The sequence below is a fragment of the Glaciecola sp. KUL10 genome (genome assembly GCF_003203515.1).
GTDB lineage: Bacteria > Pseudomonadota > Gammaproteobacteria > Enterobacterales > Alteromonadaceae > Glaciecola.
This window is the reverse complement of the sequence record NZ_BGNG01000015.1, coordinates 1-52,782: the sequence shown is the minus strand read 5'-3', so window position 1 is coordinate 52,782 and position 52,782 is coordinate 1. Positions and strand designations below refer to the sequence as shown.

At 40.2% G+C, this 52,782-nt stretch carries 62 protein-coding genes; 15 read left to right on the top strand and 47 right to left on the bottom strand.

Annotated elements, in window-relative coordinates; genetic code table 11:
• Positions 1 to 235: 235 nt before the first annotated feature.
• Positions 236 to 724 (top strand): hypothetical protein, encoded by a 489-nt coding sequence (locus tag KUL10_RS17615; protein ID WP_110430272.1) that lies wholly within the window; start codon positions 236 to 238, stop codon positions 722 to 724.
• Here the strand turns inward: KUL10_RS17615 and KUL10_RS17610 are convergent.
• The 3 genes from KUL10_RS17610 to KUL10_RS17605 form a co-directional block, all read right to left on the bottom strand.
• On the bottom strand, positions 683 to 2,464 hold the full coding sequence (locus KUL10_RS17610; protein WP_110430271.1) for a tetratricopeptide repeat protein: 1,782 nt from the start codon (positions 2,462 to 2,464) through the stop codon (positions 683 to 685). The two genes, KUL10_RS17615 and KUL10_RS17610, sit on opposite strands and share 42 nt — an antisense overlap.
• Positions 2,465 to 2,562: 98 nt before the next feature.
• Positions 2,563 to 2,688, bottom strand: coding sequence for a DUF6482 family protein (locus tag KUL10_RS19020; protein WP_373415198.1), 126 nt, complete (start codon positions 2,686 to 2,688; stop codon positions 2,563 to 2,565).
• On the bottom strand, positions 2,636 to 2,869 hold the full coding sequence (locus tag KUL10_RS17605) for a DUF6482 family protein (RefSeq protein ID WP_373415197.1): 234 nt from the start codon (positions 2,867 to 2,869) through the stop codon (positions 2,636 to 2,638). The genes KUL10_RS19020 and KUL10_RS17605 overlap by 53 nt, the downstream gene beginning before the upstream one ends.
• 273 nt (positions 2,870 to 3,142) lie before the next feature.
• Here KUL10_RS17605 and KUL10_RS17600 point away from each other — a divergent pair, with 273 nt between their 5' ends.
• Positions 3,143 to 4,048 carry a DUF3014 domain-containing protein gene (locus KUL10_RS17600; protein WP_110430270.1) on the top strand — a complete coding sequence of 302 codons (906 nt, stop codon included), beginning with the start codon at positions 3,143 to 3,145 and terminating at the stop codon, positions 4,046 to 4,048.
• Positions 4,048 to 4,584, top strand: coding sequence for a DUF1285 domain-containing protein (locus tag KUL10_RS17595; RefSeq protein WP_110430269.1), 537 nt, complete (start codon positions 4,048 to 4,050; stop codon positions 4,582 to 4,584). The genes KUL10_RS17600 and KUL10_RS17595 overlap by 1 nt, the downstream gene beginning before the upstream one ends.
• Here KUL10_RS17595 and KUL10_RS17590 read toward each other — a convergent pair.
• Positions 4,581 to 6,131 carry a methyl-accepting chemotaxis protein gene (locus KUL10_RS17590; protein WP_110430268.1) on the bottom strand — a complete coding sequence of 517 codons (1,551 nt, stop codon included), beginning with the start codon at positions 6,129 to 6,131 and terminating at the stop codon, positions 4,581 to 4,583. The two genes, KUL10_RS17595 and KUL10_RS17590, sit on opposite strands and share 4 nt — an antisense overlap.
• Before the next feature lie 113 nt (positions 6,132 to 6,244).
• On the opposite strand from KUL10_RS17590, the gene KUL10_RS17585 reads away from it, so the two are divergent.
• The 3 genes from KUL10_RS17585 to KUL10_RS17575 all read left to right on the top strand — a co-directional run bounded on the left by KUL10_RS17585 (position 6,245) and on the right by KUL10_RS17575 (position 9,079).
• Positions 6,245 to 7,543, top strand: a complete 1,299-nt coding sequence (locus KUL10_RS17585; RefSeq protein ID WP_110430267.1) for an amidohydrolase family protein — start codon at positions 6,245 to 6,247, stop codon at positions 7,541 to 7,543.
• 170 nt (positions 7,544 to 7,713) lie between these two features.
• Positions 7,714 to 8,241, top strand: coding sequence for a YqaA family protein (locus tag KUL10_RS17580; RefSeq protein WP_110430266.1), 528 nt, complete (start codon positions 7,714 to 7,716; stop codon positions 8,239 to 8,241).
• A gap of 79 nt (positions 8,242 to 8,320) precedes the next feature.
• Positions 8,321 to 9,079 carry a class I SAM-dependent methyltransferase gene (locus KUL10_RS17575; RefSeq protein ID WP_110430265.1) on the top strand — a complete coding sequence of 253 codons (759 nt, stop codon included), beginning with the start codon at positions 8,321 to 8,323 and terminating at the stop codon, positions 9,077 to 9,079.
• Between the two features lie 113 nt (positions 9,080 to 9,192).
• Here KUL10_RS17575 and tusA read toward each other — a convergent pair whose 3' ends face one another.
• From tusA to rph, 3 genes are read right to left on the bottom strand one after another with little or no spacing between them, the layout of a single operon-like run.
• Positions 9,193 to 9,435 (bottom strand): sulfurtransferase TusA, encoded by a 243-nt coding sequence (gene tusA, locus KUL10_RS17570; protein ID WP_110430264.1) that lies wholly within the window; start codon positions 9,433 to 9,435, stop codon positions 9,193 to 9,195.
• Positions 9,435 to 10,079, bottom strand: coding sequence for an orotate phosphoribosyltransferase (gene pyrE / locus KUL10_RS17565; RefSeq protein ID WP_110430263.1), 645 nt, complete (start codon positions 10,077 to 10,079; stop codon positions 9,435 to 9,437). Before pyrE ends, tusA begins: the two co-directional genes overlap by 1 nt.
• A gap of 34 nt (positions 10,080 to 10,113) precedes the next feature.
• Complete coding sequence (gene rph / locus KUL10_RS17560) at positions 10,114 to 10,827, bottom strand: ribonuclease PH (RefSeq protein ID WP_110430262.1); 714 nt, start codon at positions 10,825 to 10,827, stop codon at positions 10,114 to 10,116.
• Between the two features lie 178 nt (positions 10,828 to 11,005).
• Between rph and KUL10_RS17555 the strand changes: the two genes are divergently transcribed.
• The 3 genes from KUL10_RS17555 (at position 11,006) to KUL10_RS17545 (ending at position 13,766) form a co-directional block, all read left to right on the top strand.
• Positions 11,006 to 11,869: a YicC/YloC family endoribonuclease gene (locus KUL10_RS17555; RefSeq protein ID WP_110430274.1), complete on the top strand. Its 864-nt coding sequence runs from the start codon at positions 11,006 to 11,008 to the stop codon at positions 11,867 to 11,869.
• Positions 11,870 to 12,128: 259 nt separating this feature from the next.
• The gene (locus KUL10_RS17550; RefSeq protein WP_110430261.1) at positions 12,129 to 12,419 is read left to right on the top strand and encodes a helix-turn-helix domain-containing protein; all 291 of its coding nucleotides are present in this window, start codon (positions 12,129 to 12,131) and stop codon (positions 12,417 to 12,419) included.
• Positions 12,420 to 12,422: 3 nt separating this feature from the next.
• A complete protein-coding gene (locus KUL10_RS17545) occupies positions 12,423 to 13,766 on the top strand; it encodes a HipA domain-containing protein (protein ID WP_110430260.1) in 1,344 nt (447 codons plus the stop codon).
• A gap of 118 nt (positions 13,767 to 13,884) precedes the next feature.
• On the opposite strand, the gene KUL10_RS17540 is transcribed toward KUL10_RS17545, so the two are convergent.
• Positions 13,885 to 14,322 (bottom strand): DUF3859 domain-containing protein, encoded by a 438-nt coding sequence (locus KUL10_RS17540; RefSeq protein ID WP_233499877.1) that lies wholly within the window; start codon positions 14,320 to 14,322, stop codon positions 13,885 to 13,887.
• Positions 14,323 to 14,502: 180 nt separating this feature from the next.
• Here KUL10_RS17540 and KUL10_RS17535 point away from each other — a divergent pair, with 180 nt between their 5' ends.
• Positions 14,503 to 15,099, top strand: a complete 597-nt coding sequence (locus KUL10_RS17535) for a hypothetical protein (RefSeq protein ID WP_110430258.1) — start codon at positions 14,503 to 14,505, stop codon at positions 15,097 to 15,099.
• Positions 15,100 to 15,170: 71 nt separating this feature from the next.
• On the opposite strand, the gene KUL10_RS17530 is transcribed toward KUL10_RS17535, so the two are convergent.
• The 5 genes from KUL10_RS17530 to KUL10_RS17510 all read right to left on the bottom strand — a co-directional run bounded on the left by KUL10_RS17530 (position 15,171) and on the right by KUL10_RS17510 (position 21,126).
• A complete protein-coding gene (locus KUL10_RS17530; RefSeq protein ID WP_110430257.1) occupies positions 15,171 to 15,431 on the bottom strand; it encodes a DUF5062 family protein in 261 nt (86 codons plus the stop codon).
• 175 nt (positions 15,432 to 15,606) lie between these two features.
• Positions 15,607 to 18,564, bottom strand: a complete 2,958-nt coding sequence (locus KUL10_RS17525) for a TonB-dependent receptor (RefSeq protein WP_110430256.1) — start codon at positions 18,562 to 18,564, stop codon at positions 15,607 to 15,609.
• A gap of 402 nt (positions 18,565 to 18,966) precedes the next feature.
• Entirely contained in the window at positions 18,967 to 19,905 is a 939-nt protein-coding gene (locus KUL10_RS17520) for a sugar kinase (RefSeq protein ID WP_110430255.1), read from the bottom strand.
• Complete coding sequence (locus KUL10_RS17515; protein ID WP_110430254.1) at positions 19,902 to 20,234, bottom strand: cupin domain-containing protein; 333 nt, start codon at positions 20,232 to 20,234, stop codon at positions 19,902 to 19,904. Before KUL10_RS17515 ends, KUL10_RS17520 begins: the two co-directional genes overlap by 4 nt.
• A gap of 13 nt (positions 20,235 to 20,247) precedes the next feature.
• Complete coding sequence (locus tag KUL10_RS17510; protein ID WP_110430253.1) at positions 20,248 to 21,126, bottom strand: NAD(P)-dependent oxidoreductase; 879 nt, start codon at positions 21,124 to 21,126, stop codon at positions 20,248 to 20,250.
• Between the two features lie 424 nt (positions 21,127 to 21,550).
• Here KUL10_RS17510 and KUL10_RS17505 point away from each other — a divergent pair, with 424 nt between their 5' ends.
• A complete protein-coding gene (locus KUL10_RS17505; RefSeq protein WP_110430252.1) occupies positions 21,551 to 21,946 on the top strand; it encodes a DUF6746 family protein in 396 nt (131 codons plus the stop codon).
• Between the two features lie 2 nt (positions 21,947 to 21,948).
• On the opposite strand, the gene KUL10_RS17500 is transcribed toward KUL10_RS17505, so the two are convergent.
• The 4 genes from KUL10_RS17500 to KUL10_RS17485 all read right to left on the bottom strand — a co-directional run bounded on the left by KUL10_RS17500 (position 21,949) and on the right by KUL10_RS17485 (position 24,443).
• The gene (locus KUL10_RS17500) at positions 21,949 to 22,194 is read right to left on the bottom strand and encodes a MoaD/ThiS family protein (RefSeq protein WP_110430251.1); all 246 of its coding nucleotides are present in this window, start codon (positions 22,192 to 22,194) and stop codon (positions 21,949 to 21,951) included.
• Entirely contained in the window at positions 22,188 to 22,655 is a 468-nt protein-coding gene (moaC, locus tag KUL10_RS17495) for a cyclic pyranopterin monophosphate synthase MoaC (protein WP_110430250.1), read from the bottom strand. Before moaC ends, KUL10_RS17500 begins: the two co-directional genes overlap by 7 nt.
• The gene (gene moaB, locus KUL10_RS17490; protein WP_373415196.1) at positions 22,655 to 23,155 is read right to left on the bottom strand and encodes a molybdenum cofactor biosynthesis protein B; all 501 of its coding nucleotides are present in this window, start codon (positions 23,153 to 23,155) and stop codon (positions 22,655 to 22,657) included. The genes moaC and moaB overlap by 1 nt, the downstream gene beginning before the upstream one ends.
• A gap of 103 nt (positions 23,156 to 23,258) precedes the next feature.
• Positions 23,259 to 24,443 carry an HD domain-containing phosphohydrolase gene (locus KUL10_RS17485; protein WP_110430248.1) on the bottom strand — a complete coding sequence of 395 codons (1,185 nt, stop codon included), beginning with the start codon at positions 24,441 to 24,443 and terminating at the stop codon, positions 23,259 to 23,261.
• A gap of 125 nt (positions 24,444 to 24,568) precedes the next feature.
• On the opposite strand from KUL10_RS17485, the gene KUL10_RS17480 reads away from it, so the two are divergent.
• Positions 24,569 to 25,201, top strand: coding sequence for a tRNA-uridine aminocarboxypropyltransferase (locus KUL10_RS17480; protein ID WP_110430247.1), 633 nt, complete (start codon positions 24,569 to 24,571; stop codon positions 25,199 to 25,201).
• Between the two features lie 50 nt (positions 25,202 to 25,251).
• Here KUL10_RS17480 and KUL10_RS17475 read toward each other — a convergent pair whose 3' ends face one another.
• The 3 genes from KUL10_RS17475 to KUL10_RS17465 all read right to left on the bottom strand — a co-directional run bounded on the left by KUL10_RS17475 (position 25,252) and on the right by KUL10_RS17465 (position 27,133).
• Positions 25,252 to 26,025, bottom strand: coding sequence for a delta-class carbonic anhydrase (locus tag KUL10_RS17475; RefSeq protein WP_110430246.1), 774 nt, complete (start codon positions 26,023 to 26,025; stop codon positions 25,252 to 25,254).
• Positions 26,026 to 26,167: 142 nt separating this feature from the next.
• Complete coding sequence (locus KUL10_RS17470) at positions 26,168 to 26,764, bottom strand: glutathione S-transferase family protein (RefSeq protein ID WP_110430245.1); 597 nt, start codon at positions 26,762 to 26,764, stop codon at positions 26,168 to 26,170.
• 15 nt (positions 26,765 to 26,779) lie between these two features.
• The gene (locus KUL10_RS17465; RefSeq protein ID WP_110430273.1) at positions 26,780 to 27,133 is read right to left on the bottom strand and encodes a VOC family protein; all 354 of its coding nucleotides are present in this window, start codon (positions 27,131 to 27,133) and stop codon (positions 26,780 to 26,782) included.
• Positions 27,134 to 27,256: 123 nt separating this feature from the next.
• Here KUL10_RS17465 and KUL10_RS17460 point away from each other — a divergent pair, with 123 nt between their 5' ends.
• Complete coding sequence (locus KUL10_RS17460; protein WP_110430244.1) at positions 27,257 to 28,894, top strand: amidase; 1,638 nt, start codon at positions 27,257 to 27,259, stop codon at positions 28,892 to 28,894.
• 80 nt (positions 28,895 to 28,974) lie between these two features.
• On the opposite strand, the gene KUL10_RS17455 is transcribed toward KUL10_RS17460, so the two are convergent.
• The 4 genes from KUL10_RS17455 to KUL10_RS17445 all read right to left on the bottom strand — a co-directional run bounded on the left by KUL10_RS17455 (position 28,975) and on the right by KUL10_RS17445 (position 30,505).
• Positions 28,975 to 29,268, bottom strand: a complete 294-nt coding sequence (locus tag KUL10_RS17455; protein ID WP_110430243.1) for a high-potential iron-sulfur protein — start codon at positions 29,266 to 29,268, stop codon at positions 28,975 to 28,977.
• A 217-nt stretch (positions 29,269 to 29,485) separates the two neighbouring features.
• Positions 29,486 to 29,611 (bottom strand): hypothetical protein, encoded by a 126-nt coding sequence (locus tag KUL10_RS18955; protein WP_255417703.1) that lies wholly within the window; start codon positions 29,609 to 29,611, stop codon positions 29,486 to 29,488.
• A 20-nt stretch (positions 29,612 to 29,631) separates the two neighbouring features.
• Positions 29,632 to 30,297: a flavin reductase family protein gene (locus KUL10_RS17450; RefSeq protein WP_110430242.1), complete on the bottom strand. Its 666-nt coding sequence runs from the start codon at positions 30,295 to 30,297 to the stop codon at positions 29,632 to 29,634.
• A 16-nt stretch (positions 30,298 to 30,313) separates the two neighbouring features.
• Positions 30,314 to 30,505: a CPXCG motif-containing cysteine-rich protein gene (locus tag KUL10_RS17445; protein ID WP_110430241.1), complete on the bottom strand. Its 192-nt coding sequence runs from the start codon at positions 30,503 to 30,505 to the stop codon at positions 30,314 to 30,316.
• 521 nt (positions 30,506 to 31,026) lie between these two features.
• Between KUL10_RS17445 and KUL10_RS17435 the strand changes: the two genes are divergently transcribed.
• Together KUL10_RS17435 and KUL10_RS17430 are read left to right on the top strand one after the other, a co-directional pair.
• A complete protein-coding gene (locus KUL10_RS17435) occupies positions 31,027 to 33,198 on the top strand; it encodes an exonuclease domain-containing protein (protein WP_110430239.1) in 2,172 nt (723 codons plus the stop codon).
• A 58-nt stretch (positions 33,199 to 33,256) separates the two neighbouring features.
• On the top strand, positions 33,257 to 33,544 hold the full coding sequence (locus KUL10_RS17430; protein WP_110430238.1) for a TIGR03643 family protein: 288 nt from the start codon (positions 33,257 to 33,259) through the stop codon (positions 33,542 to 33,544).
• Positions 33,545 to 33,553: 9 nt separating this feature from the next.
• On the opposite strand, the gene KUL10_RS17425 is transcribed toward KUL10_RS17430, so the two are convergent.
• From KUL10_RS17425 to mnmG, 23 genes are all read right to left on the bottom strand, one after another.
• On the bottom strand, positions 33,554 to 34,264 hold the full coding sequence (locus KUL10_RS17425) for a DUF4919 domain-containing protein (protein ID WP_110430237.1): 711 nt from the start codon (positions 34,262 to 34,264) through the stop codon (positions 33,554 to 33,556).
• A 75-nt stretch (positions 34,265 to 34,339) separates the two neighbouring features.
• Positions 34,340 to 34,591: a VF530 family DNA-binding protein gene (locus KUL10_RS17420; RefSeq protein WP_110430236.1), complete on the bottom strand. Its 252-nt coding sequence runs from the start codon at positions 34,589 to 34,591 to the stop codon at positions 34,340 to 34,342.
• A gap of 12 nt (positions 34,592 to 34,603) precedes the next feature.
• Positions 34,604 to 34,765 carry a YqaE/Pmp3 family membrane protein gene (locus KUL10_RS17415; protein WP_110430235.1) on the bottom strand — a complete coding sequence of 54 codons (162 nt, stop codon included), beginning with the start codon at positions 34,763 to 34,765 and terminating at the stop codon, positions 34,604 to 34,606.
• Positions 34,766 to 34,866: 101 nt separating this feature from the next.
• Positions 34,867 to 35,121, bottom strand: a complete 255-nt coding sequence (locus tag KUL10_RS17410) for a DUF1272 domain-containing protein (RefSeq protein ID WP_110430234.1) — start codon at positions 35,119 to 35,121, stop codon at positions 34,867 to 34,869.
• Between the two features lie 67 nt (positions 35,122 to 35,188).
• Positions 35,189 to 35,425: a TIGR02450 family Trp-rich protein gene (locus KUL10_RS17405; protein WP_110430233.1), complete on the bottom strand. Its 237-nt coding sequence runs from the start codon at positions 35,423 to 35,425 to the stop codon at positions 35,189 to 35,191.
• A 27-nt stretch (positions 35,426 to 35,452) separates the two neighbouring features.
• Positions 35,453 to 35,983 (bottom strand): GNAT family N-acetyltransferase, encoded by a 531-nt coding sequence (locus KUL10_RS17400; protein WP_110430232.1) that lies wholly within the window; start codon positions 35,981 to 35,983, stop codon positions 35,453 to 35,455.
• A gap of 23 nt (positions 35,984 to 36,006) precedes the next feature.
• A complete protein-coding gene (locus KUL10_RS17395) occupies positions 36,007 to 36,429 on the bottom strand; it encodes a GNAT family N-acetyltransferase (RefSeq protein WP_110430231.1) in 423 nt (140 codons plus the stop codon).
• A gap of 14 nt (positions 36,430 to 36,443) precedes the next feature.
• Positions 36,444 to 37,199 (bottom strand): hypothetical protein, encoded by a 756-nt coding sequence (locus KUL10_RS17390; protein ID WP_110430230.1) that lies wholly within the window; start codon positions 37,197 to 37,199, stop codon positions 36,444 to 36,446.
• Positions 37,196 to 38,128: an ABC transporter ATP-binding protein gene (locus KUL10_RS17385; protein WP_110430229.1), complete on the bottom strand. Its 933-nt coding sequence runs from the start codon at positions 38,126 to 38,128 to the stop codon at positions 37,196 to 37,198. Before KUL10_RS17385 ends, KUL10_RS17390 begins: the two co-directional genes overlap by 4 nt.
• 205 nt (positions 38,129 to 38,333) lie before the next feature.
• Positions 38,334 to 38,750: a F0F1 ATP synthase subunit epsilon gene (locus tag KUL10_RS17380; protein WP_110430228.1), complete on the bottom strand. Its 417-nt coding sequence runs from the start codon at positions 38,748 to 38,750 to the stop codon at positions 38,334 to 38,336.
• 59 nt (positions 38,751 to 38,809) lie between these two features.
• Positions 38,810 to 40,192: a F0F1 ATP synthase subunit beta gene (gene atpD / locus KUL10_RS17375; RefSeq protein ID WP_110430227.1), complete on the bottom strand. Its 1,383-nt coding sequence runs from the start codon at positions 40,190 to 40,192 to the stop codon at positions 38,810 to 38,812.
• A 54-nt stretch (positions 40,193 to 40,246) separates the two neighbouring features.
• Complete coding sequence (gene atpG, locus KUL10_RS17370; protein WP_110430226.1) at positions 40,247 to 41,107, bottom strand: F0F1 ATP synthase subunit gamma; 861 nt, start codon at positions 41,105 to 41,107, stop codon at positions 40,247 to 40,249.
• Positions 41,108 to 41,178: 71 nt separating this feature from the next.
• Positions 41,179 to 42,720: a F0F1 ATP synthase subunit alpha gene (gene atpA, locus KUL10_RS17365; protein ID WP_110430225.1), complete on the bottom strand. Its 1,542-nt coding sequence runs from the start codon at positions 42,718 to 42,720 to the stop codon at positions 41,179 to 41,181.
• Between the two features lie 15 nt (positions 42,721 to 42,735).
• Positions 42,736 to 43,269 (bottom strand): F0F1 ATP synthase subunit delta, encoded by a 534-nt coding sequence (gene atpH / locus KUL10_RS17360; RefSeq protein WP_110430224.1) that lies wholly within the window; start codon positions 43,267 to 43,269, stop codon positions 42,736 to 42,738.
• A 12-nt stretch (positions 43,270 to 43,281) separates the two neighbouring features.
• Positions 43,282 to 43,752, bottom strand: coding sequence for a F0F1 ATP synthase subunit B (gene atpF / locus KUL10_RS17355; RefSeq protein ID WP_110430223.1), 471 nt, complete (start codon positions 43,750 to 43,752; stop codon positions 43,282 to 43,284).
• Positions 43,753 to 43,798: 46 nt separating this feature from the next.
• On the bottom strand, positions 43,799 to 44,023 hold the full coding sequence (atpE, locus tag KUL10_RS17350) for a F0F1 ATP synthase subunit C (protein ID WP_110430222.1): 225 nt from the start codon (positions 44,021 to 44,023) through the stop codon (positions 43,799 to 43,801).
• A gap of 86 nt (positions 44,024 to 44,109) precedes the next feature.
• On the bottom strand, positions 44,110 to 44,943 hold the full coding sequence (gene atpB, locus KUL10_RS17345) for a F0F1 ATP synthase subunit A (RefSeq protein WP_110430221.1): 834 nt from the start codon (positions 44,941 to 44,943) through the stop codon (positions 44,110 to 44,112).
• A gap of 56 nt (positions 44,944 to 44,999) precedes the next feature.
• Positions 45,000 to 45,383: an ATP synthase subunit I gene (locus KUL10_RS17340; protein WP_110430220.1), complete on the bottom strand. Its 384-nt coding sequence runs from the start codon at positions 45,381 to 45,383 to the stop codon at positions 45,000 to 45,002.
• A 187-nt stretch (positions 45,384 to 45,570) separates the two neighbouring features.
• Positions 45,571 to 46,479 (bottom strand): ParB/RepB/Spo0J family partition protein, encoded by a 909-nt coding sequence (locus tag KUL10_RS17335; protein WP_110430219.1) that lies wholly within the window; start codon positions 46,477 to 46,479, stop codon positions 45,571 to 45,573.
• A 189-nt stretch (positions 46,480 to 46,668) separates the two neighbouring features.
• On the bottom strand, positions 46,669 to 48,582 hold the full coding sequence (locus KUL10_RS17330) for a diguanylate cyclase (protein ID WP_146216805.1): 1,914 nt from the start codon (positions 48,580 to 48,582) through the stop codon (positions 46,669 to 46,671).
• A gap of 284 nt (positions 48,583 to 48,866) precedes the next feature.
• Positions 48,867 to 49,637, bottom strand: a complete 771-nt coding sequence (locus KUL10_RS17325; protein ID WP_110430217.1) for a ParA family protein — start codon at positions 49,635 to 49,637, stop codon at positions 48,867 to 48,869.
• A gap of 88 nt (positions 49,638 to 49,725) precedes the next feature.
• Positions 49,726 to 50,352, bottom strand: a complete 627-nt coding sequence (gene rsmG / locus KUL10_RS17320; RefSeq protein WP_110430216.1) for a 16S rRNA (guanine(527)-N(7))-methyltransferase RsmG — start codon at positions 50,350 to 50,352, stop codon at positions 49,726 to 49,728.
• 17 nt (positions 50,353 to 50,369) lie between these two features.
• Positions 50,370 to 52,268, bottom strand: a complete 1,899-nt coding sequence (gene mnmG, locus KUL10_RS17315) for a tRNA uridine-5-carboxymethylaminomethyl(34) synthesis enzyme MnmG (RefSeq protein ID WP_110430215.1) — start codon at positions 52,266 to 52,268, stop codon at positions 50,370 to 50,372.
• Positions 52,269 to 52,782 lie beyond the last annotated feature (514 nt).

Sequence of the window (52,782 nt, the reverse complement as noted above, 5' to 3'; positions counted from 1 at the left end):
TTCAAGCCGATCCCGGTTTCTTTGTGAGTGAAACGGGGCAAACTGCACAAACATCAGCTAGCCCTGGTTTTTTGTTTCAACAAGAGGCGCTTCAGCACCTCAAGAAGCACCACCAGGAACGTTTACTAATCAATTTAGTGCATTAGAAGCTCAAACATGTCCAGATGGATCTGCATCATTTGGTGGCGATACTGCTTGTCGCGCTGGGATAGCTTCAGTTATTGGTTTACGTGATGTGGTTAGCCCAGAGTTTGGCAGCAGCTTTGACGGAGACCCAATTATAGATTTTTCTAATGTCAATCTTGGTGAACGTAAAGCAATTGAGATGACGATCAGAAATGACAGTGATTCAATCGGCTCTTCAAGCGCGTTAACAGATTTAACACTGAAAGGATTTAGCTTTGTAGGGGAAGGTGCTGATTTATTTAGCCTAACTGGTTTCACAATAGATACCGTTTTAGGAGAGTTAGAATCCATTACATTTGACATTAACTTCAATGCGCTGATGGCAGGCGCATTTGATGTCAACTTGTCATTTATTACTGATCAATTTGCTTTACCGGGCGAAAACGGAGAAGCGTTTAGCTTTGCGCTACTTGCAAATGTAAATGAAACAAGTGATTCGGTGAGCAGCCCCGCTATGGCAGGTTTATTTTTAAGCTCTTTTGCTGTTTTTTATGGTTTAAGAAGAAGACAGGCGCGCTTGGCAAAGGTCAATGAGTGACGCTGCCGTCGCTTTCGATTCTTGCTTTTGTAGGTCGTTTATTTGAGCACGAATAACTTTCGAAAACGCGTCTAATTGCTTCATATTCTTCGCTAATGCAATGCTGATCGAAATATACTCTTTTGGTGTTTGTGAGCACCATTTCTCATATCCAAGCGTTCGCAAAATAGTGAAGGTTTGACGACTAACGGGCCGCTCTTGATATAAGGTAATGACAGGCTTACCCATCCATAGGGCCTCGTATGTGCTTAGGGCCCCCGAAAACGGAAATGGGTCTAGCGCGATATCTATATCGTTATATTCCGCTAACATTTTTTCATGAGGGCTTGCCTCTCTAAATTCGATCTTATCAGGTTGTACTCCATTTGCGATAAAACGCTGGGTTATTTTCTGCCTTGTCTCTCGATCTGAAAAAGATTTCCATTTCAAAACAAGGCGGCTTTTGTCCACATTATTTAAGATTGTCGACCAAGTGTTAATCAGCGTTTGGTTAAATTTACTAACGTTGTTAAAACATCCAAAAACAACCGTATCATCTGGTTCTTGCGATCTTGCTTTTATGGCAATTTGCCGCGCATAGTTTGGCGCAGAATAGATAAACTGAGGATGCTCGTGAGCACTGATTTCTTCAACAAAAAATGTCTGTGAAGTCGGCGTTATTTGTTGTTTTGAAATCCAAACAAGGTCAACTTCTTTAAGTCCCGTGGTAGCAAAGTAGCCTAGCCATGAAATTTGGAGCGCGCAAGGTTTCAGTGCAAATACACCAAGGCGATTTGCCGCCGTATGTCCGGATAAATCAATCAATACATCAATGCCTTTCTCACTAATTAACTGTGCCGCATCGTAATCATTTAGTTGGTGAATCAAGCAATAGTCGTTTACGTAGGATTGAAGTGTTTTAGTGATCTCATCACAGTAGGCATTATTGCTGAATAGGCTGATATGTATCCCCTTCAATTTTAGCTCTAAAAGAATAGATTGAAGAAAAAAGCCAATAGGATGCGAATAAAAGTCAGCTGATACAAAGCCGATTTTCAGTATTTTATCATGTTCGCGGCGCGTCTTTTTATTTAGTTGATTGGCATGCAATTCGTGTTTAAAACGACCTAGTTGTGATGATATTGCTTGTTGGTATTTTTTTGCTAGTTCAATAATTTCCTGGCTATCAACATCGCTCATGTATTGTTGGTTCATTAGAGCATTACTGATTAAATAAATCTGCTGCGGGTGACGGACAATCGCTTCATTAAGCAAACGATTTGCGCTATCCGCATCTCCTGACTGTTGTAATGCTAATGCCAGATTATTTAAGGCTTTATGAGCACTGGGGTTTAGCTTTAGTGTCTGCTGAAGGAAGCAAATCGCTTCAGAAACCTTTCCCAATTTCATGCTACACATTCCCAAACCAATAAAACTATCAATTGAATTAGGATCGAGTTCACTTGCTTTTTTATACAGCACATAGGCACTATCTATTTGCCCAAGCTCAGCATGAACATTAGCCAAACTAAGGTGTGAAAGACTATCCTTTGGGTAGCACCTAAGCGCAGTTTGTGCGTAGTGAAGCGCTTGCTTTGTGTTGGCTATCCTCAAATACAAAAAACTTAAATTATTTAATGCTTGATGGTGGTTTCTTTCTAATTCAATAACCAGCAGTAAACTTGATATCGCTTTCGCTATATGTCCACTTTCATAATGCTTGGTTGCCTCTTGCAAAAGAGTTTGAACACTGGATACCATTTTGTGGGCCTATTAGGTTTGCATGGTCAAATATAAAATTGCCGTTTTATTGAACCTCACATGCTAATAGCCAACATCTTAAGGTGATGGGGTGAAACTCAATATGGCTGCTTCATCGAAAACGGCATTTCCATTTTATCCGATGCTTTATTAGGATTGCCTATCATCTCTTCATAGGGCGAATCGTGAGTCATTACTGCTTTTTTTAACTCTGCAGTGTTCAAAGGTATCTCGAATTTGTTGAGAGCTATGAAAGCGCATGGGTCTATCTTGCTTATCATAAACAAAACCGTTTTGACCACCAATGTCTACTTTAACCAAATATACATTCATTTCAAAAGACTGCACTTCAAGTTTATTGATGATATGTGTTGTTTTTGCAAGCTTAGACATTAGATGTTTCATGTGGAACCTTTTAAATTCATGGACTTACGTAGCCATCGTAGTAGAGTTTATTTATAACTTAAATACTTACGAAACAAATTCTTTTATTGTTCAGCGAAACTTAGTTTGTTGATCAGGGTCGATACTAATATAGTGGTAACCAGTATCGCGGCGTAAGTGCTTTAAAAGTGTGAAAACGATATTGAAAGTACAAGAAAATTCCATATGTAATAGACATTGAAGGTAATTCTATTATCGGAAGCAGCGTTTGCAAAACACATAAAAGGGAAGCCAATGTCACAACCAGAAGTTGAACAAAGTAGTCAATTACAGCAGATGAAACCCTATCTAATAGCGGCTGGCGCGTTACTGATTATATTGCTGCTCGCAATTTTTTGGCCTAGTGCGAACTCGCCAGACGTTGACGAACAAACCAATCAACCTATCGAACAAACAGCGCCTGTTGAAAAAGAACTCACTCGCGAAGAACAAGCCGTGTATGAAGATGCTGTTAAGCCCGAAGTTTTTCAACCCGCCCCCATTCCTCAAGCGGTTGTCATTGAGTCTTCTGATGAAGTTGAACCTATGGTGGTTAGCGAAGAATCAGCGCCCGACCCTATTGTTGATGAAAGCGACGGTGCGATTAAACAAGCATTAATTGATATTGCAACCTCGGAGCGATTTGCATCTTTGTTGGTCAACGAAAGCTTATTACAAAAATTTGTGGTCAACGTTTATAACACTGCCAATGCGGAAGCTGCACCCAATCATAGCTTAATTCAGGCGCCTCAACGCCCATTCCAGATTTACCAACAAGCCGAACGGGAATGGATAGACCCAGCCAGTTTTCAGCGCTACAACGTTTACGTTGATGTCTTAGAATCACTCAATACTGAACGATTGATAACACTACTTGATACTTATCGACCGATTATCGAAGAGAAATTTGCAGAAATTGCCCCACCCAATAGCCGTTTTAATGACACCTTAATAGATGCTATTGATGAGCTCTTAGATACACCTAAAGCGCCTGTACCTATCGAAGTCTACTCAGATAGTGTGATGTATAAATTTAAAGATGACAAACTTGAGAATTTATCATCGCCGCAAAAGCAGTTATTAAGAACCGGCCCTGAGAATATGCGTCGTATCAAGCAAGTGTTGCGTGATATTAAAGATGAACTTTATGCCAGCCAATAATGGACTTTGCAAAACTAACCCAGACAATTAAGGCGTCAGGAGCCCAAACAAAGTTTCCACCAGTTGACCAGTGGAATCCTCCGTTTTGTGGCGACATGAACCTTGTAATCAAGAAAAATGGGCAGTGGTTTCATGAAGGTACACCTTTTACACGAGCCAATTTAGTTAAGCTGCTTGCCTCAGTACTAAAAAAAGAGGCCGAGAATTACTTTTTAGTCACACCTGTCGAAAAAATTGGCATTCAGGTAGAAGACGTACCCTTTGTGATTGTTGATTGGCAAATGATCGAAAAGCGAGTTCAAGTCACGACTCAGACAGGTGACGTGTTTTATTTAGGCGGTGAGCACCCCGTTGAATTGCGCAGATTTGAATCAGTGTATTTGCCCTACTGCAGGGTAAGAAGAAACCTCTGGGCACGAATCAATCAAAATGTCTTTTATCAATGGGTAACATTCGCCAGTGAATTACCTTCACAAAGGACTGACGAATTGATGATGATTAGTGATGAGTACTCATTTTCGTTAGGAAAATATTAGCGTTGACCAAACGTATTTGTCATACCGACTAAGCGGCTTATATTCTCAGTTAATGTCCGGGCATTAGACTCCATTTCATCAGCCAGTACTGCATTTTTATCCGAGCATTCCTGCAAAACATTGACGTTTTCATCAATATTGCGGCATTTTTCATTTTGCTGCTCTGTTGCGCTCACAATGCCATTCAGATGAGAAGAGATTGATTCTATCATTGTGTAGATGTTTTGAATTGATTCGGCAGATTCATTTGCTTGGGTCACGCTTAAATTTGCGTTTTCGCGACTTTCATGCATTTTCTCGACCCACTGCTTAAGGGTCTCGCGCATTTGAGCAAGGCTGCTCATAGTATTTGCCGCAGATTCTTGAGTACGAGTAGATAATGCTCTGACTTCATCTGCGACAACTGAGAACCCTCTGCCACTTTCACCCGCTCTGGCTGCTTCAATTGCAGCGTTTAACGCAAGTAAGTTTGTTTGATCAGCAATAGAATCAATTTCACCAATTGTTTCAGATACATTATCAGCAGCTTGCATTAGCTCATCCGCGGTAATCGAAGCCTGCTCAACGACACCAGATAAACCGCTAACACCATCACGGCCTCTCAATATTAGATCACGCGCACCATCACACTGTTGATTGGTTTGCATCACGCTTTTATTAGTATCTTCGGTAGATGAGACAACCCGTTGGCTATCTGACGTCATCATTTCAATTGCTTGGCTGATCTGATGCATTTCATTTTTTTGCTGTTGTATACCTGCAGTCGTCTTTTGTACGATATCTAGCGTGTGGTGAGCTATTTTTGAGAGCTCATTTGCAGAATCCATTGTTCTTCCCAATATCGTGCGACGCATGGCTTTTTCCATACCCAAATGAAAATCGACCACACCAGAAATTCCTGGGCCCGAGATAACTTTTCTACTCACACTGTCGTATTCGCCTTTTAGCTTATTCGCTAATTTAGGGACTGCTACAAGTTCTGTCTTAAAGATCATCAACCCAATCAGTGCCAAACCAATAATTGAAAACCCAGCAAACCAATCTGAAGCGAGCGAGGTGTATACAGCCAACATAAGGACAATCGCCATGAATATGGCCACTTTTTGCGTATAGCCAATCGTAATACGTGTTGCTTTTGTGCCGTTTTTGACGTCATCGTAAAATTCAATTGCACGCTTAACCTGCTCAGCTTCGGGCTTCACTCTGACAGATTGAAACCCAGTTAGTTTGGAACCTTCGTAGATTGGTGTAACAAAGGCATCCACCCAATAATAAGATCCATCTTTGCAGAGGTTTTTAACAATTCCTCGCCAAGACTGACCAGCTTCGAGGTGATCCCACATATCTTTAAATGCTTCTTTTGGCATATCTGGATGACGAACAATATTATGGTTTTTTCCTATAAGTTCTTCTCGCTCGTAGCCGGCAACATTACAAAAGACATCATTGGCGTAGGTGATAACACCTCTCGTATCAGTAGTGGATACAAGTTCTTGAGAGTCGTCAAACGTGACTTCTTTATTGAGAATAGATTGCCCGCGGCGCATCAAAACTTCCTTAATATTATTTTGGCGTCACAATAATCAGCTATATATCGAATCTTTTGATTTGCGATGCTTTTTAGCCTATGTTGTATCTGTAACAACAAATGGAAAAAACAATGAAAACAAACAAACCCATCCATGCAGTTCTGTTAGCCACACTACTATTGTCAGTATCAGCATCCGTATTGGCTGATACGTATATTTATGCCGGTAAATTAATAACGAGTGCCGATTCAAAATTGCACTCAGATAAGACAGTTATCGTCAAAGACAACAAAATCCTTGAGGTAAAAGACGGTAAAGTTAAAGGTGGAGACAGCGATAGGTTTATTGATTTGTCTGATTCAACCTTGATGCCAGGCTTGATGGATATGCATACGCATTTATCATTTCAAAATGAAGGCCCTTCAAGCTACATGAAGCGTTATACAAATAATGAAGCGGATTACGCAATTGAGTCTGTTACCTTCGCCGAAAAAACTCTGATGGCAGGTTTTACGCTTGTCAGAAACCTAGGCGATATTGCAAATGAAACTGTTGCACTTCGCAAGGCAATAGATAGAGGTACGGTCGTTGGCCCACGTATCTACACTTCAGCAAAATCAATTGCAACAACCGGTGGACATGCAGACCCTAGTAACGGGATGTCTTCTAACTTAATGGGTGACCCCGGACCTAGAGACGGTGTCATTAATGGCGTTGCAGAAGCCCGAAAAGCAGTCAGACAGCGGTATAAAGATGGAGCAGATTTGATCAAAATTACTGCTACAGGCGGTGTTTTAAGTGTTGCCAAAAATGGGCAGAACCCTCAGTTTATGAAAGATGAACTTGAAGCCATTGTGCAAACTGCTAACGACTATGGAATGACTGTGGCAGTTCATGCGCACGGGAAAGAAGGTATGAAGCGTGCAATTTTGGCAGGTGTTGACTCGATTGAGCATGGCACATATATGGACAATGAAATATTTAGGTTAATGCGTAAACACGACGTGTTTTATGTGCCTACAATTTTAGCGGGCAATTTCGTTGCAGAAAAAGCAAAAATTGATGGCTACTTCCCTGCGATTGTCAGACCTAAAGCCGCAGCAATAGGCCCATTGATTCAAAGTACTTTTGCTCGCGCCCATGAAAACGGCGTAATGATAGCCTTTGGTACAGACTCAGGTGTATCTGCCCATGGTGACAATGCAAAAGAGTTTGAGCTCATGGTAGAAGCAGGTATGTCTGCGATGGACGCGATTAGATCCGCTACGCTCAATACTGCAAAACTATTAAAAATTGAAGATACACTAGGCACCGTAGAGCCAGGAAAATTTGCCGACTTGGTTGCTGTGAAAGGCAATCCGCTCGACGACATTACGCTTTTACAAAATATTCAGTTCGTGATGAAAGACGGGGTCGTTTACAAGCAATAGAAACAAGTTTTAGGTCGCAGACAAAAGAGGTGCCTTTAGGTGCCTCTTTTTTGTAAGGTTGTTAATGTGTTATGCCTTTTATAAACAACGACGACACCCTGTTTTAGCACGTAATTGAGAATATAGTGAAGGCAAAAAAAAGAGCTAAACAACTTATAAAATCTAAGCATATGCTACCCAGCATCGGGTTTATATCTTTCTTAGAGTCAACAATAGTGCCTATTCCACTTGAAACTATTTTAGTGCCATTGATGCAAACAAGACGAGAAAAGCTTTGGCTAATCGCGGTAATGGCAACAATAGGTTGTTTAATAGGCGCCTTACTGTTTTATGCGCTTGGTTATTTTTTGTTTGAAGTTTTCAGAGAGTTAATCATGCAGCACATTACCTCAGAAAATCAGTTCGAAAACTTTAAGCAACGGATGCAAACCGACGGTTTTCTATTTGTATTTAGCACTGGTGTCACGCCTGTTCCGCTTCAAGTGGCCACACTGGCTGCGGGTGTTACATCATACAACCTACTACTCTTTATTATCGCTATTACAATTAGCAGAGTGATTAGATATTTTGGGCTTGCGATATTAGTTTATTACTTTGGCAATAAAACTGAAAAACTCGTGCGGCAGTATAAATGGCAAGTTGGCTTGGGCATATTGGCCCTGATTATTATTATTTGGCTCGCACTAAACTTTTTGTAAATTTTGCGGCCATAGCGTTAACCGAAATGATCTGTAAACAATATAAAAACAAATAACATTAAACGACAAAGGAAAATTTATGAATAAGTTACTTAAATTGGGTATTGCCTGCTGTATTGCTAGCGCATCAACTCTTACGCTGGCTGACGATATCAGCGACAAAATTAAGGCTGCAATGACATCAGATGTAAGAACGGAAGCTGAGATAAACAGAGACCGCAACCGCAAACCCGTCCAAACACTTGAATTTTTTGGCTTAAAAGACGACATGAAAGTGGTTGAGTTTATTCCAGGTGGTGGCTGGTACACTAAACTATTAGTCCCTGCGCTAGCTGAAAAAGGTGAATATTTTGGCGCGATAGGCACAAGCCGTATCGAACAGAATTTATCTGAACTCCCTGGCTTCGAGCGCATGAAAGTCGTTGCGAAAGACGCCCGTTTGTTTAGAGAAGAAGGCAGCCGCTTTTATTCATTAGAACTAGATAGCTTAGGTGTTGAAGACGTCGATATGGTGCTGACTTTCCGCAACTATCACAACTTTGGTGATCAAGGCCGAGCAAAGATGAACGAAGAAGCCTTTAAGGCGCTTAAACCAGGCGGTATTTACGGCGTTGTTGATCACACAGCCAGACACATGGAACCACAGACACCTAGCAATCGCCGCCGTTTCGATCCTGTTAAAGCGATCAAAGAAATCCAAGACGCAGGCTTTCTGCTAGTTGATTACAGCACATTGCACTACAAAGAAGATGACGAATTAGAATATGAAGTAGGTGCTAAGTCTGTCACGGGTAATACCGATCGCTGGACGCTTAAGTTTATGAAACCTGTTGAATAAGCTTTTAAATTTGGGGTGCGCTCCACCCCATAATGAAATGTTAGATTTGGAGCGCACTCTACCTACTCCACCCCGTCATACTGGCGAATACCGTATTTGAGAGCCCTAACCAACTACCCCTTTTTAATAAGATACAAATAAGGCGCAGCGTCCGTTTGCGAAGCCACCAGCTCATGTTCCATAAACCGGCAAAAACTAGGAATATCTCGCGTTGTTGAATGATCATCAGCCGATACACAAAGTGTTTCACCACTTTGCATCTTGCGAATTTGTAAACGCACCATCATTACTGGCTCAGGGCATCTCAACCCAAGGGTATCAAGCTGTTGATCAGCCTGAGCAAACACCTCGTTCACTAAGCAATACCATATTCAGCGCGATAGGCTTGAACAGATGCTAAGGCATCAGCATCTAAACCAGTCTTTCTAAGATACTCAATTAAGTCAGCTAAGGTCACGATAGAAATTACATGCGTATCAAAATCACGCTCAACCTCTTGAATCGCTGATAATTCGCCTTGCCCTCTTTCTTGCCGGTCTAGCGCAATCAACACGCCACCTAAAGTAGCATTGTGAGCCTGAATGGTATGCATGGACTCGCGAATAGCCGTACCTGCGGTAATCACATCATCGACTAACATAACTCGACCGGCTAACTCGCTGCCTACCAACGAACCACCTTCACCATGTGTTTTGGCTTCTTTGCGATTAAAGCAATATGGTACATCTTTGTTATGTTGTGTACTCAACGCGACCGCAGTGGTAGTCGCAATGGGTATACCTTTATAAGCGGGACCAAAAAGCAAATCGTATTGAATTTCTGACGCTTCTAATGCTTGCGCGTAAAACTGACCTAACTTAGCTAGATCGCCACCCGTATTAAATAAACCAGCATTAAAAAAATAGGGACTAATGCGTCCAGATTTAAGTTGATAACTTCCAAACTTCAATACGTTGCGCGCTAAAGCAAATTCGATAAATTGGGTTTTGTATTCCTGCATGTGAGTATCTCTTTAACTAAGTCGTATTGATGAATTAATTTAATGCGCTTTTTTGAGCGTCAAACAACTCAGTGATGCCTGCTTTCGCCAAACTTAGCATTTCGTTCATCTCATCAAAGCTAAACGGTTCACCCTCAGCAGTGCCTTGCACCTCGATTAGTTTGCCAGTGTCAGTCATCACGACGTTCATATCGGTCTCAGCTTCTGAGTCTTCAATGTATTCTAGGTCGGCAATTGGCTCACCATTAAATACACCGACAGAGACAGCGGCAATCATATGCTTCATTGGATTCGTTTTTAAAATACCTTTGGTTCGCATCCAAGAAAGTGCATCAACAAGCGCCACGCAAGCACCGGTAATGGAAGCCGTACGTGTTCCGCCATCAGCTTGGATAACATCACAATCAAGTGTAATTGTGTTTTCGCCGAGTAACTTAAGGTCAACAGCAGCGCGAAGTGAGCGAGCAATTAAACGTTGAATCTCAAGGGTGCGACCACCTTGTTTTCCGCGTGCAGCTTCACGGTCAGAGCGCGTATGCGTTGCGCGTGGCAGCATGCTGTATTCGGCCGTAATCCATCCTTTACCTTGACCTTTCATAAATCTAGGCACACCTTCAACCACCGATGCATTGCACAGCACCTTAGTATTTCCAAACTCAATTAAGACAGAGCCTTCGGCATGACATGTAAAGTTGCGAGTGATAGTGATAGGGCGAATCTGACCAGCCGTACGTCCGCTTGGGCGCATAAGTACTCCAAATGAGGTGAATTAAAGACAATATTTTTGATGCGCGCATTATACAGTCAGGCGCTACGGATTAAAAATATGAATGCAAAAAACGCCAATAAAAACGATAAAATAGTGAAGAAGGCAATCTTCATGTATCCTTAGCGTGTTATCAGCAACTATTCAAAAAGGGTTCACTTTGATCTACAGCATGACAGGTTTCGCACGTCGCGAATTAAAAGCAGAATGGGGCACAGCCGTTTGGGAAATTCGTTCAGTCAACCAACGTTATCTAGAAACCTTCTACCGCCTGCCAGAACAGTTCAGAAGCTTAGAGCCCGTGCTTCGCGAAAAATTTAGAAAAGCCCTACAACGAGGCAAAGTCGAATGCGCACTTCGCTTTACGCTAAACGAAGCAAACGTTAGCCAATTATCAATCAATGAAGATCTAGCCAAACAAGTCTTACAAGCCGCCCAATGGGTACAAGACAGTGGCGACACTGCAAAAACAGACCCAATCGACGTACTAAGATGGCCAGGCGTAATGGCCGCACAAGAAACCGATACCGACGCCATCCAAGCGGAGCTATTAAAAAGCTTTGAAGCAACCCTAAAAGACTTTATCAACGCCCGCGCAAGCGAAGGCGAAAATATGAAGCAACTCATCGAACAACGCCTAGATGCGATACAAGCACAAGCAGCTAGCGTAGAAGCTCAAATGCCTGCAGTACTAGAGTGGCAAAAAGAACGCATACTAAACAAATTTACCGAAGCGAAAATCGAACTAGATGCCAATCGCGTCGAGCAAGAAATGATCATCATGGCACAAAAGTCAGATGTCGCTGAAGAACTCGACCGCTTAAAGTCACACGTCAGTGAAACTAAATCTATCCTAAAAAAAGGCGGCGCAGTGGGCAGACGCCTCGACTTTATGATGCAAGAGTTTAATCGTGAAGCGAATACATTGGGATCGAAGTCGATTAATGCGGATGTGACGCAGTCTGCGGTGGAGTTGAAGGTTTTGATTGAGCAGATGCGGGAGCAGATCCAGAATATCGAGTGACAGACCTTCAGATTATTTGCAAACTCAAATAAAACCGATTCTTTAGTTTGTGCATACTAGATAATTAACAATAATTCACCATTACTAGTGAATTTTTTTGAGCAACTACAATAACAGTTTATATTCACCAATAATGGTGAATATAAGCCATCTCATGACTAATTTTTAACTTATTCACCAGTAGCGGTGAATATTCCTTGATACTGTGACTACTAGTAATATAATCACTTTTAGTGGTGAATTATTGGGTGCTATCAATATGGCTAATCGAGTCAAAGTTTCAGACATGCCTAGCTCTGCACATATAGAAGATGCAGAGGTACTAGGTAAGCTAATTAAAGCAAAACGAACAAAGTTGAATATGAAACTGGCAGACTGCGCAGCGCTATGTGGGGTCGGTATAAATACGCTTTCACGTATTGAAAACGGCAATGCAAATTGCACTTTGTCGGCAGTATTTTCGGTTTTACAAGGTTTAGGGATAAAGCTAACAACAAAAGAGCTAATAACTCCGAACACCAATTCTGTAGCTGATAACGATTGGGTCTAACTGATGAATGGTAAATTAGATGCCTACAGCCTTAATGTAAGATTTGCGGAAAACGTTATCGGTGAACTATCACTGAACAAAGAAACTGGCTTGCCCAAACTAGAATATAATAGTGATTGGCAACAAAAGGGTTTCGCTATATCTCCAAGCCTAGCACTTGATAATAATCACGATAACGCTGTTGCATATAATTTTCTTGATAATGCCTTACCAGAAGGTGAAGCGCGATTACTCCTTGCAGAAAGGGCTGGAGTATCAGAAAAACATGTTTTCTCACAAATACGTGAAATAGGCGGCGATCTCTCAGGGGCTTTCACCTTTACTTTTGAGAGTATTGAACAGCGTGTAAATGAAGCTGAAGAGCCTGCTTTCAGATTACTCACTGAAGATGAGCTTGAAAGGAGACTAGATACTAAAGAGGACATAGGTTTATTAACTTGGGATGATAAGCCTAGGCTCAGTGTGGCTGGGGTTCAGGATAAGCTCAACGTCTTCATAAATGAAAATGGCAAGATTGGCTTTGGTAATGGATCGCTATGTTCTACGCATATCTTAAAATTTGAAAAGAAAAATTGCCTAAATCTAGTGCTAAACGAATACTTTTGTATGAAGTTATCCGCAGCTCTTGGATTACCTACCGCTGAAGTCGAGTTTACTCGATTTGGAAAACACCCAGCGCTTATTGTTCATCGCTTTGATAGAAAATATGTCTCAGAGAAAAAACAAGTGTTGAGAAGGCACGTCATTGACGGGTCCCAAGCATTGAACTTGCCTAGGGATTATAAATACGAACGAAATTTGGGTGACAATAGAGATGTATTGCATAATAGAGATGGCGCAAGCCTCCCTAAGTTATTTGAATTTAGTAAATCGATGTCTTCCCCTGCCCAAAGTGCACAATGGTTAATCAACTGGCAGCTATTCAACTTAATCATTAGCAATTATGATAGTCATGGCAAAAACGTATCACTGTATTGGGGGAGGGAGAATAGTAGCTTCACTCCTGCTTATGACCTCGTAAATATTGCAATGTTTCCTCAATTTAAACATGTGTTAGCTATGGCAATGGGAGATGAATTTGATCCCAATAATATCAACGCCTATCAGCTAGCTGATTTTGCCGAAACTTGTGCAATAGATAAAAAATTACTGGCAAGGTTACTTTCTGATTTAACAAAAAAAGTGCTGTCCACCTTAACAGCAGAATCTTTTATTCAAGATCTAATCAAGACCAATGACTTTTCGGTAGAAGAGCAAAGATACATAAATCAACTGAAAGACAATATTGTATCAAGAGCACAACATTTATGTTCTCAAACTTCAATGATTTCGACAATAGAGGTGTAGCGAGTACTTTTACTTGCTTATAGTAGGTAGGTATCTGTTGATGACCGAATAGGTCCTGTCGTTTCATCATTTTGAATGAAGGTTGGTGGAGGTTTGAGAAATAAACATAACAAAACACTCAAAACCCCCGCCGCTTCCAAAACGCCCCTTGCTTAATATCATCAATATCTTCAAGCGTGACACGGAACGTTTTTTCGGCTACCAACTCATCATCTATCATCAAGTACATGTGCCAGTCGCCAACTTTATCTTCAAGTGGCGCCCATAAGGTGTCGCCTAGATAGAATGACCATTTGTTGTTTCTAATGTACTCATCACCTTCAAAAGGAGCCATTTGTCTGCCTTTTTTGTCGGTGATTTTGGGATGGTCAATACACCATTTAATTGTATTACCTTTTGCATTTAATACGCTTATTGTAAGACCAAATTCAATATCTATTTGCGCAGGGATGAGAGTAGTAGTTTCGAGAATTTTTGGCATTTTTTTGGTCGAGCTTTGCCAATCACCATAGATACCAAATGACTCGACTGTCACTTTTATTTTATGTTTTGCCACTCGCTTCACTCCCAAACTCAAGGTTTTACATGGATTAAAAAGCATGATCAACTATGCGATATTGAAAAGCTAGTTCGAAATTAACGCTAAAACAATACTGTACAAAAATAAAACATAGAACTAATATGAACAATGAAAAAGTACTAGCGTCAAACAAACATCAAGGATAAGGAATTCATTATGTATCGTTTAGCTTTAATTACCGTTTCTCTACTTTCTACTGCTTTACCCACTGCAGCATTAACTGCTTCAGATGCACCAGCCACGTATATCATGCAAGTTTCTAGCAACTTAAAGTGTGACCGTTTAAATATCGAATTGATCTCGCAAAAATCTAACACTTCTCAATATATTCGCTTTGGGACAGGTGCATTCGCCGCTACCGAACTACCGGCAGGAAGTTATACGTTTGGTGACGTGACTTGCACCAAAGGAAATGAAGACATTTCATATGACTTTTTAAAGGATAAGATTGCGCCTATTGAGGTCAGTGCCGGTCAAGCATACTTTGGTGGTCGTATGATGTTTAAACAAGCTTCTAGTGTTCAAGCAAACGACGCTCCTGAAGCATTGAACTCGTGTACGTTTATTAGAAGTAAGGCACGAGGCGAAAGTGATAATGCTTGCCAAGATGGAACGGGTACCGATGGCTCTGCACCGATATCTTCTAAAATTGAAGTATTCTTGCCAAAGGTGTTGGAATCAGAAGTTGCTGCAGTTAGAACGGCCATGTCAGCAACCGAAGAAGAGCTTATTTATCTGCCATTGAAGGTTTAATTAAGCGCTCATATAGTCACTGAATCTAAGTAAAAGCTTCGTTCATAAATGTTCGAAGCTTTTTTATATGCTTACTTTAGCAACTCGTGATCTTCTGGCAATTGTTTAATAATCCACATCACCAATCTGCGCTTTAAACTGGCTAAATCCTCTTTATCTGCCGGTAACGGGCTTATCAATTTATCGTGAACGAGCAAGCGATAAAGACTCTCGACTTTTTGTTTTGCAGAATCAGTAGCCGAAAAACTATTGTAACCACGGTTCACGGCGTATCTTTCAGCAACGGTAAGTGCTTTTTTGAGTAACTGTGCTTCGTTTTTAATTTTCTTGATAACGAGCCCCTTGTGTGGAGGTTATTTGTGGAAGCTAGAGATCAAGGTAACTGATGTCATTGACAAGCACAACAGAGAAGTTAAATCTGATATTTTAAAAGTAAGTAAGCACTAAATGGCAGGCATAAAAAAAGCGCTACTCAAATAAGTAGCGCTTTTGTTCACACAGGATTACTTAGAATCTGTAAGTAGCACCTAAGGTGACACGACGGTCAGTTAGACCTTGATAGCAGAATAATGCGCCTTCGTTAACACAGTACTGTTTAACATCAGACTCAGTTAAGTTAACTGCTTCAAGTCCAATGTTAAGCTGTTCGTTAACATCGTAGCTCACACTAGCATTTAACTGGCCACGATCGTCTTGAACCACTGGGAAGCCCCAAGGGAAGCTTGAAGTACTACCGAAGTCAGTTGAACGATAAGCTTCACGCCATGTGTAACGCATACGTGCTGATAAGCCATACTTTTCATAGTAAACAGTGAAGTTGTAAGCATTTTCAGACAAATCGATTAAGCCTTGGATTTCTCTTACATCGATACCATCAACACCTGTAGTCGAAGCAAATACATTGTCAGCACGGCTAGTTGCTGAGTTTTCTGCCTCACCACCTGAGAAATCTTGAATGGTGTAGTTAGCTAACACACCAAAACCAGATGCCCAACCTAACTCATCTTCAAAACCTGCTAAATCGTACTGAACAGCAAATTCGAAACCTTTTTGAGTCGTTTCACCTGAATCGTTGATGTTAGTTGAAGTAGGTACACAAACCCCTACACCACCGTCTGGACCAAATACGTTAACGTCAGCAATTGGGTTGAAGATACCACCGCCCTCACATGGAGCCGTTGTATCACGGAAACCTGTTACTGGATCTTCAAATGGGCTGACTTCTTGTTGAACGATTAGGTCGCCACGTTTTTTATAGAAGAATCCAACACTCACAAGACTCGCTTCAGCAAAGTACCACTCTGCTGAGATATCAAACGAAGTCACTTCTTCTGGCACAAGACCTGGGTTACCAATTGATACTGGTGGGTTAGGACTTGTAGAGAAGGTTACAGACGTTGATAAGTCATCAAAGTTTGGACGTCTGATATCTTTTGAAAGACCAGCGCGTAGCATGACATCATTGTCCAATTCAGCAACGATATTGAATCTTGGTAAGATAAAGTCGTAATCGCCTTTAGTTACTACCTGAGAAACCACATCGTTTCCGTTAGCGTCTTCAGTAATTGAGTTACCTAGTGAGCTTACTTCTGTTTGTAAATATCTAAAACCGAAGTCACCGCGGAAGATACCGTACTCAAAGTTACCTTGTGCATACAATGCATGTGTTTCTTCTTCGATATCAAAAAAACCAGATGAACTTGAAGTTGGGTCACTGATTTGTCTAGAACCACCGATTTGATCAATTGCACCTTGCAGGGTAGCAAGCACGCCGTCTGGATCAGACGCGACTAACTCCGGGTTGATAAGTAGAAAGTCTTTAACAAACAAAGAGCGACCGTCGGCTTCGTTGAAGTTGTCAGGACCAGCCACTAGCAATGACGAGAATAAATCACCGCTTGGGCTGTCAGATAAACTACGTAGACCAACACTTGAACGAATCTGGTCACGTAAACTTGACGTTTTATTGTAGCGATAACCTACATCAATCGACTGAATCGCACCATCAAGGTAGTAGGTTCCATCAATTCTAAATGCATCTTCTGAGTTTTCAGCAATGTCTTGACCGATATTGACGTCACGTAAAACAACGTTGGCCGGGTCAAGTAATTGCGAAGCTGAAGGACCAAATGGCTCATCATGTGCGATACCAAATGCTAACGAACCACCGCTTAAATCATAAATAAATGGCGTGCTGTTATCATTTGCACCACCTGCGTCAAGCGGCGCATTTGGGTTGATGAAGTTCAATGTAGTATTGAAGCTTGGTGTGGTTGTGTCAGATGAAGAAGAAGATAATTCAGCTTTAACTGTAAAATCGTCAAACGTCCATTCACCACCTAAGCTAAAGATTTTGCTGTCAGTTAAACGAGAGTTAGTATCGCTAGAAAAACGCAAGTTAGGATCGTCGTCATCATTTTCAAGATTAACAGGAACTACGCCGGTTAACGCTGCACTGATTGAGCCTAAGTTAACACCGCCAAGTGAACCAAAGTTAATCGTTTCAAAAGATGAAGGTATAGAAATGTCATTTAAGGCACTAACACCAGAGGCTTGAACACGTGAACTTTCTTGTCTGCGCTCTTGGTCGTTGATTACTGCATCAAAGTAAAAACGTGTATTTTCGTTTGGCGCAAATTCGAACGTACCCGCTAAGTTAACGGTTTCATATTCAAAGTTATCATAGTCTTGTACAAAGAACTGAATAGGTAGGAAATCAAACGATTGTGCGCTTGCTACTCCGCTATCAGAACTGATTAGGTTATCTCGGTCGGCACGTGGACGAAACGCAGAAACATCTTGCTCTGTATAACTACCACTTACAACCACACCAAAGCGACCTGATTCATTTTCCCAGTTATCACCATATGTACCTGATACACGAGGTGTAAACGTGCTATCAGTAGAAAGACTACTGTTTTCGCCTTGTACTCTTACAACAGCTAGGGTTTCATCTAGTTGTAGTGGACGGATAGTTCTTAGGTTAATTGTGCCACCGACAGAACCTTCAATTGTTTTTGCCGAAGGCGCTTTAGTCACTTCTACCGCAGAGATAATCGCCGCTGAAACATCTTCGAAGTTAATCCCGCTTCTTCCAGAACCTGAACCTACGGTAGACACACCGTTGATTTCTGTACGGTTTGCGTTAGTACCACGAATTTGCACACCTGTACCTACACCTGCTGTTCTGGTGATTTGGATACCGGTGACGTTTTCCAATACTTCCGCCAAGTTTTGATCAGGTAGCTTACCAATATCTTCAGCTTGGATAACCTCTACTAGATTTGAAGCAGCACGCTTTTCAGCTAATGCGCTGGTAAGAGAGCTTCTGATGCCGCTTACCTGGATGACTTCAACCAAGTCTGCTGAATCGTCTTGAGCCTCCTGAGCGTATGTGTTTGCAGCCATGGTCAATGCAGAAGCAGAGAGAACGGCAAGAGTGATTTTAGATAGTCTGTGACCCATAATGTGTTCCTGAGTGTGTGTTAAATAATCCTTGATGGATTTGATGACTAAACAATTGCAAAGTATCTTTTACAAGTATTTAACACATACTTACAACTTTTAACCAAAAGGTCAACCTTTTGGTAATAATATTAACGAATTTATTTTGCAATATATTATTACCAAGATAATAACTCACGCCTATCAAGTGGCCTTACCAAAACTTACTGAATTTTTGTTAACGTTAAAAATTAGTATATGAGAAACACCATAATGCGTGAAATGGGCATTAAGTAGTAGAGTAAACCAATGATTTAGAATGATTTTTTTGAAACTGGGGAAGTGTATCTTTAATGGTAACTGCTATTACCAATAAAAAAGCCCAGAATAATATTCTGGGCTTTCATGTAGGAGAACTACCAACTAAAGCGCATCAACACCATGCTTAAATGCGGTATCAAACGCCATTTTTGGAGCAATGGCGCCTCTGTGTTGAATGACGATACCGGCGGCAAGCGCTGCGTATCTAACTGCTTTTTCGATATCGTAACCAGATAAACGTGCACCTAGGTAAGCGCCGTTGAATGCATCACCTGCTGATGTTGTATCCACAACGTGTTCAACCGGTGTAATTTGATGCGAAGTCGTTTGCTGCCCGTCGTAACTCACTACTGAAGCCGGTCCGTCTTTTACAACGACTTCACTGATGTTTTTGGCTTTGCAAAATTCGACTAATTCTTGTGAGTTTTGGATTTGATATAAGTCACTAAGGTCTTCAACGCCTGGCAGTGTTATGTCAGCAAATGCAAATGCTTGGTCGAATTGCTCTCTGGCCTCATCTTCGTTAACCCATAATCTAGGTCGATAGTTTGGATCAAAGACGATCTTGACACCGCGATTTTTCAAGAAACTTACCTTGTCCCAGAATGACGACCTTGTGGTAGGCTCCAACACCGCTAATGAGATTCCTGAAACAAAGAACATATCGGATTCTGCGAGTTGTTCCAACACGTCGTCGTCTAGGAACTCAACTACTTTGCGGGCTGCTGCATCACTGCGCCAGTATATAAAACTCCTCTCACCAAACTCATCCGTTTCGATCAAGTACATTCCAGCTACTTTGGTTGGATGCCTAAATACAAAATCAGTGATTATCTTTTCATTAGAAAACACACCGAGCATTTTAGTACTCAATGAGTCTTCACCGATCGAAGTGATTAAACCGCTTTGGATGTCTGGGAAACATCTTTTTAAATATACAGATGAATTGTAGACATCACCTGCAAATGATTGTTGCATTGTGTTGGGCTGCGTACTACGCAGCTCAACCATACATTCACCTAAAAAGTGAATTTTTTTCATATAAAGTCTTCACGTGGCGGACTGAAAGTATCTATTAATACACCACCTGTTGGACACACAGCGCCGTGTTCAACATTTGGAGGTATTAAACAACTATCTCCAGCCTTTAATATTTTAGTCACACCGCCAATCATGAAATGAAATTCGCCAGATTCAACGTAAGTCACCTGAGAATGACGGTGGCTGTGGGCATAACCCTCAGCACCTTTGTCGAACCAAACTTTTACAGCCATCAGTTCATGGTTGTAACCAAGCATCTGACGCTTTAAACCACCGCCGATATCTTCGATTTCAGTTTCTTTAGTAAATAAAAAATGCTCGCTTTGCATTTGATATCAATCCTTACTTAGTTAGCTGACGGAAGTAATCAAAGATTTCTGGTACATTGCCTTGTGCAAGTCCCATATCTATTGCGGCTTGAAGGTTAGCAGATGAACCTTCTGCAATTTTTGATTCTGTCCCTAAATCTTCAACCATTTGCAGGAAGTAACCTAAGTCTTTATTTGCATTAGCAATTGAGAAACCAAGATCACTGTTATCATCCACTGCGTAATTTTTACAAAACTGCATAAATGGCGAGCTTGAAGGGCCTGTAGACATGATATCAAATAACTGTTGCTTATCAACACCTGCATAATCAGCTACCGCGAATGCTTGAGACATTGTGCAAACAGTAGTCATACCCATAAAGTTATTGATTAGCTTGGTAGTATGGCCCGCTCCTAGCGCACCTAAATGGAAGACATTTTCGCCTTGGTCTTCTAATACAGGCTTAACTTTGTTAAAGGTTTCGATATCGCCTGCAGCCATTATATTAAGCAAGCCATCTTTTGCGTGAGCTGGTGTACGTCCTAACGGAGCATCAATCATACCTGCGCCTTTAGCAGCCAAATCAGCACCGATTTTACGCGTCGATGCTGGAATAGAAGTACCAAAATCAATCAGCGTAGCGCCCGGTTGGATACCCGCTAATATGCCGTCTTCAGCATAAATAACTTTTTCAACTATGACAGAAGTAGTTAAACACAGCATAACGATATCTGCTTGTTCAGCTAGCTCTTTAGACGTTGCAACACTTTTTGCACCGCGTTCGACGCATTTTTCAACGGCTTCTTTATTGAGGTCCATAACGATAAGCGGATAACCTTTGTTTTGAAGGTTTTCAACCATGTTACCGCCCATAAGACCAAGTCCAATAAATCCAATCACGGGTTTTGACATAAATAACTCCTAAATAATTTGGCGCATACTTTTTGTATGACTTGTTTAACACCTAATCAACTGGTGCATTATGTCGCTCGCCTTCAACTTATTTAAGAAATGGCGCTTATTTAAGCATGCAATTTCTTAAATCATTGTCCCGACCGAACCACTGACCAATTAGCGTAGGCAAGACAGTATTATTATATTACTAATTTGTCAACCAATAAGAGATTATTGGTAAGGATATTGTTAAATTTTATAATTTGATAAGTACTCGCCCCTTCAAAATTAAACAAAAGTATAATCTTTTGATCTTAATCAACATGACTATCCGCTCAATTCTTGCTTATTTATTACGAATAGTTATCATTACGAAAAATAAACATGCGTTGATACTTCAAATAAGCAAATGATACCGTGTCGGCAAAACAGGACCCATACTATGAAAATCGCCATCAATACCAAAACAACGCTAGTTTTTGCGACACTTTTATGTAGCTCATCGCTTTCATATGCTGTCGATGATAATAAACACTTCGCGTCGCTCGACTCCCCAACGATTCAAATCGCAAAATGTAACCTCCAAGCTTACAACGAAAAATTAGACTTAATCACTAATAAGGCTGACATTACAACATTGGATATGGTTAAAGTTCATGAACTTACTTATACCCTTGAAGTAGCCTTGCAGACGCTATCCAAAGAACTTGTAGTGGCCGCGGAAGAACTCGAAAAAGTTCATAAAGCATCTGAGTCTATGAGTGATGAAGTTGTTAAAGAAGCGGCCAAGAAATATTCAAAACTAGCAAATGCGTTAACCGCGCCAACGAGTTGCTAACCTTAACCACCGGTTACGGCAGGGAAAAAAGCAACTTCATCGAGGTCATTAACAGTTTGGTCTCGACTACAAAGTGTTTGATTAACCGCGACAAAAAGATGGGGCTCTTTGAGGTACTCAAAAGCGTCATCATTGTTTACGAGTACTTTAATTAGTTCATTGATTGAAAGCGCTTCTTTACACTCTAAATCATAACTATCGCGTTGCAGTTTTTCTCGCACTTGTGCAAAAAAGAGAACCTTTACCATGAACTCTTCCCACCTTCTTTGGACAGTACTTTGATGCCGTCAAGACGCATTGTTTTATCAACTGCTTTGCACATATCATAAAGTGTGAGTGAAGCCGTTGATACAGCCGTTAACGCTTCCATTTCAACCCCTGTCTTACCCGCTAATTGGCACATAGCTTCAACTCGTATTCTGTTGTGCTCGCTTTGTAATTCAAACTCAACAGCCACTTTTGATAAGGCAAGCGGATGGCACAAAGGAATGAGATCGGCGCATTTTTTAGCGCCTTGGATGCCCGCGATTCTAGCGACTGCAATCACGTCGCCTTTGGCTAATTCGTTAGATGCTACTTTTTGAAGTGTTTCAGCGTTCATATAAATATATGCTTCAGCAATAGCTAGTCTTTTTGTCACTGGCTTATCGGTGATATCAACCATACTAGCTTTGCCGTGCTGATCAACATGCGAAAAACTGTCAGACATTAAGCGAACCTTTTAGTAATGTGACCTACGAAATTGCATGGCTTATATTCGCTGTTTAACTGATCTTTAATGATCCCCGCCCATGCTGTTTTGCAAGCACCTGTTGAGCCGGGTACACAGAAAATGACAGTATTATTCGCAAGGCCTGCTAGCGCACGAGATTGAATTGTTGAAACGCCAATTTCTTCATAAGATAAGTGTCTAAATAACTCACCAAACCCCTCTACTGATTTATCAAACAATACACTAGCTGCTTCGGGCGTAGAGTCTCGTCCAGAGAAACCGGTCCCACCCGTAGTAATGACAGCATGAATATCTTCGTTAGCAATCCACTTTGATAATACTGCTCTGATTTTGTACACATCATCTTTAACGATAGTGCGTTCCGCTATGTGATGCCCGCATTCAGCAACGGCTTCTTGTAAGTATGTTCCTGAAGTATCTGTATCTTGTGTACGGGTATCAGATATTGTTAGCACCGCAACATTTAGACTAATCATTTTCATTTCCTCATTTAGGCGTCAAAGACTAACGAGAATTTGCGGCTAGCTCAATGATTCTTTCGAATTTGCTTATGCAACATGGATATTAAAAGAATTAACTTTATAAGTTTGAAAATACCTGTTTTAGGTCTAGGTTATATTCTGATGCCAGGACGGGTTTGAGAATTTTTATTCCGTTAGAATTGCCATCTAAATTGATTTCCTTTGGCTCCATATAGTGATTACCGGTGGTGCTATAGAAGACTTTCGCTTTCGGCATAGACGGCTTCTTGGGGTTTGGCTGAGTAACAAGTCCAATACGTTGATTTGATAACAATATTAGGCTCCCTACTGGGTACACGCCAATGCATTTCGTAAACGCATTGGCGAGCTTTAGATCAAACCCACTGTCCGGATTTAAGATAATTTTCAACGCTTGTGCTGCGGATTTAGCTTTTTGATGAGGGCGTTCAGTTGTCATTGCATCAAATGCGTCAACAATCGCAAGTAATCTAGCGTATTTGTTGATCATCTCTCCTGATAACTGCTTCGGATATCCACTGCCATTTATTCTTTCATGGTGTTGCTCAATCGCTAACATAGCGCTTTTTGAGAGGCCAAGCCCATCTAGCATTTTAGCGGTAAGTAATGGTTGCTGCTGGATCAACTGCCATTCTTCATCACTTAGCTTTTTTTCTTTATTGAGTACGTCACTAGGCACATTCCCCATGCTTAAGTCGTAAAGAAATCCAAGTAATGCTAAGTCCTTACAATCCTTTTCTTTAATCCCTAAGCTTTGTGCAAAATGACATAAAAGAACAGATACTCTTAAACAATGATGATACAAGTATGTTTTTTCGTTTTTGATTGAGGTGATACACAAAAGTGCATTTGGATTGCGTTCTAAACTTTGTTGAATATCGCTGACTATTTCTTTTGCCGCCGTCAAATCGGTGACATCTTCCTTTTTCGATTCAATGACATATCGCTTATGTGTTTTAGAACATTGAAGTAATAACCGATCAACTCGCCCTAGCTCCATATCAATATCTTCAAGCGTTTTTCGCTTAGGCTTCTTTTTTTCTTGAGGGCCTTGTTTTGACCCTTGAGTGACTAACTCAGACTTTGAAAAATCGACGATGACACTGATGATCCCATGGGATTTTAGTTGCTCAATAATCGACGAAGAGGACACTTTTCCTTTGCTTTTGACTTCAAGTTCGCCATTTTGCTCAGCGATTTGATGGATAAACATGCCTTTTTTAAGCTCGTCTATAGATAACTTTTGAAGTGTTTCTTTACTCATAGCGTCTAAAAAGTAGCCTTTTAAAAGAACCGATAGCGGTATTAATATATAATATTCGATGATTAATATAGAGTATCGGCATATGTCAGTTTAGTTTTACATGATTGTCTAAACACTTTTGGTACATGGTAAAAATAATCAAAGGAGCAGTAACTATAGATACTCAAACAACTGTTCAAAAACGGGATATTTGCGCGAATTGTCATTACCCCACAGTAACCTGCATTTGCCACGCAGTAGTTAAAGTAGAAGCGCCTGTCCCACTTTATTTGTTGCAAGACAAATGGGAATCAAGGCATGCCAAAAATACAGGTAAATTGGTTGGGATGTGCATTACAAATGCCAATATCATTAATGCAGATGAAGACACCAAAGCACTCTGCGAGCTGAAAAATCTATGTCTGTCCACCAATAGCAACGTTACACTGGTGTTTCCCGACGATAAAGCACTACCAATAAAAACACTAAAACGAACACATGTTAGTGCCATTACTCATCTAATATTTATAGATACCACATGGAAAAAAGCGACTCGATTATTAGCATTGCACCCATGGATTGGAAGTTTAGAAAGTATCAAACTGGAGAATGTAGCACTTTCTCGATATGAAATTAGAAAGAGTAAACATGATAAAGGTATATCAACTATCGAGGCCGTTGAGGAAACCTTGATACAACTATATGGTTTTAGGCAGCAAGGCCTAGACAGATGTTTTGATGCCCTAAAAAAGCATTGGAGAGCATATCAAACCTCATAAACAAAAACGCCAGCGATGATGCTGGCGAATTCATATCTAGGGAAATTAGATTAATTAATAACTGATAACAAACGCTTATCAGTGACTAGCTGGCGCACACCATGCGCTTTGCTCTCATTAAATTCATTGCTTTCGCACCATTTAGCGAGACTGTTGATATCTACTTTTGCACATTGAGGTCTAACTGACCATGACACTTGTAGCGGTGAGCATTTTGCTTGTGTATAGCTTGGACCAGTAGTTGAACCCAAAAACTCAACTGGAGCACCCGTGTTCATCGGGATCATCTTGGCTTGATGATAACCATCACGAACAGTACCATCATAGTCCATATCGTTAAAATCCATTGCATTGGCATCGTTTACTACTGTGAACACCTGAGTTTCAACGCGCAATTGTGGGTTAGCACACTTATCAGATAGACATGAGCCTAAGCCCTCACCCGGTGTGACGTCACATGAAGTATGCACCCAATGCATTTCAATTGTATCGCCTGGTACAATACCACCACACACTTCGCCTTCTGGTTTTTTCAATTCTGCAGCTGTTAAAGATGTACTGATATCACATTTATAACCGCCGAAGTCACCACTACCTGCAAAAATAGAGAAATCCTTTGCTTTGTGTTCAGCATTCTTGTGAAAGTGAATATTACAAAGATTCATTTGTTCTGCGGGCGGCGCCAGCGAGAATATGCGTTTATTTGTTCCTTCTAATTGATCAATATCTCTTGGTGTTTGTGGGCCATAACCTTCACAAACTTCAACAGCAAACACAGATAAACTCATTACACTCAACGCACAAGTTGCTAGTAACTTCTTCATTTTAATTCCTATACAAAGTTAAAAAACACACATAAGGACCACATTGGGTCGTCGACCCAACTAGTGTATAGATAAGATTACGAAGTTTTTCGAGGAAGGATTATTTCTTTTATAGATCGCTTAAGCACTAAAAAGCAAACATTTATTCCATTGGAGTATATTTGGGGTGTTTTTTAATCTCTTTTATCCATCGTTTAATCTCAGGATAATTAGATAACGCGAACCCCCCTTCGTGGCAAACATGCGTATATGCAAACAGGCTGATATCAGCCACGGTTAGTGTTTCACCCACTAAAAATTTGCTTTTCAAGAGTTGCTGCTCCATCACATCTAAAGCCCTATAGCCTCCCTCTTGTTTACTCTTGTAATCCTCTAATCTGTCTTCTGGTAATCCAAGATATTTTTCAATGTATCGCGCGACAGCAATATATGGCTCATGGCTATACTGCTCGAAAAATTGCCATTGTTGAACCTTTGCAAGCGCTAAAGGATCTTCAGGTAAAAGATTGGACGAATATGCTAGATAGTTAACGATTGCATTTGATTCTGATATCACGTCCCCGCTACTCAATTCTAAGATAGGAATTTTCCCGTTTGGGCTGAGTGCGAGAAAGGTCGGGGCTTTCGTTTCGCCTTTTAAAATATCGACATGAATCCATTGGTAGGGTTTTTCTAGTAGCGCTAGGGTTAATTGAATCTTGTAACAGTTTCCCGAAACAGCATCACCATATACTTTCATTTAATCGCTCCTTTTTTATTTATCTGACCAAACAGCGTATTCGTTGCCACTAGGCTCAATGAAATGAAATCTGCGTCCTCCAGGAAAGCTAAATATCTGCTTGTGAATAACCCCACCAGCACTTTCTACCTTTTTTTGAGACTCAACTAGGTCATTTGAATAAAAAATAAGTAACGCTCCACCTGCGTCTTCTCGTGTACACAAGTCAGCCTGATAAAACCCACCATCTAATCCTTCGTTTAAAAATGCGACATAATCTTCTCCATACCATTCAAAACGCCATTTAAAGGCCTTTTCGAAAAAAGAAACGGTAGCTTTCAAGTCTTTGGCTGCGAATTCAACGTAGTTTAGCTTTTCATGTGCAGGCATTTTTTTCATCCTTGATCTTAAGTTGATTGCTTTATCTATTATTTAAATAGTTTTTTTATCATACTGTTCTACCAAGAGCGAATTTGTCAAATCAATAATAACGACCAAAAAATAAGGAAGCACATGAAACCCATCGTTCGTTTTTCCTATCTCATAGCTGCAATTATGCTGTTAGGCGCTTGCTCAAACACACCCAATAGCAATGAGCCTATATCCCCCATAACACAAAACAAATGGCTAAACGCTAGCGCTAGCGAACAAGCTGCCGCTATCAAGCGCGGAGAACTGAGCTCTTTCGCCCTTGTACAAGCTTATCTAACCCGTATTAATGAGCTAGATAGACAGGGACCAAAAGTTCAAGCTGTTTTATCCATAAACCCTGACGCCTTAGCTCAAGCAAAGCAAGCGGACATGGCTGTTCAAAACAACAAACCGTTAGGTGCATTGCACGGTATTCCTATTTTGGTCAAAGACAACGTAGAAACAAGCGAGCTTCCTACTACTGCCGGCTCGTTAGCGCTTGTGAACAACAAAACAAACAGAGATGCACCGATCATCGCAAAACTCAAAGAACAAGGTGCAATTATTTTAGGAAAAACAAACTTGTCTGAATGGGCTAATTTTAGATCAAATGATTCAGTAAGCGGATGGAGTGCCATTGGTGGTCAGACAAGAAACCCACATAGCTTGGAGCGGACGCCGTGTGGCTCGTCATCTGGATCAGGGGCTGCAATTGCTTCGAAAATGGCTCCGTTAGCGATAGGAACAGAAACAAATGGTTCCATCATTTGCCCAAGCGCAATGAACGGGATCGTAGGATTTAAGCCAACAGTTGGACTTCTATCCCGCACGCATATAGTGCCAATATCAGTGACTCAAGATACAGCAGGTCCCATGACTCGCAGTGTAAGGGACGCGGCGTTAATGCTAAGTGCAATGGCAGGAACAGATAAGTTAGATCCTGCAACAAATGACGCAGATAGATATTCAGTTGATTTTACCGATAATTTGGACAATAGCATTGAAGGAAAAAGAATCGGCGTATTTAAGGCTGTACAAAGTGAGCATCCGGAAATCATCGCTGCTTTTGAGAAGGCTGCTAAACAACTTGAAGCCCTCGGTGCTGAACTTGTAGTAATAGAAGAATTTGATACTCCAGATGAGTTTTGGACTAACGCACTTAACGTTTTATTAATCGAATTTAAGCACGAGCTAAATAAGTATCTCTCAACTACACCACAATCTGTCGAATATCGCTCCTTAGAGGACTTAATTGAATTTAATAGTAACAATGCTCGAGAGTTAGCAATTTTTGACCAGAGTTTATTCTTGCAAGCTCAAGAAACCAAAGGGTACAACGAAGATTACAAGGCAGCTCTTTCATTTTTACGACAGGCGACACGTACTAATGGGATAGACAAATTACTCCAAAACTATGGTGTTGACGCAATAATGATGCCTAGCCAGACACCTGCATTTTTAATCGAAAGCGTTTATGGAGATAGTTTCGCGGGCGGCTTTGCAGGGGCTGGCTGGCTAGCTGCTATTGCCGGTTACCCTCATGTGAGTGTTCCAATGGGTGATATGAAGGGCTTGCCAATCAATCTAAGCTTCATTGCTGGGCAATGGCAGGACGCCTTATTATTGAATATAGCGTATCAGTACGAGCAAGTGAGCAAACAGATAATAGCGCCAAACTTTCCTGCAAGTGCGATAGACCATCCATACTTCAAAGAAAAATTAGCCCCACTAGAATTATAAACTCGCGAGACAATAAAAAAGGATATCCTGTTAATAACAAGATATCCTTTGCATTAAAAAGTATTAGTTTTGAATACTATTTAGCCTGCTTTTTTCATCCAAGCAGAGCACCAGCCTTTAGCATTAACCACTTTGCCAGGGAAAATACCACAAGGACGCCACTCCGCGCCGTCTTCACCCTGAATATACTGACAGTTAGCACAGTTTTGGCCTTCCATAGCAGATTGGTGAACATATTTAAGTGCTAGAGCGGTCGGATCATCGAGTTTTACCTGCTCTTGAGCGTTTGCTCGCAGAGCTACACCACCTAAAGTTACGCCAATTAAAGTAGAACCTGACAATTTTAAAAAATCGCGACGATTAACTTGTTTCATAAAAATTTCCTTTCTCAAAGTGTGTGTTGTTAAGGATACAAATAATAATAATTCTTTTTTACATACAGCCTAAAACGAAACAACCCGCCGAATCGGCGGGTTGGAGTCACAAAGGGTCATTCAAATTTTGTTCTAATATTGTTACTTATACGCGACTAAAAAAGTTTGATCTAGTATAAGTTATTGTTTTATTGATCTATGCCAGTATCTTTACACTTTAAAATTTGTCGTCAGAAGAACTACTATCTTCCTTTGGCAACTTTATCAGCAAATAAACAATCAAAGCGACAAACACTAGTGCAACACCACACACTATCAATAATTGGTCTAAATTAGGGATCATTGTGTTTCCTTTTCTAAAAGCTACAATTTTATGCTCTTGATTGCTTTGCCCGGTTTCGCGTATGCGAATCGATCAATTGACTGCGTTTTGTGGTAAGCATCTAAGCCTGAAATTGCGACAGAATTTGCGCGCTCAATATCAACGTAACCATCATCATTAACATAGTTATTTTTCATCACAACTTCAACAATTTGACCGATAACAAGCTCGGTTTTATTGATCGCAATGAGTTGAATATCTTGTACCTGCATCGCAAGTGAGATATTGGACTCTATGACATAAGGAGCATTAACCGCAGTAGAATCAATTGGGGTCAGTCCAGTGTGGACAAATTCTGACTCTTCGCTCGGATATCTCGCTGAGGTTTGATGACTTGGGCCCACGATATCTGTGCATATATGATTGATTGTATAAACACCCGTGTCTTTGATGTTTTGCAAGGTATCGCGCACAACTGTGTGAGGCCGCATTATCATGCCTAGCAGAGGTGGATGCGCACCGACATGAAATACAGAGCTAACAACTGCTAAGTTATCTACCGAATTGACATTTCTTGTACCAACCAAATTAGCACTTTTAAAACCAGATAACGCGTTAATAAAATTTGCTCTAGTTCTTTGCGGCATGTTTTCAATATCGCTCGCATTAAAAACACGCGCTTGTTTTGTTGTTTCGCTTTGCGTCATATTTCTGCCTTCGCCACTAGTCTTCGTCAGTTTGAGCAATTATCTCAATACCAAATCCGTTATCTATTATTGTCAATTCGATTGGTGAACAGCATATTTGGCAGTCAACTATTTGCTGCTGCCCAATATCATTCGCTTCGTCAATCTCTAAATCGTTATATGTCATACAGTATGGGCATTCAAATTTCGCCGCACTTGTTAAGCTCATAAACGCCTCCTAATATTTAGTACTAAGGATACGAAATTGACTTCAAGTTGGATGTATCTCAACAAACATTAAACTTCAATCTCTTGTTTTCGTATCAAGTAATATGAAACAAACGCAATTTCTAATGACTCGAAAATACCCAAGGCGTTCACACCATGGTAAATGCCCTTTGTGTCATCGCGTCACCGATCTAACGTTTCATCACTTAATCCCCAAGAAGGTGCATAAACGAAACTATTTCAAAAAGCATTTTGATAAGCAAACACTCGCGTTTGGCATCGATATTTGTCGAACTTGCCACACTGGAATACACAAGATTTACGACGAAATAACCCTAGCCAAACATTACAATTCACTACAAAAGATTAAGCAAGATGACAAACTAAACACACATTTTTTGTGGGTAGCAAAACAGAGAATTAGGTCAGTTTAGTCAGATTATTTGTGTTTATAGCTAATAATGTATACTGTATAAATAAACAGTTGAGACATTCAATGCGAAGGTATGCATTTTCAAGAAGATGAAATATCCAAAACAATTACCTACTTTTTATTACTTATCGCATTTCAATGAATTTTTGAAATTTGTGAAGCAACCTTGCGGTGCTTTATTAGACGATCTAGATAAAGAATTTATCTATGAATATGAAAAACTTGATAAAAATGCTCAATGCACGTTAGTCAGAGCGTGTAATCGTAAGAGTAGATTTATCAAAAAAAGCACTCTTTTTTACCCTGAAATCAATGACACACAAAATGCAATAGAGGCACTTTTTAAACTAAATTTCTTGAGGCCACTATCGCTCTGCGATATGCACTCATGGTCGATGAATTTGACAAAACCCGAACTCATTCAGATATTGTCAACGCAAGGCTTTACGACGACTAACATAAAATCATCATGGCCTAAATCAAAACTACTGGACCTAGTCAAAAATGTTTCGCTTGAAGACATCTTTAAAAACGAAGTTTGTAACGAATATTTGGTAAGAAGCACTGATAAATATATAGAGTATTTTTTATATCTGTATTTTGGGAACGTTCATAGCAAACTTAATCAATTTTCAATGCGTGATCTAGGAGTTATGCGCACCCGAAGAGAACAGGCACAAATAATGGCTCGATTCTCAAGCTTAGAAATAGCAAAAAGCACTTATATGCTGCATAACAAACTATCACTTATAAAAGAAATTACAGTGTGGTCTCACAAACAGATACTAAAGGAAATCGAAAGTTTGCCGAATGCAGCGGGGCCAAAAGCAGAAACACTTAAGCAGAGAATTGAGTTCTACCTTGCAGACGCATTGCTGACATTTGATAAAGAAGACGCTTTAGACAAATTAGCGAACATCGAAAGCGCTGAAGCACAAGAGAAATGGATTAGGGAAAGTTACAAAAGTGGTAAAAAAGAGCTAGTGGAAAAGAAGCTAGAGACCATAATAGATAATCCATTGAGCGATGATATCCTTGTTTTTGCTAGCGATTTCTTAGCTCGTAAATACAGAAAAAAACGCACAAGCATACTAACTGATATGTTGCGAGATAATAGTCAACGCATCGCACTTGATGAAATGCATAAAGCTAGTGTCGAAAAAGGCGTCGTCGCCTATTACAAAAACAAAGGCTTATTTGCTCAAAGAACTGAAAATGAGCTATTTAGAAGCTTGTTTGGATTGTTCTTTTGGGAAGAAATATTTGATATCGAGGGCTATGGACTTGTCAATGAGTTTGACCGAACCCCTTTATCCTTAAAAAATAATTGTTTATATGAAATAGCTAACACTTCAATCGAGACTAAAATAGCGTCGATTGAAGATAGTCAGCAACTCTTGCAGTTTTTAAGTAAACAAGCAGTTAAACACTTTGGTAAACCCAATGACATATTTAGATGGAAAGATAAGCTGTTAGCCTTAATCAAACCATTTATAGAGCACGCACCCTACCAAGCAATATTGCAACATTTACTAGCAATGACTAAAGACTGGTATGCGCTTAATGATGGTTACCCAGATATTATGGTGATTGATAGTGCTAAACCACACATTTCAGAATCATTGAGATTTGAAGAAATAAAGTCAGAAGGCGATCAACTTAGACGCAATCAATTAACTACGATTCAAAGACTCAAAGAACAAGGCTTTAACGTCATTATTACCAACGTCGAATGGATAATTGACCCCATGCAAGCTTATGTTGTGGTTGATATTGAAACAACAGGTGGTCGAGCATCAAATCATAAAATAACTGAAGTAGGTATGGTTAAGGTAGTCAATGGTGAGATTGTTGATCAATGGCAATCATTGATCAATCCACAACGACGCATTCCGGCAAACATCACTGCTTTGACAGGCATCGACAATGAAATGGTTCAGCATGCACCGATTTTTGCAGAAGTCGCACAAGAAATTGCTGACTTTACTGAACACTGTGTTTTCGTCGCACATAATGTAAATTTTGATTATGGCTTTATTAGAGAGGAGTTTGCCCGTTTGGAACGGCATTTCAAGCGACCTAAACTATGTACAGTTTCTCAAATGCGTAAATTCTACAAAGGCTTACCTTCATACTCATTAGCAAACTTAACAAAGCATTTTGAGATACCTATGCAAAGGCATCACAGAGCTATGTCGGACGCGATTGCGGCCTCAGAATTGTTAAAACTGATAAATGAAAAGCGCATCCCATCCAATTGAGTGAAAAGCTTTTTGGTCTCAGTTAAACCAATTAATCATGTTTTAAGTAACAACTCACATGAAAAAGAATCTAAAACTTAATTTAACTCGCCTTAACGAAGACGAAGTTTCACGTGTAATTGAAATGGCATGGGAAGACCGCACACCTTTCGAAGCCATTGAAAGGCTTTTTGGACTTCAGGAACCAGAAGTCATTGAAATAATGCGCAACAACATTAAACGAAAGACCTTCAATAATTGGCGAGCACGCGTAACTGGACGCAAAACTAAACATCTAAAACTGCGTTCACCTGAAGTATCTCGAGGTTATTGTTCAACACAGTACAAGCCGGTTAGGAAACGATAAAAGACGTTTTTAATTTTCGTATCTATTAATCACGCCTTTTCTAAAAGGAGCAGTAACATCAAAATACCAAATTGACTCCTTTTTATTTTTAAGGTTTCTCACACTCATTGCATGAACTGGCTTTTCATCTACGTAAACTAAAGACTGACCAACAGCGATATGATTTTGCAATTGTATAAAAGCATATAGGTCATTAGCACTTGTTACATAAAACGCATTGCTGGGCGTTTGCCCATTACCAGATCGCCAGACTGCATCCATAAAGCCGTCTAACATTCTTTTGTGTAAATTACCTTGGTGTTCATTGCCTGATTCAAATTGGCATACCATGGCGCCATAATGCCCCGTGAGACTAGTATAATTATCGTTTAGTATTGCATTTGTAGCCATTAAGCACTGACGCCAGTTTTTTGTATCCATACTTGCGTTAGCAACTAACTTTTGAGCCTGTTCAATGCCATCGTAGGGGTCGTATTTAGACGTTAGAGGATAAACCCTAATGATTGAGTCAAAAACCTCTGCAGGGGCATTCGTGTTCTTTAAAGCTAACACTAATTTTTGGTAATCTTGATCGGCGCGTTTGTAATTAATAACTTGATTACTTGGTTTGTTGATTTGATTTTGCGTTTCTGTATTAGAGGAGGTGCTTGAGCAGGCTAACACCAGAAAAGTCGAATAAATAAGTATCGCAAGACGAAGCTGATTTAATAATTTGTGCATAGCTAGCCCTAATGCTTTAAAGACGCCTATTTTATTTCTAAATACAAAGTTGTTGTAGGTTGACCCGCCAAATAATTAGTAGTCGTTGGGTTTATTTTTAAAAAACGTATCTACATACAGTTTTTCAACTTGGTCTCTTGCCCATTGCGTTTTTCTTAAAAACTTTAAACTAGATTTAATTGAAGGATCAGACTTAAAACAGTTTATGTTTACTCGATAGGCTAATCCCTCCCAACCATACTTTTCTTGCAAATCTGTCACGATTTTTTCAAGCTTTATGCCATGCAAGGGGTTATTTGCTTGAGAGGGTTTATGGTTTTCATTCATAAGCGCTATCAGTTACTTTCTAGTTGAAATATAAAGCGCGTGAACGACCCCCGGTAACCAACCAAAAATACACAAAATGATATTTATGATTAAGTGTTTACCGATGCCTTCTTTCAAAAAAACAGCAATCGGCGGTAAAAACAAGCAAAGCAAAATCATCACGATCTTTGACATAAAGAAGTCCTTTATCATTATTATAGTGGTACAAAACAAACTTGAAATTAGCATAATCCACTAAGTATTGCGACCACAGCAAGTTATAGTCAATTAAGGGATTAGCGTGATAAACCGTTTTTGCGTAGAGTAGGATTAAATACCCTTTCTGTTGAAGCAGGGAATTTAGCTAGTTTGTTTATAGGTCGAATGGGACGGTTGGTAAACTTACCGCCACAGTTAGGACATATTCCATCAAGTTCAAACTGAACACATGAAACACAAAAAGTACACTCGAAGGAGCATATCATTGCATCTTCTGTTTCTGGTGGTAAATCCTTATTACAGCATTCACAATTTGGTCTTAATGCTAGCATGATGTTTTGCTTTTGGTAAATTCTACGTGCGTTTTAATGTTAAACAATGTTTTTGACTGCTGTCTAGTTATTTCCAGCCTTGTAACCACATCGATTCGTCTTTTAAACACCGCCATTCAATGCTAAAAATACGACGAGTAATCACAGCTTCAATCTTACAGTCGAGCACGCGTTTGTCCTCATCGTAAACGACTTTAGTCACTGCAAAGTGCTTTTCTAGTTTTCTTAGCTGCATTTGCTCTTTCGTTTTGGCTTGTGCCGTCCATTTTGTATTGAGAAGTTTCTTTGGATTGAGATTGTTCAAAGTATTATTGGTGTTCTTGTTGGTAAGCTAACTCACCACGTATCGCAATAGATGCAGGTTAGCCTGATAATTGTCAATACGACTAGTTAGCAAACCACCTGCATTTTGGATCATTTGTTTTGAAGCAAGATTGTCTTCAAAGCAATGTATGTGAATCTCTTTGATGCTGATTGCTCTTGCTTGTTGAATGGTTAAGTCGAGTAATAAATTGCTAAGCCCTCGACCTCTAAAACTAGGCCTAACACCTAAGCCTATGTGCCCGCCTGCGTGTTTGAGTTGATGATTCAATTCATGACGTAAATGTGAACAAGCCACTATTTCGCTATTGCATATCAACCAATAAGTGGTATTTGGAACAAGCCAAGCGGGTAAGTCTTTACCCTGTGAATAATTGTGAAGTGTCTCGACATATTTTTGAAAATCATCAGCAGGTATATCCAAGGGATAAGGATACCTTTCTTCACTACCCAACTCCTTAATGTAATTATTGAAGCTATCTTCGTACGTTTTTTCGGGTGTGATTAGCGCGTATTTTTCACCGTTAAATTTAACTTCCATGGACGTTCCCTTTGATAACTTGATTATCCATTTTGATAAATGTTGGGCTTATTAATTTCCATCATTATTTCGGGTTGCGCTAAGCTAGTGAATCCAAACTTTTTATATAAGTCATGAGCATCACTGGTGGCGAGCAACACACGCCGCAAACCCTGCAGATTATCGTGTTCAAATAAGTCAGTTAGCATTTTTTGAGCTAAGCCTCTACCCTGATGAGAAGGGTCAACAAATACATCTGCCAGGTAGGCCATTGTCGTTGAATCTGTGATTACCCTTGCAAAGCCAACTTGTTTATCATTTTTATACATGCCAATCACTAATGAGTTGTCTATCGACTGCTTGACCGTTTCAAGAGAAATACCTTTGGCCCAATAAGAATTGGTTAAAAAACGATGAACAAATTCTGCGTCTATTTTTTGTTTTTCAAAACTACTTACATATTCCATAAAAACAACACTTTTTAATACTGACCAATTAAGTTTAAGCGTTTTGCTTTCTTTTCAAAGAATTTAAAAATGAAAATACCAAAGCCTAAGTACACTAACGAATTTGCGCTTACAATCAGCAGGTGCGTCATGATAAATGGCTCGTTCAGCAATGCGATATTTTTTGCCATGGTCGCCCCTGATGCAAAGGGAAGAAGAGAAAACGCATTGAATGGTAGGCCATCGATTGCTACTAAGCCCATTAGCAATAAAGAAAGTACCGCGCTTACAGTTTCTATCTTTTTATAGACCAAGGTTAATCCGCAGAGAATTAAGGCAAAACCGACCAAAGACGGCGCTGATAATAAAAGGGTAGCGTACATTGCTAAGAAATTGATGTTTAGCCAATTACCTGTGATAAACATCACCAAATATGCCATTAAGGTTACGGTAATCAGACTTGGAATGATATCGGCTAGCGAGCGACTTAACATCAATCCTACAAAGCCTTTAGGACACATAAAAAGTTGTTCAATGTAGCCCTTTTGAGTGTCTTCAATCACGCTTCTAGTGATCGATCCATATGCAGTAGAAGCGAATGTCCACAACAAAAAGCCAAAGATAAGGCTATCTAGTGTTTGGTTGTCACCCTGCTGTAGCACAAACCCCTTGATACCAAAAAACACCCCCAAAAACATTACTAGCAAGAAACCAAGAGACGTAATCGTTTCAAACCAGTACTGACGCATTTCTATCCACTGGAGCTTTAGTTCATTAATGACTAGATTCATGCGCTTGCCTCCTGTGTAGTGTTGATTAAGGTTTGGTATGCGCGTTCCATGGATAATTTATTCACCTGTAATTCTGCAATAGCCAGATTGTGACTATGGAGCGTACTGATAAATGGGGTGACCTGTTCTGGGGTGTCATACTTAATAATTGTTCGCTGACCATCGTGAAGAATTTCAGTACGTTGGTTCCAAAGAGATGCTGTCAGATAATCATCCAACCTGTTTTCTAGATATTCGATAACAAGTTCATAAGCGTAAAGTTTTTGCTTTAAAGCAGTGACATCGCCTTCAAATAGTAAGTTACCTTTGTCCAAAACAATCACGCGTTCGCAGATGTCCTCAATAAAACCGAGATCGTGACTGGTCACTAGAAAGCTTTGACCGGACTGTTTAGCTTCTTGTTCTATGATGGCTTTTAAACTATCAACAGTTTGAAAGTCCAGACCCAATGTTGGCTCATCTAATAATACGTAATCAGGTGAGTATGAGAGTGCGGAAAGTAGCGCGGCCTTTTGTTTGTTACCCGTAGATAGTTTTAATATTTCTTTATTTTCATGCTCATCCAAACCAAGCGCGGTATGAAGACTAGATATTTTTTCTTTTAAAGCAGGTCCTTTAAACCCTCTTAGTCGCGCAAAATACTCTGCATTTTGTTTTGCTTTGAGTCGCCAGTTAGTGTTGCGACAACCACCTAACACCGCACCGATCTGTTTTTTATAAGCGCTTGATTGCTTAATCGATGTTCCATCTATTGTGATGTCTCCATCATCCCAATCGATCAAACCACAAATCGAATTTACTGTTGTTGTTTTACCGCAGCCATTTGCACCTAACAAGGCAACGATTTCACCTTTTCCTAGGTTGAATGACACTTTACTTAATGCAGCGTTGTCGCCGTATTTTTTGGTAAGTCCTTTGACGCTGAGCATAGTTGTCCTTTATTAGTCTCTAAATGAAGTGTCTAACAAGTTGAGCTGTCACATATTCATAGCAGTAAAATATCAAAGATATTGGCCAAACGATACTTACTTTGCTGTGGCTAATTAACAGAAAGGTTTCACATGAAACAAAAAACCCAGCGTATAGCTGGGTTTTTAAAGATATGAATCTATTAGATAGATTTAGCTTAGCCTGTTACTTTTTACGAATCTTCTGAATCAAGCGTAGTTGTGCAACCGCTTCAGCTAGCTCAATCGCTGCCTCTGCATAATCGAAGTCTGCACCGCCTTTTGCGATATGCGCTTCTGCACGTTGTTTAGCTTCTTCAGCTGCTTTCTCGTCTAAGTCGTCTGCACGTACTGCAGTATCGGCTAAAACGGTCACGCTGCTCGGTTGAACTTCTAATAAGCCACCTGCAACATAAATAAGCTCTTCGACGCCGTCTTGTTTAACGACTCTTACCATACCAGGTTGTAAGCCAGTAATCAGGGGCGCGTGACCAGGGTAAATACCCAACTCACCTTCGCTACCTGTAACTTGGACGGTTTCAACCAGACCAGAAAAAATTTCTGTTTCTGCGCTTACTACGTCCAAATGAACTGTCATTGCCATGATGGGCCTCCGTACTTTCTATAATTAGAAAGGGCTTAGCAAAAACCAACTCTAAAGAGTTAGGCTTTTGCTTTTTCTAGTGCTTCGTCGATTGAACCAACCATGTAGAAAGCTTGTTCTGGTAGGTGATCGTACTCACCGCTCAAAATGCCTTTAAAACCACTGATGGTGTCTTTCAAAGAAACATACTTACCTGGAGAACCGGTAAATACTTCTGCTACGAAGAACGGCTGAGACAAGAATCGCTGAATTTTACGAGCACGTGTTACCACTTGCTTGTCTTCATCAGATAATTCGTCCATACCAAGAATCGCAATGATGTCTTTAAGTTCTTTATAACGTTGAAGTACCGATTGAACGCCACGTGCAGTATCGTAGTGCTCTTGACCAATTACTAGCGGGTCAAGTTGACGTGAAGTTGAATCAAGTGGATCAACCGCTGGGTAAATACCAAGTGATGCGATGTCACGTGACAATACAACTGTTGCATCCAAGTGAGCAAAGGTTGTTGCCGGAGAAGGATCCGTCAAGTCATCCGCTGGTACGTATACCGCTTGGATTGAAGTGATTGAACCAGTCTTAGTTGATGCGATACGCTCTTGTAATACACCCATTTCTTCAGCTAGTGTAGGTTGGTAACCTACCGCTGATGGCATACGACCAAGAAGTGCTGATACTTCTGTTCCAGCAAGCGTATAACGATAGATGTTATCAACGAAGAAAAGTACGTCACGACCTTCGTCACGGAACTTCTCAGCCATAGTTAAACCCGTAAGTGCTACGCGCAAACGGTTTCCTGGTGGCTCGTTCATCTGACCGTAAACAAGCGATACTTTATCAAGTACGTTTGATTCGTTCATTTCATGATAGAAATCGTTACCCTCACGAGTACGCTCACCAACACCTGCGAATACTGAGTAACCGCTGTGCTCGATTGCGATGTTACGGATAAGTTCCATCATGTTTACTGTTTTACCAACACCCGCACCACCGAATAAGCCTACTTTACCACCCTTAGCGAATGGGCAAACTAGGTCGATTACTTTGATACCAGTTTCTAGTAGTTCAACAGAACTTGATTGGTCTTCGTAAGTTGGCGCTTCACGGTGAATAGACATTTTCTCTTCTTCACCAATTGGGCCAGCTTCGTCGATTGGGTTACCAAGTACATCCATGATACGGCCTAGTGTGGCTGTACCTACAGGCACTTGAATTGGCGCTTGTGTGTTTTCAACTGCTAGATTACGACGTAAACCGTCTGTTGTACCCAATGCAATTGAACGTACTACACCGCCACCCAACTGTTGTTGTACTTCTAGAGTTAAGCCCGCTAAGTCACCTTCGGTCACTTTTAGTGCGTCATACACTCTTGGCACTGCATCTTGTGGAAACTCGATGTCCACAACAGCACCAATGATTTGGACGACCTTACCTTGACTCATAATTTGTCCTCTAAATTAAAATTTGTTATCTATGCCTAAATTCAAAGCGCGGGCTTAAACAGCCGCCGCACCGCCAACAATCTCACTGATTTCCTGCGTGATTGCCGCTTGACGCGCTTTGTTGTATACCAATTGCAAATCATCGATCAGGTTACCGGCGTTATCGGTTGCTGCTTTCATGGCAACCATACGTGCTGCTTGTTCTGAAGCCACGTTTTCTACTACGCCCTGATAAACTTGAGATTCAATATAACGCACCATTAACTGCTCCAAAATTTCTTTTGGATCCGGTTCGTATATGTAATCCCAACGATGCTTTAATGCTTTGTCTTCTGATTTAGGCAAAGGCAACAATTGATTGATTACTGGTGTTTGTGTCATCGTGTTAACGAAGTCATTGTAAACAAGGAAAATCTTGTCTAGTTTGCCTTCGTCATATGCGTTTAGCATCACTCTAACGATACCCACAACATCACTTGCACTTGGCTTATCGCCAAGACCTGATTCTGCTGCCATGACATCTCCGCCAAAACGACCGAAGAATGCACATGCTTTTGATCCTAAAGCTGCAAAGTGAACGCCTACGTCGCTTTCTTTGTGCTCTCGAACTTTTTGGGCAACTAACTTAAATTCGTTAGTGTTTAAACCACCACATAAGCCACGGTCTGTAGAAATAACAATATAACCTACATTTTTGACTTCACGCTCTTCCAAATATGGATGGCGATATTCCAAAGAACCATTGGCAATGTGACCAATCACTTTTAGCATGCTTTGCGCGTATGGACGGCCAGAAGCCATTCGCTCCTGTGCTTTCTTCATTTTAGAAGCAGCTACCATTTCCATTGCGCTGGTAATTTTTTGAGTATTTTTAATACTCCCAATCTTACCTTTTATCTCTTTTCCGCTAGCCATGAATATTCTCCAAATGCCACTGATTACTCAACGATAGGGCTTATTTACTTGCATATATAAGCCCAATTGAATTACCACGTTTGCGTTGATTTGAACGTATCAAACGCTGCTTTCAACTGTGATTCAATGTCGTCGTTGTAGTTACCAGTCTCATTGATGGTATTCATAAGCTCTGCTTGCTCACCATTCATATATGAATGAAGCGCGGCTTCAAAATCTAGTACTTTGTTTAGTTCTATATCTTGTAGATAGCCTTTTTCAGCAGCGAACAATGAAACAGCCGTTTCAGCAACCGATAACGGTGCGTATTGGTTTTGTTTCATTAATTCTGTTACGCGCTCACCGTGCTCTAGTTGTGCACGAGTTGCTTCGTCAAGGTCAGAAGCGAACTGAGAGAACGCTGCTAATTCACGATATTGCGCTAGCGCTAGACGGATACCACCACCTAGTTTCTTAACAATTTTAGTTTGTGCTGCACCACCAACACGAGATACCGAGATACCTGCGTTAACCGCAGGACGGATACCTGCGTTGAACAAATCTGTCTCTAAGAAGATTTGACCATCGGTAATCGAAATTACGTTAGTCGGTACGAATGCAGAAACGTCACCTGCTTGCGTCTCAATGATTGGCAATGCAGTGAGTGAACCTGTTTTACCTTTCACTTCACCATTCGTGTACTTTTCTACGTAAATTTCGTTTACACGAGCAGCACGCTCAAGAAGACGTGAGTGAAGATAGAAAACGTCACCTGGATATGCTTCACGACCTGGTGGACGCTTAAGAAGCAATGATACCTGACGGTATGCAACAGCTTGCTTAGACAAGTCATCATATACGATTAGTGCGTCTTCACCGCGATCACGGAAGTATTCACCCATCGTACATCCAGCGTAGGGTGCTAGGTATTGTAACGCAGCTGATTCAGATGCTGATGAAGCAACAACAATGGTGTGATCCATTGCGCCGTGCTCTTCAAGCTTGCGTACAACGTTTGCGATAGTTGAAGCTTTTTGACCGATTGCGACGTAAACACATTTAACACCTGTGCCTTTTTGGTTGATGATCGCATCGATTGCTAAAGCAGTTTTACCTGTTTGGCGATCGCCAATTACCAATTCACGTTGTCCACGACCAATTGGAATCATTGAGTCAACTGACTTATAACCAGTTTGAACTGGCTGATCAACTGATTGACGTTCAATTACGCCCGGTGCGATTTTTTCTACTGGCTCAAAACCAGCAGCGTCAACAGCGCCTTTACCGTCGATTGGTTCACCTAGTGTGTTTACAACACGGCCAAGTAGACCTGGACCAACTGGTACTTCTAAGATACGGCCAGTTGATTGTACTTTTGTACCTTCTTGTAGGTCCGCGTATGGACCCATCACTACTGCACCTACTGAATCTCGTTCAAGGTTAAGTGCGATTGCGTAGCGACTACCTGGTAGCTCGATCATTTCACCTTGCATTACGTCTGCTAGACCGTGAATGCGGATGATACCGTCGGTAACACCGACGATTGTGCCTTCGTTTCGAGCTTCACTGGCTACGTTGAACTGTTCAATTCTTTTTTTGATCAGTTCTGCAATTTCAGTGGAATTAAGTTGCATGCTCTTTATCCCCGTTTATGCTTGCAACGCGTCTGAAAGACGGTTCAATTTTGAGTTTAAGGAACCATCTATCACTGTATCGCCGGCTTTGATAATCACGCCCGCGACCAATTCAGGATCCACGTTACAATTAAGCTTCACTTTACGTGCAAACCGTTTTTCTAAGGCTGCACCCATGTTTGTTTTCTGTTCGTCTGACAATTCGACAGCAGATGTCACATCGACATCTATTTCCTTGTCATGCTCAGCCTTAAGCTGATTAAACAAAACAGAAATTTCTGGAAGTGCTGCTAAACGATTATTTTCAGCCAAAACTTTAATGAAGTTTTGACCCTGAGTATTTAGTTGATCAGCGCAAACGTTGTTGAACAATTCTGCTAGCTTCTCGGGCGCGACAGCACCAGTAAGAAGTTCATGCATGGCATCGTTCTTGGCAACTTCTGCGGCAAACACTAACATTTCTTGCCATTTGGCGATGTCAGTGCTTTCAACTGCAAAATCAAATGCGGCTTGAGCATAAGGGCGAGCAACTGTTGTCAATTCAGACATGGCTCTTCTCCTTTATAGCTCAGCGACAAGTTTTTCAACAATGTCGTTCTGTGCTTGTGCATCGATTTCGCGTGCTAAGATTTTTTCTGCGCCAGTGATTGCTAAAGCAGCAACTTGCTTACGTAGATCTTCTTTAACACGATTGCGTTCAGCTTCGATTTCGGCATAGCCTTGAGCGATGATTTTCTCACGCTCTGCATGTCCACGCTGTGTCTCTTCATCAACAAGTTGATTAGCGCGTTTCTTTGCTTGCTCTACGATTTCGGCTGCTTGTGCTTTCGCTTCTTTAAGTTGGTCGGTCGCTTTCGCTTGCGCCAACTCTAGGTCTTTTTCAGCACGTGCAGAAGCTTCAAGGCCGTCGGCAATGGTCTTCTGACGTTCTTCGATGGCTGCCAACAAAGGTGGCCATACATACTTCATGCAGAATGCTACAAAAACAGCAAATGCAATCAATTGACCTATCATGGTGAAATTCATATTCACGATAGCTCTCCTATTTAATGTTCGCTAAAACTAAAAGACGTTTTGATTAACCTAGGCCAACAGCGAACAATAAGTAAAGAGCGATACCTACACCGATCATTGCGATAGCATCGATTAGACCTGCTACGATGAACATTTTAACTTGTAGCTGTGGTGCTAGTTCTGGTTGACGAGCAGCAGATTCTAAGAATTTACCACCAAGTAGACCGAAACCAATAGCGGTACCTAGGGCACCCATACCGATTAATAGTGCAACTGCGATTGCGATCATTGTATATCTCCGATTTTAGTTAAGTTTAAAGTTTGAAAGTGTAAATCTGTTTTAAATAAATTATCTATGTGTAGCTAGCGACGACCTTAGTGGTCTTCGCTTGCCAAACTCAAATAAACGATTGTTAACATCATAAAGATGAAGGCCTGTAATGGTAAAACCAGAATATGGAAAACGGCCCATGCAAAGTGCAACGGTAACTGGAAAAGACCAATTGTTGCTATCAAGATGAAAATCAACTCACTTGCGTAAAGGTTACCGAACAAACGCAACGCTAAAGAAAGCGGGCGCGCTAACAAGGTAACTGTTTCAAGAATAAAGTTGACTGGGATAAATGCCCAATGCCCGAAAGGTTGCATAGTTAGCTCTTTAACAAAGCCACTAATACCTTTCATTTTGATTGAGTAGAAAAGAATTAAAATAAACACACCCATCGCAAGCGCGAAGGTTAAGTTTAAGTCTGTTGTTGGTACAGCTTTCATGTATACATCATGAGGGTCCATACCAAAACCATATTGACCAACCATGCCAGCAATCGCTGGTAAAACATCAACTGGCACTAAGTCCATTAAGTTCATTAATAATACCCAAACGAATATTGTTAATGCCAATGGTGCTATTAGTGAACTCTTACCATGGAAAGTACTTGTCACGTTGTCGTTGACAAAATCTACGACTAACTCAACAAAAGCTTGTGTTTTAGTTGGTACGCCAGTCGTCGCTTTCTTAGCAACGCTGCGGAAGAACCACAAGAAAAGGATACCAAGACCGATCGACCAAGCCATGGTGTCAACGTGAAGAACCCAAAAACCAGACCCACTACATGCTTTGTTAAAAGCGATTTCGCCGTTAACAGAACACATCTGTGCGTTAGTTAAATGGTGTTGGATATATTCCGTAGTCGTATATTCAGATGCCATTGTTAAACCCAAATTGTATAATTTAAAAAGCTTTACATGGTCTCATTTAGCTGTCATTACGACATTTGGCGTAAATGAAACATAGCCGCCCATTGGCTGACTGTGATAATTACGTATGCACCTATAAGTGGTAATGGATGTGCATTAAATTGAGAAAACGCAATTACAAATAATATTATAGTGAGCATCAGTTTGACCTTCAGGCCTTGATTGAAGCTCTGTACCACTAGTTTCTTTTTCGTGGCACCCGCGTATCGGAACGACCAATACGCAAAAAATCCATGAGGCAGCAGAAATGATAAACATCCGAATGTTACAGCTATTGTATATTCGGCATTTATCAGCGAAACGATCACTATTAATATTAATGATGTTAATAACTGAACGTAAACGCCTTTTTTAGCAAGCTGTCTGCCTTTAAAAGCTAAATCAGATGACATTCCCAAAATCCTGTCACATATGCCTAATTGAAGGCGCGTGAAGTATACTCGGAATATAGAAAAATTCAACTTTTAAGTAGTCTTGCGACGAAGGTAGTAGATTTACCTTATATCTTAATAAGTTAGCCCTAGCTTTTGATATTTAAAGAAATATTTATTTCGTTACAGCCGAATAAACGATCAGTTTTTATCGATCTTCTATCGGTAGTTTTGACAAAATACCCTCTAATTGATCAAGATCGCTAAAGTTGATCACTAACTTGCCTTTTCCTTTTTTGTTATGCGCGATTGTCACGGGCGCACCAAAGCTTTCGGATAGGTCAGTTTCAAGTCGTTTGACATCAGGGTCGACTTCTTTTGATTCAGAGGATTTATTGGCAGGTTCAATCTCATTAATTGACTGAGCTTTTTTGACTAGATTTTCGGTTTCACGAACGGTTAGTCCTTTATCAGCCACTAGTTTTGCGGTTTCTGATTGCAGTGAACCATCAAGCGCAAGAAGCGCTCTAGCATGTCCCATATCTATGTCACCGTGTTCAAGCAAGGTTTTTACATCATCTTGCAGTGAGTTTAAGCGCAACAAATTAGTAACGGTAGTTCGCGATTTACCAACGGCTTCTGCAACTTGTTGATGTGTCAGATTGAATTCAATCATTAATCGGTCGAGTGCTTGCGCCTCTTCCATTGCGTTTAAATCTTCACGCTGAATATTTTCGATTAACGCGATAGCAACCGCAGCTTCATCAGGAACGGGTTTGACTAAACAAGGAATCACATCGAGCTTGGCTAACTGGGCAGCTCGCCAGCGACGCTCACCCGCAATAATTTCAAATTTTTGTTCACTTAATTCACGAACAACAATGGGTTGAATAATCCCTTGAGACTTAATGGATGCTGATAATTCTTCAAGCGCCTCTGGCGACATATCTTTTCTAGGCTGATATTTGCCGGGCTGCATCCATTCTATTGGCAGTTTTCGCAGCTCATTTTGAGTCATGTCTTGTTCAGGGGCCAATGCTTCTTTTTCGGCATTGCTTCGACTGTTTGCTAACAGTGCATCCAATCCACGGCCTAGTCCTTTTTGCTTTGGTGACATGTTTTCCTCGACTTTGCCTGTTTGTTTTTGATAACAGGTTCTTTGTTGTTGATATTCAATAAAACGCTAACATCCGATAAGCAAAAAAATTATATCATTCACTAATCTAGAATATTGCAGAACACGTTGAAGCTTAACAAATCGTCATGAAGGATGCATTTAGAAAATACACCAGAGGAACAATTGGGTTTAAAGTTTGATAGTGCTTACCTGGTTTCGACCTGATGTTTTACTTTTGTAAAGCATGTCATCAGCGTTAGTAATAGACTTTTCGTATTCTATTTCTTTGTTTTGTTTGTAGAAAGCAAGACCAACGCTGATTGTAAACATTATTGTTTCTTGTTCATAAATGATACTGTCATTTTGAATCAATGAACGTAAGAGTTCGCACGAACTAACGCATTCTTCTAAACTGGCATTAGTGATCATGACCACATATTCTTCACCACCGTATCTCGCAATTAAGTTTGAGTTATCGAAGACTTGAGTGAGCCTATTTGCGACATGCTTGATGCATCTATCACCAGCAGTATGTCCATGCTGATCGTTAATCTTTTTAAAATGGTCAATATCAATGATTGCTATTGCATAAGAAGTATCTTCAGCGACACACTTTTGCTTAAGAACTTGAGCATCTTGATCAAATGCGCCGCGGTTAAGAAGGTTTGTTAAACTATCAATTCTAGAATTTAGGTACAACTGATCATTTAGATTCGTTAATTTCGCCGTTTGCTCTGCTACTTGTTCTTTTAATCGTTGATTGAAGGCTTGAGATAACTGATAAGATTCAATTAGGTTTTGACTAACGTTAACCATTTCCTGACTTACTTTTGATTCATAAATAAGCGCTTCTTCACTAATTTTTCCAGCAACAAAACTTTCCAAATTTACCAACGGCTTCGTGATACTTGCTGAAAGCCGTCTTGAAAAAACAATGACTAAACAAAAACTGAGGAGCAAAATTAAAATGGATGCAAAAAAGTAATCCAAAATTCCTTGTATGACTTTTCTAGGTGAAGCTAATGTATAAACTTGCCAGTTATGCTTGTTGCTCTTGACCTCAAACATATAGGGTATGTTGTTAATATTGGTTACAGGGCTAAGTCTTACAAAGGGATGAAAACTAGCGTTTGCACTGAACCGCTCACCATCGTCTAAATTTAATGCTTCGGAAGCATATATTACCGACCCGTTTTGATCACTTATGATAATTTGAACATCGTTTTCTTCAATACTAGATAGCGTCTCAATATCAATTAGATCTTTTAGCCATATAGCACCTTGAGTAACGCCTATTATTTTGTCATCCACAATAATTGGTGCGGTTGTAGCTATGATTGCTCGAGAATTATCGCCAAAAGATTTAACAATTTCAGATACCACTGGTTGTCTGCGCTCAATCGTATTTTTAAAATACTTTCGCTTTGTAAGATTAATTTTATTTTCTTTTATGAAATCATTGTAAATCGTAGGCCCCGCCAACTTTACAGAACCATCAACCTCTGCAATTAACATACTTTCAAAATCTTGGTTTGAATTAACTACCGCATTCAAAATATCTGAGTAAGCTTGAATATTGTCTAAAGAGTCGATTGTTTCAGCAACCGACAAGACAGTGTTTAAATTGTGGTTCAGCCTTTGCGAAATATTGTTTTGAAGCTGCAATGCATAAATATCTAGTTCGTTACCAACCTTACTTTCTGTATCACTTGTCGAATACCAAGTAAAAAATAAAGCCACTAAAATAGTAGGCATCAATACAACAATAATACAGAGCTCTAAGACGACAGCGGCATATTTTCTTGGGGGCGACTTAGTTCTTTTGAAATGATTGTTAAGCGGAATAAGTCGATAAATCATCAATGCAAATACACCGCATACAAAGCCATTAAGAGCAACCGTCAATGATGTAAACAATGCGTTTGTTAGTGGGTCACCTGCGAGCAAGTAAAAAATAGCTAATATTGCAGGGAATCCAAATAAAGACCAAAAAAGCGAAACTGAAATTAATGGATTTACATGTCTTTTAATCAGATACATTACTGTTAAGTATTCCGCTACTAAAATTAGCGCCATCAAACTAGATGCAATCTGAAAATGCATGGCAATAACATTGGAGATTAAAACAAATATACTTAATCGTTTTGGTAGCGTTAATAGCGCAATGAACGTAAACAAACTACCAAAATAGAGGCTGATTTGCCCATACAGAGGCAAGTTGAGATAGGTAGGAGTAAAAAACGCACCAAAAATCAAAAACAAAGTTAGCGTAAAATCGCTTGTTTTAATTTTTAAATTGGGAGTTGTGTAGTTAGATGTTTGAAGCACGGAATTTACCGATTGTTGTCACAAATAATGTATCGACAATAAGCAGTAAATCTAAAGTACTACTTTTGCTTTCCTCGTCGCAAAATTTCACCGGCTAATGCTAGGTAAGCCTTTGCACCGGTTGAAGATTTATCGTAGTACATTGCGGGTGCACCGAAGCTTGGCGCTTCAGCCAATCTAACATTTCGAGGTATAACCGTTCTGTAAACCTGATCACCAAAATGACGTTTAAGCTGCTCCGACACATCATTAGCCAATCGATTTCTAGGGTCGTACATAGTTCGCAATACCCCTTCGATCGTTAAGGTTGGATTAACAACTGAAGCTAATTTTTGAATGGTATCCATCAATGCTGTTAATCCCTCTAACGCGTAATATTCACATTGCATTGGAACCAAAACTGAATCTGAAGCTGCCAATGCATTAACAGTGAGTTGATTTAACGAAGGAGGACAATCGATAAAAATAAAATCATAATCATTTTGAATGCTTGTTAATGCATTACGGAGTCTGACCTCTCGTGCAAATACTTCCATTAACTTTATTTCTGCAGCAGTGACGTCTGCATTGCCAGCAATTAAATCATACTTACCTGTCGTGGCAGATGTGATAACTTCTTTAGCTGGTTTTTCTTCAATCAGCAATTCGTAGCATGTATTTTCAACCTCATATTTATCAACACCGCTCCCCATGGTTGCGTTACCTTGAGGATCTAAATCGATAAGTAAAACCCTTCGTTTTGTAGCAGCCATTGATGCTGCAACGTTAACAGCAGTAGTGGTTTTACCGACGCCGCCTTTTTGATTTGCGATAGATATGACTTTAGCCAAAGTGCCAGTTTCCGAATATTATTTTTGTTCTTAACGCTAGTGTAATCGCATGACTTAATGGTAGCCAGTGATAACTTGCTATCTTTGTTTAGATGTTTTTTACCAAGGTCACTAAATGTCGTTCACCGTCTAGGTTAGGTACGTTTAATTTCTCAGTATTTAACACTTTAAAGCTTGAAGGAATTTCGTCAAGTTCAAGTTGATGAATCTGACCTTTTAAGGCCAAAAACTGACCGTCTTCCTCAACTAAATGCTCGCACCATTCAAGCATATCCTTGATAGAGGCAAAGGCTCGACTCAAGACCGCATTAACTTTTTTATCTGTGACAGTTTCAACTCTCGCTTGAATAGCTTCTACGTTTTTTATGCCAAGTTCGTGAAGCGCTTGTTTGATAAACCGAATACGTTTACCAAGACTATCAATGAGCACAAACTGTTTTTCTGGATGCATGATTGCCAATGGAACGCCCGGCAAACCCGGCCCAGTTCCCACATCTGCATAAGTCTCTTTGGTTAAGAAGGGCGCGACAACTATCGAGTCAAAAATATGTTTAACCATCATTTCATCAATATTTCTGACAGAAGTAAGATTGTAAGCTTTGTTCCATTTTGCCATCAATTCGACAAAGCCAATGAGCTTTTGTTTTTGCTCAAGTGATATATCAAAATCCAAGCCATCAGCAAGATGGTCAAACTGTTCTGACAATGATGACATATTAAATAGCCTATGGATTACGCAGACTGTTTTTGTTTGAAAAGCATATTGTGCTTTTTCAAATAAACAAGTAACAACGAAATTGCTGCAGGCGTAATGCCCGAAATACGCGACGCTTTGCCAATCGTTTCGGGTCTAGCATCACTCAACTTAGCAACCACTTCATTGGATAAGCCAGAAATTTTTGAAAAATCAAAATCAGCAGGCAATAGGGTCATTTCATGTCTTTGCGTTTTGGCAATTTCATCTTTTTGACGCTCGATATACCCGGCATATTTTATTTGTATCTCTACCTGTTCAGCCGCTTTTTCATCACTTAGCGCAGGGCCTAATGATTCAATATTCATCAATCCTTGATAAGTCATTTCTGGACGTCGAATAAGCTCTTCTAAAGAATGTTCACGGCTGACAGGATTTTTTAACACTTGATTGAGCGCATCTACCGCTTCGTGCTTAGGATGAATCCATTGTGATTTAAGTCTTTGACGCTCTTGTTCGATACTTTCAAGTTTTTCTTGGAAATATGCCCATTGCTCATCGCCGACCAATCCGACTTCTCTACCCTTTTCAGTGAGGCGCATATCTGCGTTATCTTCGCGCAATAACAAACGATATTCGGCGCGCGAAGTAAACATTCGATAGGGTTCTTTTGTCCCCATTGTTGCTAAATCGTCAATCAATACACCCATATAAGCTTGATCACGTCTTAGTTCAAACACATCTTTGTCTTGTACTTGTAACGCAGCGTTCGCACCCGCAATTAGACCTTGCGCGCCAGCTTCTTCATAACCAGTGGTACCATTGATTTGTCCTGCAAAGAATAGTCCCTTGATAAATTTAGTTTCAAGCGTTTGCTTTAAATCACGTGGATCAAAAAAGTCATATTCAATCGCATAGCCAGGGCGGATAATATGTGCGTTTTCAAATCCTTTGATAGAACGCACTAAATTCAACTGAACATCAAAAGGTAAGCTAGTTGAAATACCGTTTGGATAAACTTCAACAGAATTAAGACCTTCTGGCTCAACAAATATTTGATGAGTTGCCTTGTCAGCAAATCTCATGATTTTGTCTTCAATAGAAGGACAATAGCGAGGTCCTATGCCTTCGATCACGCCCGTATACATTGGAGAGCGATCTAGCCCAGAACGAATAATATCGTGTGTTTTTTCATTCGTATGAGTGATATAGCAATTTATTTGCTTTGGATGATCACTGACTTTGCCCATAAACGAAAAGACGGGCAGGGGAGTATCACCAGGTTGTGCCTGCATCACTGAGTAATCAAGTGTACGACTATCTAAGCGAGCTGGCGTACCGGTCTTAAGTCTATCTACTCTAAAAGGTAAGGCTCTAAGTCTTTCAGCGAGGGCAATTGATGGCGGGTCACCCGCTCGACCACCTTTGTAATTTTCCATTCCAATGTGGATAGTGCCACCTAGGAATGTACCTACTGTTAAAACAACCGTTTTCGCTTTAAATTTGAGGCCCATTTGAGTCACGACGCCACAAACACGATCGTTTTCAACGATTAAGTCGTCACAAGACTGCTGAAAGAGCGTTAAATTTTCATAATTTTCAAGCACATCTCTAACAGCTAAACGATATAAACTGCGATCTGCTTGGGCTCGCGTTGCTCTTACTGCTGGGCCTTTACTAGAATTGAGTGTTCTAAATTGAATACCGGCTTTATCGGTAGCTTTGGCCATGATACCACCAAGGGCATCAATTTCTTTGACCAAATGACCTTTGCCAATCCCACCTATTGCTGGGTTACATGACATTTGACCAAGTGTTTCTATGCTGTGAGTCAACAATAATGTATTTGCACCCATGCGCGCAGCGGCAGTAGCTGCCTCTGTACCTGCGTGTCCGCCACCCACTACGATGACATCAAATTCTTGTTGATAAAACATTACTTCAACACCTCAAGCTTTAGTCGTAAGTCACTTGTCAAAAAAAGGGAGCGTATCTTATATGAAAGTTGCGATTTTTTAAATGAATAAATATTAATCAATTGGTTATTTGTTAGGTTTTTTTGTAAAGCATTTTTTTTAAAAAAAGAGAAATTTAAATTTGAAGAAACCTTCGGTGTTTGAATCTTTAAATAAAATAAGATCTTTAGATATATAGATTATTGTTATTATTATTAAGTAGATCGTTTTCTGTTAATAAGCCTATTTTTTTCAATTAAATCAATATAGTTAGATGTGATCAAAAACTGTACATAAAGCAGATCACAAGTCTGTATATGATCGGTATAACTAGGCGATTTATCCACAGTAGAAAAAAACGTGAAAACTTACCCTGTGACTGATCAGATCATTTTGACATCTTATCCTTATTTTTATCCACAGGTGGTTAAGCTATGTCAGTATATTGTGGGTAAGATCGGTATATTTGATCGGAAATATTGATTGAAGGCCTGTT

Bases quoted from the DNA above. Each gene is read 5' to 3' on its own strand.
- KUL10_RS17610 (WP_110430271.1), bottom strand. From the start codon at position 2,464: ATGGTATCCAGTGTTCAAACTCTTTTGCAAGAGGCAACCAAGCATTAT.
- KUL10_RS17605 (WP_373415197.1), bottom strand. From the start codon at position 2,869: ATGAAACATCTAATGTCTAAGCTTGCAAAAACAACACATATCATCAAT.
- KUL10_RS17600 (WP_110430270.1), top strand. From the start codon at position 3,143: ATGTCACAACCAGAAGTTGAACAAAGTAGTCAATTACAGCAGATGAAA.
- KUL10_RS17595 (WP_110430269.1), top strand. From the start codon at position 4,048: ATGGACTTTGCAAAACTAACCCAGACAATTAAGGCGTCAGGAGCCCAA.
- KUL10_RS17590 (WP_110430268.1), bottom strand. From the start codon at position 6,131: ATGCGCCGCGGGCAATCTATTCTCAATAAAGAAGTCACGTTTGACGAC.
- KUL10_RS17585 (WP_110430267.1), top strand. From the start codon at position 6,245: ATGAAAACAAACAAACCCATCCATGCAGTTCTGTTAGCCACACTACTA.
- KUL10_RS17580 (WP_110430266.1), top strand. From the start codon at position 7,714: ATGCTACCCAGCATCGGGTTTATATCTTTCTTAGAGTCAACAATAGTG.
- KUL10_RS17575 (WP_110430265.1), top strand. From the start codon at position 8,321: ATGAATAAGTTACTTAAATTGGGTATTGCCTGCTGTATTGCTAGCGCA.
- pyrE (WP_110430263.1), bottom strand. From the start codon at position 10,079: ATGCAGGAATACAAAACCCAATTTATCGAATTTGCTTTAGCGCGCAAC.
- rph (WP_110430262.1), bottom strand. From the start codon at position 10,827: ATGCGCCCAAGCGGACGTACGGCTGGTCAGATTCGCCCTATCACTATC.
- KUL10_RS17550 (WP_110430261.1), top strand. From the start codon at position 12,129: ATGGCTAATCGAGTCAAAGTTTCAGACATGCCTAGCTCTGCACATATA.
- KUL10_RS17545 (WP_110430260.1), top strand. From the start codon at position 12,423: ATGAATGGTAAATTAGATGCCTACAGCCTTAATGTAAGATTTGCGGAA.
- KUL10_RS17535 (WP_110430258.1), top strand. From the start codon at position 14,503: ATGTATCGTTTAGCTTTAATTACCGTTTCTCTACTTTCTACTGCTTTA.
- KUL10_RS17525 (WP_110430256.1), bottom strand. From the start codon at position 18,564: ATGGGTCACAGACTATCTAAAATCACTCTTGCCGTTCTCTCTGCTTCT.
- KUL10_RS17520 (WP_110430255.1), bottom strand. From the start codon at position 19,905: ATGAAAAAAATTCACTTTTTAGGTGAATGTATGGTTGAGCTGCGTAGT.
- KUL10_RS17515 (WP_110430254.1), bottom strand. From the start codon at position 20,234: ATGCAAAGCGAGCATTTTTTATTTACTAAAGAAACTGAAATCGAAGAT.
- KUL10_RS17510 (WP_110430253.1), bottom strand. From the start codon at position 21,126: ATGTCAAAACCCGTGATTGGATTTATTGGACTTGGTCTTATGGGCGGT.
- KUL10_RS17505 (WP_110430252.1), top strand. From the start codon at position 21,551: ATGAAAATCGCCATCAATACCAAAACAACGCTAGTTTTTGCGACACTT.
- KUL10_RS17500 (WP_110430251.1), bottom strand. From the start codon at position 22,194: ATGGTAAAGGTTCTCTTTTTTGCACAAGTGCGAGAAAAACTGCAACGC.
- moaC (WP_110430250.1), bottom strand. From the start codon at position 22,655: ATGTCTGACAGTTTTTCGCATGTTGATCAGCACGGCAAAGCTAGTATG.
- moaB (WP_373415196.1), bottom strand. From the start codon at position 23,155: ATGATTAGTCTAAATGTTGCGGTGCTAACAATATCTGATACCCGTACA.
- KUL10_RS17485 (WP_110430248.1), bottom strand. From the start codon at position 24,443: ATGAGTAAAGAAACACTTCAAAAGTTATCTATAGACGAGCTTAAAAAA.
- KUL10_RS17480 (WP_110430247.1), top strand. From the start codon at position 24,569: ATGGTAAAAATAATCAAAGGAGCAGTAACTATAGATACTCAAACAACT.
- KUL10_RS17475 (WP_110430246.1), bottom strand. From the start codon at position 26,025: ATGAAGAAGTTACTAGCAACTTGTGCGTTGAGTGTAATGAGTTTATCT.
- KUL10_RS17470 (WP_110430245.1), bottom strand. From the start codon at position 26,764: ATGAAAGTATATGGTGATGCTGTTTCGGGAAACTGTTACAAGATTCAA.
- KUL10_RS17465 (WP_110430273.1), bottom strand. From the start codon at position 27,133: ATGCCTGCACATGAAAAGCTAAACTACGTTGAATTCGCAGCCAAAGAC.
- KUL10_RS17460 (WP_110430244.1), top strand. From the start codon at position 27,257: ATGAAACCCATCGTTCGTTTTTCCTATCTCATAGCTGCAATTATGCTG.
- KUL10_RS17455 (WP_110430243.1), bottom strand. From the start codon at position 29,268: ATGAAACAAGTTAATCGTCGCGATTTTTTAAAATTGTCAGGTTCTACT.
- KUL10_RS18955 (WP_255417703.1), bottom strand. From the start codon at position 29,611: ATGATCCCTAATTTAGACCAATTATTGATAGTGTGTGGTGTTGCACTA.
- KUL10_RS17450 (WP_110430242.1), bottom strand. From the start codon at position 30,297: ATGACGCAAAGCGAAACAACAAAACAAGCGCGTGTTTTTAATGCGAGC.
- KUL10_RS17445 (WP_110430241.1), bottom strand. From the start codon at position 30,505: ATGAGCTTAACAAGTGCGGCGAAATTTGAATGCCCATACTGTATGACA.
- KUL10_RS17435 (WP_110430239.1), top strand. From the start codon at position 31,027: ATGAAATATCCAAAACAATTACCTACTTTTTATTACTTATCGCATTTC.
- KUL10_RS17430 (WP_110430238.1), top strand. From the start codon at position 33,257: ATGAAAAAGAATCTAAAACTTAATTTAACTCGCCTTAACGAAGACGAA.
- KUL10_RS17425 (WP_110430237.1), bottom strand. From the start codon at position 34,264: ATGCACAAATTATTAAATCAGCTTCGTCTTGCGATACTTATTTATTCG.
- KUL10_RS17420 (WP_110430236.1), bottom strand. From the start codon at position 34,591: ATGAATGAAAACCATAAACCCTCTCAAGCAAATAACCCCTTGCATGGC.
- KUL10_RS17415 (WP_110430235.1), bottom strand. From the start codon at position 34,765: ATGTCAAAGATCGTGATGATTTTGCTTTGCTTGTTTTTACCGCCGATT.
- KUL10_RS17410 (WP_110430234.1), bottom strand. From the start codon at position 35,121: ATGCTAGCATTAAGACCAAATTGTGAATGCTGTAATAAGGATTTACCA.
- KUL10_RS17400 (WP_110430232.1), bottom strand. From the start codon at position 35,983: ATGGAAGTTAAATTTAACGGTGAAAAATACGCGCTAATCACACCCGAA.
- KUL10_RS17395 (WP_110430231.1), bottom strand. From the start codon at position 36,429: ATGGAATATGTAAGTAGTTTTGAAAAACAAAAAATAGACGCAGAATTT.
- KUL10_RS17390 (WP_110430230.1), bottom strand. From the start codon at position 37,199: ATGAATCTAGTCATTAATGAACTAAAGCTCCAGTGGATAGAAATGCGT.
- KUL10_RS17385 (WP_110430229.1), bottom strand. From the start codon at position 38,128: ATGCTCAGCGTCAAAGGACTTACCAAAAAATACGGCGACAACGCTGCA.
- KUL10_RS17380 (WP_110430228.1), bottom strand. From the start codon at position 38,750: ATGGCAATGACAGTTCATTTGGACGTAGTAAGCGCAGAAACAGAAATT.
- atpD (WP_110430227.1), bottom strand. From the start codon at position 40,192: ATGAGTCAAGGTAAGGTCGTCCAAATCATTGGTGCTGTTGTGGACATC.
- atpG (WP_110430226.1), bottom strand. From the start codon at position 41,107: ATGGCTAGCGGAAAAGAGATAAAAGGTAAGATTGGGAGTATTAAAAAT.
- atpA (WP_110430225.1), bottom strand. From the start codon at position 42,720: ATGCAACTTAATTCCACTGAAATTGCAGAACTGATCAAAAAAAGAATT.
- atpH (WP_110430224.1), bottom strand. From the start codon at position 43,269: ATGTCTGAATTGACAACAGTTGCTCGCCCTTATGCTCAAGCCGCATTT.
- atpE (WP_110430222.1), bottom strand. From the start codon at position 44,023: ATGATCGCAATCGCAGTTGCACTATTAATCGGTATGGGTGCCCTAGGT.
- atpB (WP_110430221.1), bottom strand. From the start codon at position 44,943: ATGGCATCTGAATATACGACTACGGAATATATCCAACACCATTTAACT.
- KUL10_RS17340 (WP_110430220.1), bottom strand. From the start codon at position 45,383: ATGTCATCTGATTTAGCTTTTAAAGGCAGACAGCTTGCTAAAAAAGGC.
- KUL10_RS17335 (WP_110430219.1), bottom strand. From the start codon at position 46,479: ATGTCACCAAAGCAAAAAGGACTAGGCCGTGGATTGGATGCACTGTTA.
- KUL10_RS17330 (WP_146216805.1), bottom strand. From the start codon at position 48,582: ATGCATTTTCAGATTGCATCTAGTTTGATGGCGCTAATTTTAGTAGCG.
- rsmG (WP_110430216.1), bottom strand. From the start codon at position 50,352: ATGTCATCATTGTCAGAACAGTTTGACCATCTTGCTGATGGCTTGGAT.
- mnmG (WP_110430215.1), bottom strand. From the start codon at position 52,268: ATGTTTTATCAACAAGAATTTGATGTCATCGTAGTGGGTGGCGGACAC.